53 protein-coding genes (1 of these 53 running past the window's edge) are annotated in these 56,840 nt (G+C 74.4%); 39 read left to right on the top strand and 14 right to left on the bottom strand.

Going from position 1 to position 56,840, the window contains the following annotated elements:
- Positions 1–672 carry the 5' end (the start) of a glycogen debranching protein GlgX gene (gene glgX / locus J1G43_RS13960; RefSeq protein ID WP_207378669.1) on the bottom strand. The gene continues 1,536 nt to the left of window position 1, outside the view, so 672 of the gene's 2,208 nt are visible here — the first part of the coding sequence; its start codon is at positions 670–672; its stop codon lies off the left edge, out of view.
- A 102-nt stretch (positions 673–774) separates the two neighbouring features.
- Here glgX and J1G43_RS13955 point away from each other — a divergent pair, with 102 nt between their 5' ends.
- Together J1G43_RS13955 and J1G43_RS13950 are read left to right on the top strand one after the other, a co-directional pair.
- Positions 775–1,569: an electron transfer flavoprotein subunit beta/FixA family protein gene (locus J1G43_RS13955; RefSeq protein ID WP_207340871.1), complete on the top strand. Its 795-nt coding sequence runs from the start codon at positions 775–777 to the stop codon at positions 1,567–1,569.
- A gap of 49 nt (positions 1,570–1,618) precedes the next feature.
- The gene (locus J1G43_RS13950) at positions 1,619–2,599 is read left to right on the top strand and encodes an electron transfer flavoprotein subunit alpha/FixB family protein (RefSeq protein WP_207340870.1); all 981 of its coding nucleotides are present in this window, start codon (positions 1,619–1,621) and stop codon (positions 2,597–2,599) included.
- 34 nt (positions 2,600–2,633) lie between these two features.
- On the opposite strand, the gene J1G43_RS13945 is transcribed toward J1G43_RS13950, so the two are convergent.
- A complete protein-coding gene (locus J1G43_RS13945) occupies positions 2,634–3,629 on the bottom strand; it encodes a phosphotransferase family protein (RefSeq protein ID WP_207340869.1) in 996 nt (331 codons plus the stop codon).
- A 146-nt stretch (positions 3,630–3,775) separates the two neighbouring features.
- Here J1G43_RS13945 and J1G43_RS13940 point away from each other — a divergent pair, with 146 nt between their 5' ends.
- The 5 genes from J1G43_RS13940 to J1G43_RS13920 are packed head-to-tail and all read left to right on the top strand — an operon-like array spanning position 3,776 to position 8,933.
- Positions 3,776–4,981 (top strand): cysteine desulfurase family protein, encoded by a 1,206-nt coding sequence (locus J1G43_RS13940; protein ID WP_207340868.1) that lies wholly within the window; start codon positions 3,776–3,778, stop codon positions 4,979–4,981.
- Entirely contained in the window at positions 4,981–6,105 is a 1,125-nt protein-coding gene (gene mnmA / locus J1G43_RS13935) for a tRNA 2-thiouridine(34) synthase MnmA (RefSeq protein ID WP_207378668.1), read from the top strand. The genes J1G43_RS13940 and mnmA overlap by 1 nt, the downstream gene beginning before the upstream one ends.
- A complete protein-coding gene (locus J1G43_RS13930; RefSeq protein WP_207378667.1) occupies positions 6,102–7,121 on the top strand; it encodes a hypothetical protein in 1,020 nt (339 codons plus the stop codon). The genes mnmA and J1G43_RS13930 overlap by 4 nt, the downstream gene beginning before the upstream one ends.
- Positions 7,118–7,546, top strand: coding sequence for a hypothetical protein (locus tag J1G43_RS13925; RefSeq protein WP_207378666.1), 429 nt, complete (start codon positions 7,118–7,120; stop codon positions 7,544–7,546). Before J1G43_RS13930 ends, J1G43_RS13925 begins: the two co-directional genes overlap by 4 nt.
- Positions 7,547–7,598: 52 nt before the next feature.
- Complete coding sequence (locus J1G43_RS13920) at positions 7,599–8,933, top strand: hypothetical protein (protein ID WP_207378665.1); 1,335 nt, start codon at positions 7,599–7,601, stop codon at positions 8,931–8,933.
- Between the two features lie 22 nt (positions 8,934–8,955).
- Here J1G43_RS13920 and J1G43_RS13915 read toward each other — a convergent pair whose 3' ends face one another.
- The 4 genes from J1G43_RS13915 to J1G43_RS13900 form a co-directional block, all read right to left on the bottom strand.
- The gene (locus tag J1G43_RS13915) at positions 8,956–9,612 is read right to left on the bottom strand and encodes a hypothetical protein (RefSeq protein ID WP_207378664.1); all 657 of its coding nucleotides are present in this window, start codon (positions 9,610–9,612) and stop codon (positions 8,956–8,958) included.
- Entirely contained in the window at positions 9,609–10,280 is a 672-nt protein-coding gene (locus J1G43_RS13910) for a hypothetical protein (protein WP_207378663.1), read from the bottom strand. Before J1G43_RS13910 ends, J1G43_RS13915 begins: the two co-directional genes overlap by 4 nt.
- Positions 10,277–10,957 (bottom strand): hypothetical protein, encoded by a 681-nt coding sequence (locus tag J1G43_RS13905; protein ID WP_207340861.1) that lies wholly within the window; start codon positions 10,955–10,957, stop codon positions 10,277–10,279. Before J1G43_RS13905 ends, J1G43_RS13910 begins: the two co-directional genes overlap by 4 nt.
- A gap of 94 nt (positions 10,958–11,051) precedes the next feature.
- The gene (locus tag J1G43_RS13900) at positions 11,052–11,699 is read right to left on the bottom strand and encodes a TetR/AcrR family transcriptional regulator (protein WP_307859606.1); all 648 of its coding nucleotides are present in this window, start codon (positions 11,697–11,699) and stop codon (positions 11,052–11,054) included.
- Positions 11,700–11,761: 62 nt separating this feature from the next.
- Here J1G43_RS13900 and J1G43_RS13895 point away from each other — a divergent pair, with 62 nt between their 5' ends.
- From J1G43_RS13895 to J1G43_RS13850, 10 genes are all read left to right on the top strand, one after another.
- Positions 11,762–11,929: a hypothetical protein gene (locus tag J1G43_RS13895; RefSeq protein WP_207378662.1), complete on the top strand. Its 168-nt coding sequence runs from the start codon at positions 11,762–11,764 to the stop codon at positions 11,927–11,929.
- Between the two features lie 2 nt (positions 11,930–11,931).
- Positions 11,932–12,735 carry an alpha/beta fold hydrolase gene (locus J1G43_RS13890; RefSeq protein ID WP_207340859.1) on the top strand — a complete coding sequence of 268 codons (804 nt, stop codon included), beginning with the start codon at positions 11,932–11,934 and terminating at the stop codon, positions 12,733–12,735.
- A 59-nt stretch (positions 12,736–12,794) separates the two neighbouring features.
- Positions 12,795–15,290, top strand: a complete 2,496-nt coding sequence (ligA, locus tag J1G43_RS13885) for an NAD-dependent DNA ligase LigA (RefSeq protein WP_207378661.1) — start codon at positions 12,795–12,797, stop codon at positions 15,288–15,290.
- Entirely contained in the window at positions 15,287–16,660 is a 1,374-nt protein-coding gene (locus J1G43_RS13880; protein ID WP_307859605.1) for a GNAT family N-acetyltransferase, read from the top strand. The genes ligA and J1G43_RS13880 overlap by 4 nt, the downstream gene beginning before the upstream one ends.
- A 145-nt stretch (positions 16,661–16,805) precedes the next feature.
- A complete protein-coding gene (locus J1G43_RS13875; protein ID WP_207340857.1) occupies positions 16,806–17,228 on the top strand; it encodes a pilus assembly protein CpaE in 423 nt (140 codons plus the stop codon).
- Positions 17,229–17,339: 111 nt separating this feature from the next.
- On the top strand, positions 17,340–17,636 hold the full coding sequence (gene gatC, locus J1G43_RS13870) for an Asp-tRNA(Asn)/Glu-tRNA(Gln) amidotransferase subunit GatC (RefSeq protein WP_207340856.1): 297 nt from the start codon (positions 17,340–17,342) through the stop codon (positions 17,634–17,636).
- Position 17,637: 1 nt separating this feature from the next.
- The gene (gene gatA, locus J1G43_RS13865) at positions 17,638–19,155 is read left to right on the top strand and encodes an Asp-tRNA(Asn)/Glu-tRNA(Gln) amidotransferase subunit GatA (RefSeq protein ID WP_207378660.1); all 1,518 of its coding nucleotides are present in this window, start codon (positions 17,638–17,640) and stop codon (positions 19,153–19,155) included.
- Positions 19,155–20,666 (top strand): Asp-tRNA(Asn)/Glu-tRNA(Gln) amidotransferase subunit GatB, encoded by a 1,512-nt coding sequence (gatB, locus tag J1G43_RS13860; protein ID WP_207340854.1) that lies wholly within the window; start codon positions 19,155–19,157, stop codon positions 20,664–20,666. Before gatA ends, gatB begins: the two co-directional genes overlap by 1 nt.
- Before the next feature lie 136 nt (positions 20,667–20,802).
- Complete coding sequence (locus tag J1G43_RS13855; RefSeq protein WP_207340853.1) at positions 20,803–21,351, top strand: GNAT family N-acetyltransferase; 549 nt, start codon at positions 20,803–20,805, stop codon at positions 21,349–21,351.
- A 2-nt stretch (positions 21,352–21,353) separates the two neighbouring features.
- Complete coding sequence (locus J1G43_RS13850) at positions 21,354–22,295, top strand: 2-hydroxyacid dehydrogenase (protein ID WP_207340852.1); 942 nt, start codon at positions 21,354–21,356, stop codon at positions 22,293–22,295.
- Between the two features lie 96 nt (positions 22,296–22,391).
- On the opposite strand, the gene J1G43_RS13845 is transcribed toward J1G43_RS13850, so the two are convergent.
- Positions 22,392–23,774 carry a deoxyribodipyrimidine photo-lyase gene (locus J1G43_RS13845; RefSeq protein WP_207378659.1) on the bottom strand — a complete coding sequence of 461 codons (1,383 nt, stop codon included), beginning with the start codon at positions 23,772–23,774 and terminating at the stop codon, positions 22,392–22,394.
- Positions 23,775–23,861: 87 nt separating this feature from the next.
- Between J1G43_RS13845 and J1G43_RS13840 the strand changes: the two genes are divergently transcribed.
- Complete coding sequence (locus tag J1G43_RS13840) at positions 23,862–25,409, top strand: peptide MFS transporter (protein ID WP_207340850.1); 1,548 nt, start codon at positions 23,862–23,864, stop codon at positions 25,407–25,409.
- 50 nt (positions 25,410–25,459) lie between these two features.
- Here J1G43_RS13840 and J1G43_RS13835 read toward each other — a convergent pair whose 3' ends face one another.
- Positions 25,460–26,491: a LacI family DNA-binding transcriptional regulator gene (locus J1G43_RS13835; RefSeq protein ID WP_207378658.1), complete on the bottom strand. Its 1,032-nt coding sequence runs from the start codon at positions 26,489–26,491 to the stop codon at positions 25,460–25,462.
- 99 nt (positions 26,492–26,590) lie between these two features.
- Between J1G43_RS13835 and J1G43_RS13830 the strand changes: the two genes are divergently transcribed.
- From J1G43_RS13830 to ilvD (J1G43_RS13810), 5 genes are all read left to right on the top strand, one after another.
- The gene (locus J1G43_RS13830) at positions 26,591–27,889 is read left to right on the top strand and encodes an ABC transporter substrate-binding protein (protein ID WP_207378657.1); all 1,299 of its coding nucleotides are present in this window, start codon (positions 26,591–26,593) and stop codon (positions 27,887–27,889) included.
- Positions 27,890–28,098: 209 nt separating this feature from the next.
- Entirely contained in the window at positions 28,099–28,935 is an 837-nt protein-coding gene (locus J1G43_RS13825) for a sugar ABC transporter permease (RefSeq protein ID WP_307859604.1), read from the top strand.
- Positions 28,932–29,816 (top strand): carbohydrate ABC transporter permease, encoded by an 885-nt coding sequence (locus J1G43_RS13820; protein WP_207340846.1) that lies wholly within the window; start codon positions 28,932–28,934, stop codon positions 29,814–29,816. Before J1G43_RS13825 ends, J1G43_RS13820 begins: the two co-directional genes overlap by 4 nt.
- A 120-nt stretch (positions 29,817–29,936) precedes the next feature.
- Complete coding sequence (locus J1G43_RS13815; protein ID WP_307859603.1) at positions 29,937–32,216, top strand: glycoside hydrolase family 3 N-terminal domain-containing protein; 2,280 nt, start codon at positions 29,937–29,939, stop codon at positions 32,214–32,216.
- Positions 32,217–32,354: 138 nt separating this feature from the next.
- On the top strand, positions 32,355–34,217 hold the full coding sequence (gene ilvD, locus J1G43_RS13810) for a dihydroxy-acid dehydratase (RefSeq protein WP_207340845.1): 1,863 nt from the start codon (positions 32,355–32,357) through the stop codon (positions 34,215–34,217).
- A 25-nt stretch (positions 34,218–34,242) separates the two neighbouring features.
- Here the strand turns inward: ilvD (J1G43_RS13810) and J1G43_RS13805 are convergent, their stop codons facing one another.
- Both J1G43_RS13805 and J1G43_RS13800 read right to left on the bottom strand, forming a co-directional pair.
- On the bottom strand, positions 34,243–35,064 hold the full coding sequence (locus J1G43_RS13805) for a hypothetical protein (protein ID WP_207378656.1): 822 nt from the start codon (positions 35,062–35,064) through the stop codon (positions 34,243–34,245).
- A gap of 2 nt (positions 35,065–35,066) precedes the next feature.
- The gene (locus tag J1G43_RS13800) at positions 35,067–35,621 is read right to left on the bottom strand and encodes a hypothetical protein (protein ID WP_207378655.1); all 555 of its coding nucleotides are present in this window, start codon (positions 35,619–35,621) and stop codon (positions 35,067–35,069) included.
- A gap of 104 nt (positions 35,622–35,725) precedes the next feature.
- On the opposite strand from J1G43_RS13800, the gene ilvD (J1G43_RS13795) reads away from it, so the two are divergent.
- The 6 genes from ilvD (J1G43_RS13795) to J1G43_RS13770 all read left to right on the top strand — a co-directional run bounded on the left by ilvD (J1G43_RS13795) (position 35,726) and on the right by J1G43_RS13770 (position 43,333).
- Complete coding sequence (gene ilvD / locus J1G43_RS13795) at positions 35,726–37,444, top strand: dihydroxy-acid dehydratase (RefSeq protein ID WP_207378654.1); 1,719 nt, start codon at positions 35,726–35,728, stop codon at positions 37,442–37,444.
- Between the two features lie 280 nt (positions 37,445–37,724).
- A complete protein-coding gene (locus J1G43_RS13790) occupies positions 37,725–38,966 on the top strand; it encodes an ABC transporter substrate-binding protein (protein WP_207378653.1) in 1,242 nt (413 codons plus the stop codon).
- Between the two features lie 21 nt (positions 38,967–38,987).
- Positions 38,988–39,932 (top strand): sugar ABC transporter permease, encoded by a 945-nt coding sequence (locus J1G43_RS13785; RefSeq protein WP_307859602.1) that lies wholly within the window; start codon positions 38,988–38,990, stop codon positions 39,930–39,932.
- Entirely contained in the window at positions 39,932–40,831 is a 900-nt protein-coding gene (locus J1G43_RS13780) for a carbohydrate ABC transporter permease (RefSeq protein ID WP_207370892.1), read from the top strand. Before J1G43_RS13785 ends, J1G43_RS13780 begins: the two co-directional genes overlap by 1 nt.
- Positions 40,832–40,930: 99 nt before the next feature.
- Complete coding sequence (locus J1G43_RS13775; RefSeq protein WP_207378652.1) at positions 40,931–42,679, top strand: alpha-glucosidase; 1,749 nt, start codon at positions 40,931–40,933, stop codon at positions 42,677–42,679.
- A 63-nt stretch (positions 42,680–42,742) separates the two neighbouring features.
- On the top strand, positions 42,743–43,333 hold the full coding sequence (locus J1G43_RS13770) for a pyridoxamine 5'-phosphate oxidase family protein (RefSeq protein WP_207378651.1): 591 nt from the start codon (positions 42,743–42,745) through the stop codon (positions 43,331–43,333).
- 7 nt (positions 43,334–43,340) lie between these two features.
- Here the strand turns inward: J1G43_RS13770 and J1G43_RS13765 are convergent, their stop codons facing one another.
- Genes J1G43_RS13765 through J1G43_RS13755 form a run of 3 tightly spaced genes read right to left on the bottom strand, consistent with a single transcriptional unit; the run spans position 43,341 to position 45,976 of the window.
- Positions 43,341–44,363: an FAD-dependent monooxygenase gene (locus tag J1G43_RS13765; protein WP_207378650.1), complete on the bottom strand. Its 1,023-nt coding sequence runs from the start codon at positions 44,361–44,363 to the stop codon at positions 43,341–43,343.
- 4 nt (positions 44,364–44,367) lie between these two features.
- Positions 44,368–44,892, bottom strand: a complete 525-nt coding sequence (locus tag J1G43_RS13760) for an isoprenylcysteine carboxyl methyltransferase family protein (protein ID WP_207378649.1) — start codon at positions 44,890–44,892, stop codon at positions 44,368–44,370.
- A 4-nt stretch (positions 44,893–44,896) separates the two neighbouring features.
- Positions 44,897–45,976, bottom strand: coding sequence for a type III polyketide synthase (locus tag J1G43_RS13755; protein WP_207378648.1), 1,080 nt, complete (start codon positions 45,974–45,976; stop codon positions 44,897–44,899).
- Positions 45,977–46,033: 57 nt separating this feature from the next.
- On the opposite strand from J1G43_RS13755, the gene J1G43_RS13750 reads away from it, so the two are divergent.
- The 4 genes from J1G43_RS13750 (at position 46,034) to J1G43_RS13740 (ending at position 49,127) form a co-directional block, all read left to right on the top strand.
- Positions 46,034–46,924, top strand: coding sequence for a UbiA family prenyltransferase (locus tag J1G43_RS13750; RefSeq protein WP_207378647.1), 891 nt, complete (start codon positions 46,034–46,036; stop codon positions 46,922–46,924).
- A 96-nt stretch (positions 46,925–47,020) separates the two neighbouring features.
- A complete protein-coding gene (locus J1G43_RS19105; protein WP_207800605.1) occupies positions 47,021–47,509 on the top strand; it encodes a hypothetical protein in 489 nt (162 codons plus the stop codon).
- Positions 47,506–48,609 carry an OmpA family protein gene (locus tag J1G43_RS19100; RefSeq protein WP_307859601.1) on the top strand — a complete coding sequence of 368 codons (1,104 nt, stop codon included), beginning with the start codon at positions 47,506–47,508 and terminating at the stop codon, positions 48,607–48,609. The genes J1G43_RS19105 and J1G43_RS19100 overlap by 4 nt, the downstream gene beginning before the upstream one ends.
- Entirely contained in the window at positions 48,606–49,127 is a 522-nt protein-coding gene (locus tag J1G43_RS13740) for a hypothetical protein (protein WP_207378645.1), read from the top strand. Before J1G43_RS19100 ends, J1G43_RS13740 begins: the two co-directional genes overlap by 4 nt.
- 6 nt (positions 49,128–49,133) lie before the next feature.
- Here J1G43_RS13740 and J1G43_RS13735 read toward each other — a convergent pair whose 3' ends face one another.
- Complete coding sequence (locus J1G43_RS13735; protein WP_207370883.1) at positions 49,134–49,784, bottom strand: hypothetical protein; 651 nt, start codon at positions 49,782–49,784, stop codon at positions 49,134–49,136.
- Between the two features lie 377 nt (positions 49,785–50,161).
- On the opposite strand from J1G43_RS13735, the gene J1G43_RS13730 reads away from it, so the two are divergent.
- The 6 genes from J1G43_RS13730 (at position 50,162) to J1G43_RS13705 (ending at position 56,759) form a co-directional block, all read left to right on the top strand.
- Positions 50,162–52,030, top strand: coding sequence for an acetolactate synthase large subunit (locus J1G43_RS13730; RefSeq protein ID WP_207340880.1), 1,869 nt, complete (start codon positions 50,162–50,164; stop codon positions 52,028–52,030).
- Between the two features lie 16 nt (positions 52,031–52,046).
- Positions 52,047–52,571: an acetolactate synthase small subunit gene (gene ilvN, locus J1G43_RS13725; protein WP_207340830.1), complete on the top strand. Its 525-nt coding sequence runs from the start codon at positions 52,047–52,049 to the stop codon at positions 52,569–52,571.
- A gap of 57 nt (positions 52,572–52,628) precedes the next feature.
- Positions 52,629–53,657: a ketol-acid reductoisomerase gene (ilvC, locus tag J1G43_RS13720; protein WP_207340829.1), complete on the top strand. Its 1,029-nt coding sequence runs from the start codon at positions 52,629–52,631 to the stop codon at positions 53,655–53,657.
- Positions 53,658–53,865: 208 nt separating this feature from the next.
- Positions 53,866–54,417: an ASCH domain-containing protein gene (locus J1G43_RS13715; RefSeq protein WP_207340768.1), complete on the top strand. Its 552-nt coding sequence runs from the start codon at positions 53,866–53,868 to the stop codon at positions 54,415–54,417.
- A 53-nt stretch (positions 54,418–54,470) separates the two neighbouring features.
- Positions 54,471–55,535 carry a 3-isopropylmalate dehydrogenase gene (locus J1G43_RS13710; RefSeq protein WP_207340767.1) on the top strand — a complete coding sequence of 355 codons (1,065 nt, stop codon included), beginning with the start codon at positions 54,471–54,473 and terminating at the stop codon, positions 55,533–55,535.
- Positions 55,536–55,652: 117 nt separating this feature from the next.
- Positions 55,653–56,759 (top strand): branched-chain amino acid aminotransferase, encoded by a 1,107-nt coding sequence (locus J1G43_RS13705; RefSeq protein WP_207370882.1) that lies wholly within the window; start codon positions 55,653–55,655, stop codon positions 56,757–56,759.
- The last annotated feature ends 81 nt before the right edge of the window (positions 56,760–56,840 follow it).

Genomic DNA, 56,840 nt, shown 5'->3' with positions numbered 1-56,840 from the left:
GAACGCGTGGATCGGCAGCAGCTCGATCGCGGTGACGCCCAGCCCGAGGAGGTGGTCGATCACGGCGGGGTGCGCGAGGCCCGCGTACGTGCCGCGCAGCTCCTCCGGCAGGGCGGGGTGCAGGCGGGTCAGGCCCTTGGTGTGCGCCTCGTAGACGACCGTGCGCGACCACGGCGTCCAGGGGCGGTTGGCCGCCGGGTCGGGCCCGGGCAGCGCACGCGTGTCGACGACGACGCCGTGCGGCACGTGCGCCGCGGAGTCGCGGCCGTCCGGGGGGCCGTAGGGGTTGCCCGTCAGGTCGCTCGCCACGACGTGGCCGTACGTCTCCGGGCCGTAGCCCAGGTCGCCCACGAGGCCCCGGGCGTACGGGTCGACCAGCAGCTTGGCGGGGTTGTACCGCAGGCCGTAGGCGGGCTCCCACGGGCCGTGCGCCCGCAGGCCGTAGCGCTGCCCGGGCCGGACCCCCGGCACCGACGCGGTCCAGTGGCCCAGCCGCGGGCCCGACAGCGGCACGCGGCGCTCCGTGGGGGCGTCCAGGGGGCCGTCGAGCAGGCAGAGCTCGACCGCGGTGGCGTGGGGGGCGAGGACGCCCACGTCGACACCGGTGTCGGTGACGTGGACGCCGAGGCGGTACGGCCCGTGCGCTCGGCCGGTCGTCGTGGGGTCGGTCACCCCCACATCGTGCCAGCAGCACGGTCCGGTCCGTGTCGGCGGTGTTTCCAGCAGGCGACACGGACCGGGAGCGTGGGGCCCGCGGGAGGTAACGTTCGGGGGGTGAGGATCGTCGTCTGCGTGAAGTTCGTCCCCGACATCCAGTCCGACCGGCAGCTCGGTCCCGACGGGCGCGTCGTGCGCGACGGCGGTGACGGCACCCTCAACGAGCTCGACGAGAACGCCGTCGAGGCCGCGCTCACGCTGGCCGAGGAGCACGACGGCGAGGTCGTCGTGCTGACCGTGGGCCCGGACGACGCCGTCGACGCGGTCCGCAAGGGCCTGCAGATGGGCGCCGACGAGGCGGTGCACGTGCTGGACGACGACGTGGCCGGCTCGGACGCGATCGGGACCGCGACGGTCCTGGCCGCGGCGGTGCGTCACCTGGCCGCGGACTCCCCGGTCGACCTGGTCGTCACCGGCATGGCGGGACTCGACGGCCTGACGTCGCTGCTCCCGGCCGCGCTGGCCGAGGAGCTCGACCTGCCCGCCCTGCCCCTGGCGTCGGCGCTCACCGTCGACCCGCAGGCGCGGACCGTGACGGCCACGCGCCGCCTGGACCACGCGACCGAGACGCTGCAGGCGCCGCTGCCGGCCCTGGTGTCGGTCACGGACGGCATCAACGAGCCGCGCTACCCGAACTTCAAGGGGATCATGGCGGCCCGCAAGAAGCCTGTCACCACCCTGACCCTCGCCGACCTGGGCGTCGACCCCGCCACGGTCGGCGCCGCGGGCGCCCGCACGCAGGTGCTCGAGGCGGCGCCGCGCCCGCCGCGGGAGGACCGTGTGCTCGTCACCGACACGGGCGACGCCGGCACCCGGCTGGCCGCCTGGCTCGTCGAGCGCAAGCTCGTCTGACGCCGGCCCGCCCCACCCCCGTCACCCCGCACCACCCGGAGGACCCGCCGTGACCGCCACCCCCGTGCTCGTCCTGCTCGACCACGCCGCCGACGGCACGCTGCGCCCGCCGGTGCGCGAGCTGCTGACCCTCGCGCGGGAGCTGGCCGGCGACGCCGGTGTGCACGGCGTGTGGGCCGGTGCCGAGGACGTCGCCGGGGCGCTGCCCGTGCTCGCGGCGCAGGGCGTGAGCACGGTGCACCGTCTGGTGGCCGACGCCGACCCGCACCTCTCGGCCGTGCTGGCCGACGGCCTGCAGGCCGCGCTCGCGGCCTCGGGCGCCACGGTGCTGCTGCTCGTCTCCTCCTTCGAGAACAAGGAGGCGGCGGCGCGCGTGGCCGTGCGCACCGGCGCGGGGGTCGTCACGGACGCCGACGGCGTCGTGCTCGAGGACGGGCGCGTCGTCGCGCACAAGACCGTGCTGGCCGGCACGTGGACCACGCGGTGCGCCGTGACCGCGCCCCGCGCGGTGGTCACCGTCAAGGCGAACTCGGTGACCGCGCAGGACGCCGCGGTCCCGTCCACGCCGGCCGTCGTCGACCTGCCGGTCGAGGTGCGCCCCGGCTCGACCCGCGTGCACCTCGTCGAGCGCACCGAGCACGCCGACTCGGGCCGCCCGGACCTCGGCTCGGCCCACGTCGTGGTGGTCGGGGGGCGCGGCACCGAGGGTGACTTCTCGGTGGTCGAGGAGCTGGCCGACGTGCTCGGGGGTGCCGTGGGCGCCACCCGCGTCGCCACGGACGAGGGCTGGATCGCGCACGACGCGCAGATCGGGCAGACCGGCGTGACCGTGTCGCCGCGCCTCTACATCGGGGCCGGCGTGTCCGGGGCGGTGCACCACCGCGGCGGCATGCAGGCGTCCGGGACGATCGTCGCGGTGAACAACGACCCCGACGCGCCGATCTTCGAGATCGCCGACTTCGGTGTGGTCGGCGACCTGTTCACGGTGCTGCCGCAGGCGGCGGCGGAGCTGCGTCGCCTGCAGGGCTGAGCACGCCGGCACCGGGGCCGGCGCGGCCGCGGGGTCAGCTCAGGTCGCGCAGCCAGCGCAGCGTGGCACCCGCCTGCGCGGCCTGGAAGGCGCGCAGGTTGGGGATGCCGGTCGGCGACGGCTGTGCGGACGACCAGGCGAAGTACCCGGCCAGTCCGGCCAGTGCCGACCGCAGGTCGTCGGCGCCCACACCCTGAGCCGCCTCGCTGCTGGCGAAGAGCGCGGCCGGGTCGCTACCGGCACCGCCCTGGAGCATGACGCTCGGCAGCATGAACGCGAGGTCGATCCACGGTGCCCCGACGCACGCGTGGGGCCAGTCGATGAGCCACACGCGGTCGTGGCCGTCCTCGATCATGAGGTTGTCCGCCCGCAGGTCCCCGTGCACCAGGGAGTCGCCGGCGCACACCCGCAGGGCGTCCTGCTCCCACGCGACCAGCTCGTCCAGGTGGTCCAGCGCCCAGCGGCCCGGCTCCTCGAGCAGCTCGGCCACGTGCTCGCGCTGCTGCGGCGTGCCGCGCAGCATCGAGCGCCACCCCGTGAAGTCCTCGGCCAGCAGGTCGTCGGCCCGCGGCAGGTCGTGGCCGGGCGCGGGGGTGCAGCGCGCCAGGTCGTCGAGCGCGCGGAGCACCAGCGCGAGGTCGTCCGAGCGCCACGGCAGCTCCGGGGACCGTCCGTGCACCGCGTCGAAGCCGAGCAGGACCCAGTGGCCGTCGTCGTCCCACCAGCGCAGCGCGGGCGCGGGCACCTCGGGGGGCAGCGCACGCGCGGCGCGGATCTCGGCCCGCGCGAGGTCCGGCGAGTGCGGGTTCTGGTCCGCCGAGACGGCCTTCACGAAGACGGCGCGACCGTCGGTGAGCTCCAGGACCGCGCAGAACCCGGGCGAGAACCCGCTGGTGGCCGACATCTCGGCGGTCACGCGGGCACCGGCCAGCGTCTCGATGCGCTCGCGCACCGCACGCGGCAGGTCACGCCAGTCCAGCCGCTGGCCGCCGAAGGCGAGCGGCAGCGCCATGACGTCGTCGGCACTCACCCCCACATCCTGCAGCATCCCGGACCGGTCCACGGCACTCCGGGCACTCTCGTGCGGGCGAACGTGGGCCGAGGACGGGCGGATCCGGACGAACCGGGCGGACGTGAGCGCCCGGGGCGGACCCCGGGCGTTCGTAGACTGTCGGGGTGAGTGCACCCCGCACCCGCGCGGTCTACCTCGACCACGCGGCGACCACCTCGATGCGCCCCGCGGCGCTCGCCGCCCTGACGGCCGGGCTCGCGCGCACCGGCAACCCCTCGTCGCTGCACACGGCGGGGCGGGCGGCGCGCCGGACCGTCGAGGAGGCCCGCGAGCAGGTCGCGGCGTCCCTGGGCGCACGGCCGAGCGAGGTGGTGTGGACCGCGGGCGGCACCGAGGCCGACAACCTGGCGGTCAAGGGGCTGTTCTGGGCGCGGCGCACGCAGGACCCGTCGCGCCGGCGCGTCGTGGTGTCCGCGGTCGAGCACCACGCGGTCCTCGACCCCGCCTTCTGGCTCGCCGAGCACGCCGGCGCGGAGCTCGCGCTGCTGCCCGTGGACGGCGAGGGTCGCGTGGACCTCGACGCGCTGCGCGCCGAGCTCGAGGAGCACGGGGACGCGGTGGCGCTCGTCTCGGTGATGTGGGCCAACAACGAGGTGGGCACGCTGCAGCCGCTGGAGCAGGTCGTCGGCCTCGCGCACCGGTACGGCGTCCCCGTGCACGCGGACGCGGTGCAGGCGGTCGGGCAGGTCCCGGTCGACCTGCGCGCGTCCGGGGTCGACGCGCTGACGGTGAGCGGTCACAAGGTCGGCGGGCCCGGCGCCACCGGCGCCCTGCTGGCGCGCCGCGGTCTCGACCTCACCCCCGTGCTGCACGGGGGCGGGCAGGAGCGCGGCGTGCGGTCCGGCACGCTCGACCCCGCGCTGCTGGCGGCGTTCGCGGCCGCGGTGGACGAGGCGGTGACGACGCGCGAGGACCACGCCGCGCGCGTCGGGGCGCTGCGCGACGACCTGGTGCGGCGCGTGCTGGCGGCCGTCCCCGGCGCGACGCTGCGTGGCCCTGCCGACGCCTCTCACCGCCTGCCCGGCAACGCCCACCTGACGTTCGCGGGCTGCGAGGGCGACTCCCTGCTGTACCTGCTCGACGCGGCGGGGGTCGAGGCGTCCACGGGCTCCGCGTGCCAGGCCGGCGTGCCGCGGCCGTCGCACGTGCTGCTCGCGATGGGCGTCGGCGAGGACGACGCGCGCGGTGCGCTGCGGTTCTCGTTCGGCGCCACCTCGACGGCCGACGACGTCGACGCCGTGGTCGACGTGCTGCCCGGCGCGGTCGAGCGGGCGCGGGCCGCGGGGCTGTCGATGGCGGTGGGGGCCTGATGCGCGTGCTGGCGGCCATGTCCGGCGGTGTGGACTCCGCGGTCGCGGCGGCCCGCGCCGTCGACGCGGGCCACGACGTGGTGGGCGTGCACATGGCGCTGTCGCGCACGCCCGCCCAGGAGCGCACCGGGTCGCGCGGCTGCTGCTCGATCGAGGACGCGTCCGACGCGCGCCGCGCCGCCGACGTGCTGGGCATCCCGTACTACGTCTGGGACATGTCCGAGCGCTTCGAGGCGACGGTCGTGGCGGACTTCCTGTCCGAGTACGCGGCGGGGCGCACCCCCAACCCGTGCGTGCGGTGCAACGAGCACGTGAAGTTCGCGGCGCTGCTGGACAAGGCGGTCGCCCTCGGCTTCGACGCCGTGTGCACCGGTCACTACGCGCGGGTGGTCGAGGGCGTCGACGGCGTCCGCGAGCTGCACCGCGCCGCCGATGCGGCCAAGGACCAGTCCTACGTGCTGGCCGTCATGGGCCCCGAGCGGCTGGCGCGCGCGGTGTTCCCGCTGGGGGACGTCACGTCGAAGGCCGAGGTGCGCGCCGAGGCCGTCGCGCGGGGCCTGTCGGTCGCCGCCAAGCCCGATTCGTACGACATCTGCTTCGTCGCCGACGGGGACACCCAGGGCTTCCTGCGCCGCGCGCTCGGGGAGCAGCCCGGCGACATCGTCGACGAGGACGGTGCCGTGGTGGGGACGCACGACGGCGCCTACGCCTACACGGTGGGGCAGCGGCGTGGTCTGTCGCTGGGCCGCCCCGCGCCCGACGGCCGGCCGCGGTACGTGCTCGCGGTCGAGCCGGTCCGGCGCCGCGTCGTCGTCGGGCCCGCGGAGCACCTCGACGTCGCGCACGTCCGCGGGGACGCCGCGGTCTGGTTCGGTGCCGTCCCGTCGGCGGGAACGTCGTGCACCGTCCAGGTGCGCGCGCACGGCGCCGACGTCCCGGCGCGGGTGCTCGCCGCCGACGCGGGGTCCGTGACCGTCGACGTCGCCGACGGGGGCGTCCGCGGGGTCGCCCCGGGGCAGTCCCTCGTGCTGTACGACGGCTCCCGGGTGCTGGGGCAGGCCACCGTGGCCGGGACGCGCACCGCCGCCGACCTGGCCGGTGCGGCATCGGACGGCGCCGCGTGACCGCGGTCAGCGGCGTCGGGCCGTGGCCCGGCACGGACGCGCTCGAGGCCGCGACCACGGTCGTCGGCGACCTGGGGGACACCCCGGCCGAGGTGGTGGGTCTGCCGTTCGCCGTGCTGCTGCCGGCGCGCGGGCCCTGGGGCGACGCGACCGGTGCGGCCGTCGCGCTGCTCGCGGACCTGCCCGCCGAGCTCGGACCGCACGGCTGGAAGCTCGCCGACCGGCCGGGCCGCGACCTGGCGCGCGCCCGCGCCCTGGCGCGGGAGGACCTCGACGCGCTCGCGGTGGCCGCCCACGGCTGGCCCGGCGGGCTCGTGCTGCCGGTGCTCGGGCCGTTCACGCTGGCCGCCGAGGTGTACCTGGCCCGCGGGGACCGCATCCTGTCGGACCCCGGGGCGGTGCGGGACACCGTCGCGTCGGCCGCGGAGGGCATCGCCGCCCGCGTCGCGGACGTGCGGCGCGTCCTGCCCGGCGCGGACGTGCGGGTGCTGCTGCGCGAGCCGCTGCTCGCGGCCGTGCTCGCGGGCGTGGTGCCGACGTTCAGCGGGCGGGCCCCGCTGCGGCGCGTCCCGCTCCCGGTGGTCGCCGACGGTCTGACCGCCGTCGCGGACACCGTGCGCGCCGCGGGTGCCTCCGCCGTGGTGGTGCACCCCGGGGCGTCGTGGTCGGCGCTCGGCGCGATCCGCGCCTCCGAGGCGGACGGCGCGGCGCTGGCGGTCGCGGACCTCGGCGAGCGCGGCTGGGAGGAGGTCGCGGGTCTGGTCGAGTCGGGGCGGTCCCTGTGGGCCGAGCTGCCCGCCCAGCGGTCGTCGCAGTGCGCCGGGCCCGACGTCGTGGGGCAGGCGGACGCGCTGACGCGGCCCTGGCGGGGCGTCGGCCTGCCGGCGACCGCGCTGCGGGACGTCGTCCTGCTGGCCGGCGCACCACCCGAGCGGGCCACGCCCGACGACGCACGCGGTGCGCTCGCCGGCCTCGTGCGCGCCGCGAGCATCGTCGCCGAGAGAGCAGAGTCGTGAGCGCACCCACCCGTCGTCGTCCCCGTTCGCGCCGCCGCGCGCTCCTGCTGCTCGCCGCGTCGGGGGTGGCGCTCGTGGGCGTGCTGACGCTCGCGGGGGTCTGGCTCGGGCTGGGGGTGACCGCGCTGCGGGTCTCCGCGACCGGGGAGGAGCCCTGCCTCGTCGCCTCCGAGACCGACAGCGACGTGCGCATCCGCTTCGACCTCGTGCCCGCCCGTGCGCTGTGCGTGCGCGAGACGGGGACCGAGCGGGACGAGGTCGTCCTCGCCTCGGCACCGACGGGGGTCGTCGTCGGGGGGATCGTGTTCGCCGTCGTCGGGGTCGTGGGCACCGTGCTGGTGCTGCTGCCCGCCCGTCGGCGCCCGGCGCCGCCGTCCGGTGACGTGCCGGCCGACCGGCCCGTGGGAGCCGCCGGCACCGGGTGAGGTTCGCGGCCGCAGGCCCCCGGCGGGCACGTCGCACGCCATGATGTCCGCCGTGAGCGACGCCCCCACCACCGCCCCCGCACCACGCCCGGCCCTGCGGGCCTGGCTGCGTGACCTGGGCGCGGTCGTGGCCCACGGCGTGCGGCTCTGGGTGCGCACGTGGCCCCTGCTGCTCGTGATCGCGCTGCTGGCCGTCGCCGGCCGGCACGCGGCCGGCTGGGCCGCCGTCAACGCGTCCGCCGTCAACAACACGCTCGGGTGGGCGGTGCTGGTGCTCGCGCCGCTGAGCATGGTCGCCGGGATCGTCGCCATGCTGCACGTGCTGCGCAGGGACCTGCCCGCGCTCGACGCGCTGGGCCGCACGCGGGGGCCGGACGACGCGGCGTCGGGGCACGAGCGCGGCCTGGTCGACGTGCTGGCCTCGGTGTTCGTGCCGTTCCTCGCGCTGTACGCGTCCTACGGGTTCCTGGCGGAGGACCGGGCGCGGTTCCTCAACACCGCGGCGTACCGGCAGTTCATGGAGAACGGGTTCTCGCTCACGGGGGACGGGGCCGACGGGTCGTTCGTCGACCTCGCGACCGGGTGGGGGCTCGTCGCCGTCGTGGTGGTCGCGGTCGTCCTGCGCTGGCTGCTGGGCCGGTGGGAGGGCCGCAGCCACGTGCGCGCCCTGGCGTTCGCGGGCGCGTACGTCGAGGCCTTCTGGCTGCTGGTCGTCGCGGCGTTCACCACCGAGCTGCTGGACGGCGTGTGGGCGTGGGTCGAGAGCCGGCGCGCCGTCGCGGTCGTGCTCGACTGGTGGCTGACCGTGCTCGAGGCGCTCGGGCCCGTGGCCGGGCCGGTCGACGCGGTCGTCGACGGTGTCGTCGGCGTGCTGGGCAACCTGGACGACCTCGTCGTCATCCCGCTCGCGTGGCTGACCGTCGGCGCCGTCGTGTACGGGCACAGGCTCGCGGCGCCCCCGGCACCGACCCGACGCGTCGCGCCTGCCGTCTGGCAGCGCGTGCCGGCACCCGTGCGGCGCTGGACGAGCGAGGCGGCGGCGCCGGTGGTCGGCGACGTGAAGGGCCGGTTCACCGCGCTCGTCGACGGGCTGCGCCGGCTCGCGGTCGCGGGCCTGGGCCCGATGCTCGTCTTCGCGCTCGCCTTCCTCGTGGCCACGCGGGTCGAGGAGGGCATCCTCCTCGCCGCCCGCGAGGTCGGCGGCCCGCAGGACGTCGACACGTGGCTGGCCTTCGCGCCCATGGTGTCGGCCGTCGCGACCGCCGTGGGGCTGACGATGACGATCGCCCTGCTCGCGGCGGGCGTCGACCGCATCCTGGCTGGTCAGGCCGCCACCGTGGCGCCCGAGCCCGTCCCGGCCGAGCCTGCCCCGGCGGAGCCGGTCTGACGGGTCGCGCGGGCAGGTCGGGTCAGCCCGTCGCCTCGAGGACCACGTGGTCCGGCATCTGCCACCACAGCACGACGTCCGCCACCTGCACGTCCTGCGGCACGACGACGACCGGGGAGACCGACCACGTGCGGGGTCGCGGCGGGGCGTCGGGGTTGCCCAGCGCGCCGTCCAGGTCGTCGCCCAGCGACGGCCACGGCCCGGTGGCGTCCGCGGGCACGCACGGGGACGCGGGCTGGTACGCGCCCCAGCCGATCGCGACGTAGTCGTACCGCGTGCCGGCGGCGTCGCGGACCGCGAGCGAGCACGTGACGAGGGGGACGTCGGGGTCGGCCTCCAGCGTGAGGTCGACCTGCACCGCACGCGCGCCCGCCGGCAGCTCGAGACCCTCGGGCAGGCGCGGCGCGTCGCGGACGTCGTCGAGCCGGAGCCGCACGTCGATCGGGCCCACGCCCTCGACGTCCTGGTGGAACCCGACGGTCGCCCCCGGCGCCGCCGTGGTCGGACGGCGCAGGTCCTGCTCCCACCACAGCGTGCGGACCCGGTCACCCGCCGCGACCGCCGTGAGCGCGAGCGCGACCGGCAGCGCGACGAGCGCCCACCGGTTGCGGCGCCACCACCCGGTGGGCGCGGGCGTGCCCGGGGCGGCCGGTGCGGTCGTCGCGGGGGCGGCGGTCACGGCTCCTCCGGTGGTGCGTCGGACGGCGGGCCCGCGAGCACGGGGTCCTCGGCGGCCGCCCACGCGTCGGCGTCGGCCGGCGTGAGCCCGAGGTCGATGTCGGCGACGTCGTCGCGGCGCTGGTCCTTCTGCTCGAGCCCCAGGCGCAGGTGCGCCCCGGCCACCGCCTCGGGCGGGACCTCGACGCGCAGCGTCGCGTACCGGGCGATGCCCGGCTGCGCCGTCCCGGGCAGGAACGACGAGCGGCCGCTCGTGAAGACCGTGTACGTGCGGCCGTCGCCGCCCCGCAGCTCCGCGAAGCCGAGCGCACGCGGCTGCCCGAGGGCGTCGATCGTCACCGGCACCGTCAGCCAGACCCCCGGCGTCGCCAGGAGCGTGCCGTCGTCGGGGTCGAGGACCACGGCGCCCGTCGGCTCGCCGGCCGTCACCCGTGCGTACCGCAGCTCGACGGTCTCCCCGACGGCCGCGGTGCGCACGAACGGCGCCTGCACGCGCTCGTCGACGGGGAAGGCCGTCACGACGACGTGGCCCACGGCGAGGGCGGCCAGCACCGCCGCGCCCGCGCCGAGTGCTCGAGGCCGCGGCACGGCGGGGGAGCGGCGGGGCGGTGCGGGCGTCGCCGGGCCGCCGGCGACCGGGGTGTCCGCGATCGTGTCGGACGTGCTCATGCCTCGCCCTCCTGCTCCGCGTCGGACACGGCCTCACGCACGGCGAGCTCGCCGCGGACGGCCGGTGCGGGATCCCACCAGGCGAGCGTCGGGTCGAGGCTGCCGCGGCGCCACGTGTGCTGCTGCAGCAGGACGGACGCGGTCGTCGGGGGTGCGGCGGCCCCGTCCTGCTCGAACAGGAAGGCGGCCTCGTACGTCAGCCCCGGCTGCACCGGGCTGAGCGACGAGCCGTCCTCGAGCACCGCGACGGACGTCGCCCGCGTGGCGGCGCCTGCGGGACGTCCGACCAGGCCGTCGACGTCGGCGAGCACCAGCGCCTCCTGCAGCGTGGTACCCAGGAGGCCCGCGTCGCTCGTGTTACGCACGGTCGCGACGACGCCCACCCACCGGTTGCCGTCGTCCGACAGGTACTGGCCGGGCAGGTCGGTGGTCCACACGACGCGGTGCACGGTCAGCTCGAACGGTGCGACGTCGACCGGCGTCCCGACGGTGAGCACCTCGGGGCCGTCCTGCGTCTGCTCCTCCAGGCCACCGAAGCCGGCCGTCGCCGCGAGCAGCACGAGGGCACCGCCCAGACCGATGCGCCGCAGCGGCTGGTCGAGCACACGCCGAGCGACCTTGCTGCCGCTGCGCCGGGCACGTGCGCGCAGGTCGGGCGGGGCGGCGGGACCGGACACGCGCCCGAGTGTAGGGGCGGGCGACGGCGCGACGGTGGGCTGCGGCGGGTGAGGTCGTGGCCCGTGGGGAGGGGGTGACGCACCGCGCTCCGGGTCAGGGAGCCGTCGGTGCTCCGTCGCCGCCGGGGCGTCCGCTCGCGACGGCGCGCACGAGGCCCGCGACCACGACGGACGCCGCCGCGTCGCGCTCCGAGCGGGGCAGGGAACGCAGCGGACCCAGCGCCGCGAGCGTCGCGTACCCGTGGACGCCGGACCAGCAGGTGAGTGCGGCGCCGTCGACGGACCCCGGGGCGAGCCGCCCCTCGGCGACGAGCCGCGCGAGGGCGTCGTGCAGCTGGTGGTACGGCGAGCGACCGGCGCCGCCGCCGGCCTCCGGTGCGTCGACCTCGGCCATGTCCTCCATCGCGAAGAGCCCGACGTCGAACAGCCCCGGTTCGTCGAGGGCGAACCGGATGTACCCCTCACCGACGGCCGTCAGGGCGGCGGTGCCGTCGGCGGCGCCGGCGAGCCCTTCCTCGACGGTGCGCGCCATGCGGCCGAGCGCCACGCGCGCCACGGCGCGCAGCAGGGCGTCGCGGTCGGCGAAGTGGCGGTACGCGGCCCGCGGCGTGACGCCCGCGCGGCGGGTGACCTCGCGCAGCACGACGGCGGCTGCGCCCGTCTCGCGGGCGAGGTCCACGCCCGCGTCGATCAGCGCGGCCCGGAGGTCACCGTGGTGGTACGTACCTCTTGCGCTCGTCACACGCCGAAGTCTACGGTGTGGACATATCCGGAAGTCCACACCGTAGACATAGGGGGCCGACGATGTCGTCACCGCTGGACCACGCCTTCACCGCACCGCTCGAGAAGGACGGCGCGCTCGACACCTCCCTCACGGTCCCCGACTCCCACCACGTGCTCGGCACGGGACGCGCCATGAAGGTCGCCGCGGGCGACGAGGTCGCGGTGCACCTGACGGCGCGGCGGGCCTGAGCGTGGCCGCCGACGTGCGCGCGCTGGACGTGCCCGGCGCCCGCCTCACCTACGAGGTCCGGGGCACCGGGCCGCTGCTCCTGCTCATGGGGTCGCCCATGGGTGCGGCGTACTTCGCCGACGTCGCCGATGCCCTCGCCGGCAGGCGCACCGTCGTCACCCACGACCCGCGCGGCATCGCCCGCAGCACCGTGGACGACCCGGCGCAGGACTCGACCCCCGAGCTGCGCGCCGCCGACGTCGCGGCCCTGCTCGACGCGCTCGGCGCCCCGGTGGCCGACGTCCTCGGGTCCAGTGGCGGTGCGGTGACCGCTCTCGCGCTCGCCCAGCAGCACCCCGGACGCGTCCGCACGCTCGTCGCGCACGAGCCGCCGCTGCTCGGCCTCCTGCCCGACGCGGCGACGCACCACGCCCGCACGGAGCTGGTCGTCCAGACGTTCCACGAGCACGGAGTCGCCGCGGCGTGGGGTGCCTTCGCCGGCGCGGCGGGCTGGGAGGACGACGCCGAGGGGCCGCCCGTGGTGGACGACGACGAGGGGTTCGCGCGGGACAGCGCGCGCTTCTTCGCCCACGAGCTGCGCGGCACGACCACGTGGCTGCCCGACGTCGCCGCGCTGCGCGCCGGCGCGCAGCGGGTCGTGGTGGGCGTCGGGGAGGAGTCGGCCGCGCTCGAGACGGCCGCCACCTCGGCCGCGCTCGCAGGGCTGCTCGGCGTGGACGTCACGCCCTTCCCCGGCGAGCACGGCGGGTTCATGGAGCAGCCGGCGGCGTTCGCGGAGCGGCTCGTCGCGGTCCTGGACGACTGAGGGCCGGGCGCCGACGGGACTGGTCGGTCGGTGTGGGTGCCGCACGCCATGATGGGGGCGTGAGCGACGTGACCCCCGCGACCCCCGAGCACGACGTCCCGGCCGAGGCCCGCCACCGCTGGACGGAGCTGGCCGAGCAGGTCCGGGCGGACCAGTTCGCGTACTACGTGCGCGATGCACCGACGTCGTCGGACGCGGAGTACGACGAGCGGATGCGTGCCCTCGAGCGTCTGGAGGAGGAGCACCCGGGCCTGCGGACGCCGGACTCGCCGACCCAACGCGTCGCCGGCACGTTCTCGACGGACTTCACGGCGGTCGAGCACGTGCAGCGCATGCTCTCGCTCGACAACGCGTTCTCGCGCGAGGACCTCGTCGCGTGGTCGGAGCGCGTGCACCGGGACCTGGAGGCCACGGCCCGGCTGGACTACCTGTGCGAGCTGAAGATCGACGGCCTGGCCATCGCGCTGCTGTACGAGAAGGGACGCCTGGTGCGGGCGGCCACCCGCGGCGACGGCCGCACGGGTGAGGACGTCACGCTCAACGTCCGCACCATCCCGACCATCCCCGACGTCCTCGCCGGCGACCCCGCGACGCACCCCGACCTCATCGAGATCCGCGGCGAGGTGTTCCTGCCCGTCGAGGCGTTCCGTGCGCTCAACGAGGCGCAGGTCGCCGCCGGGAAGGCGCCGTTCGCCAACCCCCGCAACGCCGCAGCGGGCTCGCTGCGCCAGAAGGACCCCCGCGTGACGGCGACGCGGCCGCTGCGCATGTACGCGCACGGCATCGGCGCGCTGACGTGGGGGCAGGGGCGAGGCACCGGCATCGCGCGCCAGTCGCAGGTCTACGACCTGCTGGCCGGCTGGGGCGTGCCGACGTCGACGCACACGCGCGTCGTGGGGAGCCTGGACGAGGTCTGGGAGCGCGTCGCGTACTTCGGCGAGCACCGCCACGACGTGGAGCACGAGATCGACGGGATCGTCGTCAAGGTCGACGACATCGCGCTGCAGCGGCGCCTGGGCGCCACGAGCCGCGCGCCGCGCTGGGCGATCGCGTACAAGTACCCGCCGGAGGAGGTGAACACCCGCCTGCTGGCGATCGAGGTCGGCATCGGCCGGACCGGGCGCGCGACCCCGTTCGCCGTCATGGAGCCGGTGCTCGTCGCAGGCAGCACGGTGCGCCAGGCCACGCTGCACAACCAGGACGTGGTGCGGGCCAAGGGCGTGCGGGTCGGCGACATGGTCGTGCTGCGCAAGGCGGGCGACGTCATCCCCGAGATCGTGGGCCCCGCCCCGCAGGCCCCGGGCGACGACGTGCCGCGCGTGGAGTGGCACATGCCCGCCGACTGCCCCGAGTGCGGCACCCCCCTGCGGCCCATGCGCGAGGGTGACGTCGACCTGCGGTGCCCCAACGCGCAGGGTTGCCCGGCGCAGGTGCGCGGACGCCTCGAGCACATCGGCTCCCGCGGCGCGTTCGACATCGAGGTGCTCGGGGAGGTCACCGCCGCGGCGCTGACGCAGCCCGAGGTGCCCGAGACGCCCCCGGTGCCCAACGAGGCGTACCTCTTCGACCTGGTCGGGTACGGGCCGGACGCGACGCCGGACGAGGTCGACCGCGTGCGCACCGCGAGCCTGGCGCGGCTCGCCGAGGTCGAGGTCGTCGTCCGCGACGCCGAGACCGGGCTGCCCAAGGAGGACGAGGACGGCACGCTGCGCCGCCGCACGCCGTTCCGGCGCACGCTCAAGCACACGAGGGCGCAGCGCGCCGCCGCGGAGGCCGAGGGCCGCACGCTGCCCGACTGGGAGCCCTCGGAGGCGGCGCGCACGCTGCTGGACCAGCTCGACCTCGCGAAGACCAAGGAGCTGTGGCGCGCGATCGTCGCGCTGAGCATCCGCAACGTCGGGCCGACCGCCGCGCGGGCGCTCGCGCAGGAGTTCGGGTCGATGGCGGCGCTGCGGGAGGTCGTCGACCCGGACGCCGGCGCGGGTGCGGGTGCGGACGACGGCGCCCGGCAGGACGCCCTCGACCTCGAGGTCGCGAGCGGACCCGACGGCGACGGCGGGACCGTGCCGGACCCGCGGGCAGCCCGGCGGGCGGCCGCGGTCGAGCGGCTCGCGGGCGTCGAGGGCGTCGGGCCCACGATCGCGCAGTCGCTGCTGGACTGGTTCGCCGAGCCGTGGCACCGCGAGATCGTCGACCGCTGGGCCGCCGCGGGGGTGGTGATGGCGGACGCCGCCGACGACTCCACGCCGCGCACCCTCGAGGGCGTGACCGTCGTGGTCACCGGCAGCCTCGACGGCTTCAGCCGCGACGGCGCCAAGGAGGCGATCCTGGTCCGTGGGGGCAAGGCCTCCGGCTCCGTGTCGAAGAAGACGGACTTCGTGGTGGTCGGCGAGAACGCCGGCTCCAAGGAGACCAAGGCGCGCGAGCTGGGGCTGCGGATCCTCGACGAGGCGGGGTTCGAGGCGCTGCTCGCGGGCGGTCCGGCGGCCGTGGCGCCGGCCGACGACGCGACGGGTCCGGGTGCGGAGGGCTCCGCGGACGGCGACGGCGCGTGAGCGCCCCCGGCGGCGCGCAGCCCGCGACGGCCGGGGGCCGTGTCGTCGGGCCGGTGGGCCCCGTGCGGGTGCGGCCGGCGACCGCGGCCGACGTGCCGCAGGTGGGCGACGTCACCGCGCGCGCGTACGTCACGGACGGGATCGTCGAAGCCGACCACTGGTACGCCGCGGAGCTGCGCGACGCCGTGCGGCGCGTGTCCGACGCCACCGTGCTGGTCGCCGCCGTCCCGGAGCCGGACGGGCCCGCGGGGACACCACCACCGGGTGCGTCCGGCGGTGGGGCCGCCGAGCGCGTGCTCGGCACCATCACCCTCGCGGTCCCGGGGTCCTCCTACGCGGAGATCGCGCGGGACGGGGAGGTCGAGCTGCGGATGCTCGCGGTGGACCCTGCCGCTCGCGGGGCCGGGGTCGCGGAGCAGCTGGTCCTGGCCGCGCTGTGCGAGGCGGTCGGCCGCGGCACGCGCGACGTCGTGCTCTCGACGCTCGAGACGATGCACGCCGCGCACCGGCTGTACGCGCGGCTCGGGTTCGTCGCGCGACCCGAGCGCGGCTGGTCGGACGAGGTGCAGATGCGTGTCCTGACGTGGCGTGCGCCCGACGCCCCGGGCGCGCTGGTCGAGGCCGCGACCTGGCCCGCGCCCCGCGTCGTGGACGTCGAGGGCTGGCGCGTCGGCCTGTCCGGGGGCGTCACCCGCCGCGCGGGCTCGACGATCGCCCTCGGCGACGTCGCCGACCTGCCCGCCGTGGTCGACCGCGTGGAGCGGCTGTACCGGGCCGACGGTGGGCCGGCCGTCTTCCGGGTGGGGGACCCGCAGAACCCGGCGGGCCTCGTGGCGGAGCTCGCAGCGCGCGGTTACGTCGAGGCGGCGACCGCGGACGTGCTGGTGCGGGACCTGGCGGCCCCGGACGCGACGTCGGGCTCCGGACCGGACGCCCCGGACCGGATCACCGGCGTCCGCATCCGCGTGGCGGACGCACCGGACGACGCCTGGCTCGACCTGTGGCTGGCCGGCAAGGGCGGTGCGCGCGCGGCGTCCCACGCCATCGTCGCCGGCGCGCCGGCGCTCTACCTGACGGCCACGGACGCGGACGGCGCTGATCTCGGCGTCGTCCGCGCCGCGCAGGCCGAGGACTGGGTCGCGCTCTCGTGCCTGCAGGTCGTGCCCGCCGCGCGGCGACGAGGGCTCGGGCGGGCGCTGACGCAGGAGGCGCTGGCGGCTGCCGGCCGGGCCGGCGCGCGGCGCGCGTTCCTCCAGGTCGAGGTCGAGAACACGGCGGCGCACCGGCTCTACGCCACGCTCGGCTTCCGGCCCGCGCACCGGTACGCCTACCGCGAGCAGCCCGGGGCCGCGGCCGGTACGGGCTGCTGACCCGCCCCGGCCGCGGCCCGGCGTCCCCGTGCGGTCGGGCGCCCGCGTCGCTGGGCCCGCGCCGGCGGCGCGCCGGCGGCGTGCCGGCGGCGCGCAGGACGCCGCCGGGCGGGCCGAACGGCGTCGGGACGCCGATACTGGACGCATGATCTCGACGGACAACGCCGTGGCCCTGGAGGCCGCCGGTCTGCAGTGGCACCCCCGGGCGGGCGACAGGTTCGTCCTGCGCGGTGCCGACATGGGCGGCGAGGTGTTCACCATCTCCGAGATGGTCGTCGAGGCGCACGAGTACTCCACGGGCACCGTCCTGGGCTTCAACGGGACGACGGAGTGGGCGCTGGACTCCGTCCGCCAGGAGGACGCGCTGTGGCTGCCGCGCGAGGACCAGCTGCGTGAGCTGCTGGGCGGCACGTTCCGCAGCCTCGCCCGGTCCACCGACGGGCGCTACCAGGTGCTCGTCGAGCTCGTCGGACAGCCCGAGCGGGTGTTCACGGCCGACGACGCCCCGGACGCCTACGCCGAGGCGCTGCTCGCGCTGGTCAGCGCGGCGACGTCGCGGGTCGGCTGACCGCCGGCCCCTCGGCGGGTCCGCCGGGTCGGCGTCGTCCGGTCGCGACGGGCGCGGCCCGCAGCGGACGCGCCCACGGCGGCCACCCGCCCGCGACTAGACTCACGGACCATGTCCACCCTCTCCCGCGACGAGGTCGCGCGCGTCGCCGCGCTGGCCCGGATCGACCTGACACCGGCCGAGCTCGACCGGCTGGCGGGCGAGCTCGACGTCATCGTCGAGTCCGTCGCCCGCGTGTCCGAGGTCGCCACCCCGGACGTCCCCGCGACGAGCCACCCGCTGCCGCTGACCAACGTGTTCCGTGCCGACGAGCCGGTCACGCCGCTCGACCGCGACGAGGTGCTCGCGCAGGCCCCCGCGGCCCGTGACGGCAAGTTCCTCGTCCCGCAGATCCTCGGGGAGGAGTGACGTGACCGACCTGACCCGGATGACCGCGGCGGAGCTGGCCGACCGGCTGACCGCGCGCGAGGTGACCAGCGTCGAGGTGACGCAGGCGCACCTCGAGCGCATCGCAGCCGTGGAGCCCGCCGTCCACGCGTACCTGCACGTCGCGACCGACGAGGCGCTGGCCACCGCGGCCGACGTCGACGCCCGACGGGCTGCGGGCGAGGACCTGCACGCGCTCGCCGGCGTGCCGATCGCCGTCAAGGACGTCGTCGTGACGCGCGGCCTGCCCACCACGGCCGGTTCGCGCATCCTCGAGGGCTGGGTGCCCCCGTACGACGCGACCCTCGTCGAGCGGATCAAGGCCGCGGGCCTGCCGATCCTCGGCAAGACCAACATGGACGAGTTCGCCATGGGCTCGTCGACGGAGCACTCGGGCTACGGCACCACGCACAACCCGTGGGACCTCGAGCGGATCCCCGGCGGCTCCGGCGGCGGGTCCGCCGCGGCCGTCGCGGCCTACGAGGCACCGCTCGCGATCGGCACCGACACGGGCGGCTCGATCCGTCAGCCCGCTGCCGTCACCGGCACCGTCGGCGTCAAGCCGACCTACGGCAGCGTGTCGCGCTACGGCCTCATCGCCCTCGCCTCGAGCCTGGACCAGGCGGGCCCGTGCACGCGCACGGTCCTCGACTCGGCGCTGCTGCACGAGCTGATCGGCGGGCACGACCCGCGCGACTCGACGTCGCTGAGCGACCCGGCGACGGGGTACGTCGCGGCGGCCCGCGAGGGTGCGTCGGGCGACCTGACGGGCGTCAGGGTCGGCGTGGTGCGCGAGCTGCAGGGCGAGGGCTACCAGCCCGGCGTCCTGGCGCGGTTCGAGGAGTCGCTCGAGGCGCTGCGCGGCGCGGGCGCCGAGGTCGTCGAGGTCTCGTGCCCGTCGTTCGCGTACGCGCTCGCGGCGTACTACCTGATCCTGCCCGCGGAGGCGTCGAGCAACCTGGCGAAGTTCGACGGCATGCGCTTCGGCCTGCGCGTCGAGCCGAGCGATGGCCCGGTGACCGCCGAGCGCGTCATGGCCGCGACCCGTGGCCAGGGGTTCGGTGACGAGGTCAAGCGCCGCGTCATCCTCGGCACGTACGCCCTGAGCGCCGGCTACTACGACGCGTACTACGGGTCGGCGCAGAAGGTCCGCACGCTCATCCAGCGCGACTTCGCCGCGGCGTTCGAGGCGGCCGACGTGCTGGTCTCGCCCACGGCGCCGACGACGGCGTTCAAGCTGGGCGAGAAGCTGGACGACCCGCTGGCGATGTACCTCAACGACGTCGCGACGATCCCCGCGAACCTCGCGGGGATCCCGGGCATGTCGCTGCCGAACGGGCTGTCGGACGACGGCCTGCCCGTGGGCTTCCAGATCCTCGCGCCGGCGCGCGAGGACGCCCGCCTGTACCGCGTGGGAGCGGCGCTCGAGGCGCTGCTCGAGACGAGCTGGGAGGGCCCGCTGCTGGGCCGCGCCCCCGAGCTGGCCGGAGGGGCAGCCTGATGAGCACGACGACCGACGTCGACCTGGTCGACTACGACGACGCGGTGGCCCGGTTCGACCCGGTCATCGGCATCGAGGTGCACGTCGAGCTGGGCACGCGGACCAAGATGTTCGACGGCGCCGAGCAGTCGTTCGGCGAGGAGCCGAACACGCAGATCACGCCGACGAGCCTGGGCCTGCCGGGCGCGCTGCCCGTCGTCAACGGCACCGCGGTGGAGTACGCGATCCGCATCGGCCTGGCGCTGAACTGCTCGATCGCGCAGTCCTGCCGGTTCGCGCGGAAGAACTACTTCTACCCGGACGTGCCGAAGAACTTCCAGACCTCCCAGTACGACGAGCCGATCGCCTCCGAGGGCTTCGTCGACGTCGAGCTGGAGGACGGCACCACGTTCCGCGTCGAGATCGAGCGCGCGCACATGGAGGAGGACGCCGGCAAGAACACGCACGTCGGTGGCGCCACCGGGCGCATCCACGGCGCGGAGTACTCGCTGGTCGACTACAACCGCGCCGGTGTGCCGCTGGTGGAGATCGTCACGAAGCCGATCACCGGGGCGGGGGAGCGGGCACCGGAGGTCGCGCGCGCGTACGTCCAGACGCTGCGCGACATGTTCCGCGCGCTCGGTGTCTCCGAGGCCCGCATGGAGCGTGGCAACGTGCGCGCCGACGTGAACGTCTCGCTGCGCCCCACGCCGGCCGACGCCCTGGGGACCCGGACCGAGACCAAGAACGTCAACTCGTTCCGCTCGGTCGAGCGTGCCGTCCGCTACGAGATCAGTCGCCAGGCGGCGATCCTCGACGCCGGCGGCGTGATCGTCCAGGAGACCCGGCACTGGCACGAGGACACCGGCATCACCACCGCCGGGCGCGTGAAGTCGGACGCCGAGGACTACCGCTACTTCCCCGAGCCGGACCTCGTGCCGATCGTCCCGGACCGCGCCTGGATCGAGGAGATCCGTGCGGCCCTGCCCGAGCTGCCCGCCGCGCGCCGCCGCCGCCTGCAGGGTGAGTGGGGCTACGCCGACGCCGAGATGCGCGACGTCGTCAACGCCGGTGCGATCGAGCTCATCGAGGCCACGGTCGCGGCGGGCGCGAGCCCGGCCGCTGCCCGCAAGTGGTGGATGGGCGAGCTGGCCCGCACGGCCAAGCAGCAGGAGGTCGAGCTCGCGGACCTGCCGATCACGCCCGCCCAGATCGGTGCGCTCCAGCAGCTCGTCGACGCCGGTCGCATCAACGACAAGCTGGCGCGCCAGGTGCTCGAGGGCGTGCTGGCCGGTGAGGGCGATCCCGAGCAGGTCGTCGTCGCCCGAGGGCTCGAGGTCGTGTCGGATGACGGCCCCCTGCTCGAGGCGATCGACGCGGCCCTGGCCGCCCAGCCGGACATCGCGGAGAAGATCCGCGGGGGCAACCTCGGGCCGGTCGGCGCCATCATCGGCGCGGTCATGAAGGCGACGCGCGGGCAGGCGGACGCCGGTCGCGTGCGCGAGCTCGTGCTGGAGCGCGTCTCCGCCTGACGCAGGAGCCGACGCACCGGCGTGCGTCGTGTCGTGACGTCCCGGTCGTCCCGGTTCCGTACGATGCGACGCACGCCGGAGGGCAGTCGGTGGGGGTGCCCGGACCGGCGCCCGCCGGAGCGCGACGGAGGTAGCGATGCAGAAACCCACCCTGCAGGGCGAGATGATCGTGCTGCGTCCGATCGGCACGGACGACGCCGACGCGATGTGGGACATGCTCGACGACGCCGAGGGCAAGCGGCTCACGGGCACCACGCGCGGGTTCACGCGCGAGGAGGTCGACGCCTGGTGCGCGAGCCGCGAGGCCGCCGAGGGCCGGTACGACTTCGCCGTGACGGCGTTCGGTGACGACGAGTACCGCGGCGAGATCGTCCTGACGGACGTCGACCCCGACGTGCGGTGCGCCTCGCTCCGCCTGTCCATGCGCCCGCTCTACCGGGGTCGCGGCTACGGGACCGAGGCGATCGAGCTGGTCCTCGGCTTCGCGTTCGACGGGCTCGACCTGCACCGGGTGGAGCTCGAGGCGCTGAGCATCAACACCCGTGCGGTGTCCCTGTACGAGAACATCGGGTTCCGCCGCGAGGGACGTCGGCGCGACGCGTACCGCGACGGGGCCGGGTGGTGCGACGCGGTCGTCATGTCGATGCTCGAGGACGAGTACCGCGCCGGCCGGGTGGCCTCCTGACCGTGCTGACCGTCACCGTCCCCGACGACGACCTGCTGCACCGTCTCGCCGACCTGGCGGCGTCCCACCGGGACGACCTGCGCCTGGTCCGGTGGGACCTGTCCGGACCGCTGGACCCCGGCACCGCCGCCGACGTGGACCTCGTCGTGGTACCCCACTACTTCGTGCGGCCCGGCGGCTTCGACGTGCTGCGGGACCTGCCGCGCCTGCGGTACGTGCAGCTGCCCAGCGCCGGCTACGAGCACGCGCTGCGGCACCTGCCCCCGGGCGTCGTGCTGTGCAACGGCCGGGGCGTGCACGACGCCGGCACGGCCGAGCTGGCCGTGGGGCTCACCCTCGCCGTCCAGCGGGACCTGCCGCGTGCCGTGCGGGCGATGGACGAGGGCCGGTGGGACAACCCGTTCGGGCCCTCGCTGGCGGACCGCCGTGTGCTCGTCGTCGGGCAGGGATCGGTCGGGCGGGCGATCGTCGCCCGGTTCCGACCCTTCGAGGTGGAGCTGGTCCGCGTCGCGGCCACCGCCCGGGACGACGCCGACGGCCACGTGCACGGCGTCGACGAGCTGCCCGACCTCCTGCCCGACGCGGACGTCGTCGTGCTCGCCATCCCGTTGTCGCGCACGTCGTACCACCTGCTCGACGCCGCCGCGCTGGCGCGCATGAAGGACGGCGCCCTGCTGGTCAACGTCGCGCGCGGCAAGGTCGTCGACACCGACGCGCTGCTGGCCGAGCTGGGCGCCGGCCGCCTGCGGGCCGCCCTGGACGTCACCGACCCCGAGCCGCTGCCCCCGGACCACCCGCTGTGGCGGGCCCCGAACGTCCTGGTCACCGCGCACCAGGGCGGCAACACCGACGCGACCTTCCCGCGGGTCGCGCAGCTCGTGCGGCGGCAGGTCATGGCGCTGCTGGCGGGGGAGCCTCCGGTCAACGAGGTCGCGCGGACCTGACGCGCGGGTCGTCCGGCCGGGGTTCCCGGCTGAGGAGTGCGTCCGGCTGAGGGCGGCGTCCGGCCGGGACGGCCCGGGCCGAGGTGGACCCGGGGGTCAGGTGGGGCGGCGGGCGTGGTCCGCGAGTGCGACCTCCCGCTCGTGCGCGTGGTCGACCATCGGGTCGGGGTACCCCGGCGGCGGGCCGTCGGGCAGCCGCCACGGCTCGTGCACCGCCGCGCCGGGCACGCCGCGCAGCTCGGGCACCCAGCGGCGCACGTACGCGCCGTCCGGGTCGAAGCGTCGGCCCTGGGTCACCGGGTTGAAGATCCGGAAATAGGGGGCCGCGTCCCGCCCGGTGCCCGCGACCCACTGCCAGTTGAGCTGGTTCTGCGGCACGTCACCGTCGACCAGCCAGGCCATGAAGTGGTCGGCACCGCGCTGCCACGGGATGTGCAGGTCCTTGACCAGGAAGGACGCGACGACCATGCGGACCCGGTTGTGCATCCAGCCCTCCGCGCGCAGCTGCCGCATGCCCGCGTCGACGAGGGGGTAGCCCGTCCGGCCCTCGGTCCACGCGGTGAGGGCGTCGTCGGCGGCCGCCCCGGTCGCCCACGCGTCGTCGGGCACGGCCGGACGCAGCGAGCGTCGGGTCGCGTCGGGGGAGTGCCACAGCACGTCGGCGTGGAACTCCCGCCACGCGAGCTCCGAGCGGTACGTCGCGACCGACTCCGCCGCCCGCCCGGTCGCACCCGTGCCGGCGGCGGCCAGGTCGGCGAGCATCGTCCGCGGGTGGATCTCGCCGTGCTTGAGGTGGACCGACATGCGCGAGGTCACGTCGAGGTCGGGGCGGTCCCGGTCCACGTCGTACCCGTCGAGGTCGTCGCGCAGGAACGCGCGCCAGCGTGCGTGCGCGGCGTGCTCCCCGGCGTCCGGCAGCCGCACGTCGGTCGGTGGGGCGTCGGGGACGCCGTCGGAGGGGAGCGTCGCCCACGGCACGGAGCCCGGCCGGGGTGCCGGTGCGTGCCAGCCGTGGTCCAGCCAGGCCCGGCGGAACGGCGTGAAGACCTGGTAGGGCCCGTCCTGCCCCGTGCGCAGCCGGCCCGGCGCCACGGCGTACGGGGAGCCGGTGCGGACCAGTGCCGCGCCTCCCGCCGCGAGAGCGGCGGCCACCGCGTCGTCGCGGCGCCGGCCGTAGGGCTCGGTCGCGGCGCTGACGTGCACGGACGTCGCACCGACCTCGCGGGCCGCCTCCGGCACCACGTGGTCCGCCCGGCCGTGGCGCACCACGAGCCGCCCTCCGGTCGCCTCGTCCAGCGCGCGCAGCGACGCCGCCAGGTACGCCAGGCGCGGGGCGCCGGCGGAGTGCTGGAGCACCGGGTCGACGACGTAGAGCGCGACGACCTCGTCGTCGTCGGCGCGGGCCTGCGCGACCGCGGCGAGCAGGGCCGGGTGGTCGCCCAGCCGCAGGTCACGACGGAACCAGCAGATCGTCGGCACCCGCCAAGGTAACCCGGCCGCTCCCCGACGGCGCGGGCTGCCCGTCCCCGAGGTGCACGTGCGTGCGTGCGAGACGACCATGGCTGGATGAGCGAAGCCGCCGACGTCCCGGCCGTCGAGGTGGAGGTGACGGGACGCGCACCTCGGGAGCGGACCTTCTTCGGCCACCCCTTCGGGCTGTTCACGCTCTTCACCACCGAGCTGTGGGAGCGGTTCAGCTACTACGGCATGCGCGCGATCCTCTTCTACTTCCTCACCGACACGTTGGCGAACGACGGGCTCGGGCTCGACGACGCGACGGGTGCCGCCCTCGTGGCGGTGTACGGGTCGGCGGTCTACCTGGTCACCGTGGTGGGGGGGTGGGTGGCCGACCGGCTCATCGGAGCGCGCCGGTCGGTGCTGTGGGGCGGTGTCGTCATCGCCGCCGGGCACGTCAGCCTCGCGGTCCCCGCGCACTGGACCGCCTACCTGGGCATCGTCCTGGTCGCGCTCGGGACGGGCCTGCTCAAGCCGAACGTCTCCAGCATGGTGGGCGAGCTGTACCGGCGGGACGACCCGCGCCGGGACTCCGGCTTCTCGATCTTCTACATGGGCATCAACATCGGGTCGTTCACCGCACCGTTCATCGTGCAGATCGCCCGCGAGATCGGCGGGTACCACGCCGGGTTCTCCGTCGCCGCCGTCGGGATGGGGCTCGCGCTGGTCGCGTTCGTCCTGGGTCGCCGCGCGCTGCACGGGGCCGGCGAGGTCGTGCCCAACCCGCTCACGCCGCAGGACCGGCCGCGCGTCGTGCGGATGGCGCTGCTCGTGGTCCTGGCGCTGCTCGCCGCCACGGCGCTGGCGTGGCTGGTCGTGCGGGCCGGTGGCCGCGACGTCGGTGCGCTGAACATCATCATCGACGCGCTGTCGTACCTGGCGTTCGCCGCCCCGGTCGTCATGTTCCTCGTGATGTTCCGCTCGCCCAAGGTGAACACCGCCGAGCGCTCGCGCCTCGGCGCCTACATCCCGCTGTTCGTGGCCGCCATGCTCTTCTGGATGATCTTCGAGCAGGCCTCGAACACCCTGTCGCAGTACGCCCGGGACCACACCGACCTCGACGTCGGCGGCGTGACCATCTCGCCGGTGCTGTACCAGTCGGTGAACCCGGCCTCGATCATCCTGCTGGCCCCGGTGTTCGCCTGGCTGTGGGTGAAGCTCGACGGGCGGCCCTCCACGGCTGTGAAGTTCGCGATCGGGCTGACGCTGGCCGCGCTGAGCTTCATCTTCCTGGCGGGCGCGTCGGCCGTGGCGGGCGACGGCCGCTCGCCGTGGTGGGTGCTCGTCGTCGTGTACGTCGTGCAGACCCTCGGGGAGCTGTGCCTGTCACCGGTGGGGCTGGCCGCGACCACCCTGCTGGCGCCCCGCGCGTTCCGCGGGCAGGCCATGGCGCTGTGGTTCCTGGCCCCCGCGGCGGGGCAGGCGATCACGGCGCAGCTCATCACCGCGACCGAGGGCATGAGCCGCACGGCGTTCTTCGGCGGGATCGGCGTCGTCGCCCTGGTCGTCGCCGGGGCGATGTTCGCGCTGTCGCCGTGGGTGACGCGCCGGATCCGCGAGGGTGCCGAGAGCGACGAGGACGTCGCGGCGCGGGCGTGACCGCCGTCGCCCCGCCGTGACGAGGGCCGTCCCCCGCGACGACTGGTCGCTCAGGTCCGGCGCGGCGGGGGCGCCGTGGAGGCGCGGGGCACCAACGACGTCGGCAGACGCCGGTGCGTCGTGCCGTCCGTGCCGGCGATGAGGTCCACGAGCAGGTGCAGCGCGGCGGCACCCATCGCCTGCAGCGGCTGCTCGACCGTGGTCAGCGGCGGGACGCTCAGGGCGGACTCGGGGACGTTGTCGAAGCCGATCACCGACAGCTCGGAGGGCACGCCGATCCCCAGCGAGCGGGCGACGTCGAGCACGCCGAGCGCGGACAGGTCGTTGGCGGCGAACACCGCGGTCGGGGGGTCCTCGCGGTCGAGCAGGACCCGGGCGGGCTCCTGCGCCGTCCCGCGGCGGTAGTCGCCCATGCCGACCAGCGACTCGTCGACCGGGACGCCCGCGTCGGCCATGGCGCGCCGGAAGCCCTTCTCGCGCAGCCGCGCGGAGTCGAGGTCGGGGCGTCCGCCGAGGAACGCGATGCGCCGGTGCCCGAGCTCCAGCAGGTGGCGCGTGGCGAGCACGGCGCCGGTGAGGTTGTCCGAGTCGACCGTCGGCAGGCCCGTCGGCCCGGTGTGCGGGTCGACCGCGACGACGGGGACGCCGGGACGGGCCTCGACGACCGTCGGGGTCACGATGATCGCGCCGTCGATGAGGGTGCCGGACAGGCGGGACAGGTACCGCCGCTCCCAGCCGACCTCGGCCGAGCCGCCACCGCCGCCGGAGTACGCCAGCAGCTCGTACCCGGTGGCTGCCACGGCGCTGCCGGCGCCCTTGAGGAGCTCCGCGGAGAAGGGCTCGAACTCGGCGACCAGGATGCCCAGCACGTTCGTCCGGTAGGACCGTAACGACCGTGCGCCGAGGCTCGCCTCGTAGCCGAGATCGGCGATGACCTCCTGCACACGCTCAAGTGTGCGCTGCGAAACGCCGTAGCGACCATTGACCACCTTGGAAACGGTCGCGACGGAGACCCCGGCTGTCCGGGCGACATCGGCCATCTTGACGCGGGGGAACGGGTCCACGTCGAGATCATAGGACATCGTGTCGATAACGTTATCGACATCGATTGACACCGCTCCTGGACCACTGTCAATGTTGCGCCCGTCCCGACCTGTCAGCGACGACGAGGAGATTCAAAGATGAAGAGGACTGCGGCACTGCGCGCGGTCGCGCTGGGCGCGGCGGTAGCGATGATCGCGACCGCGTGCGCCTCCGGCAGCGGCAGTAACGAGGAGACCGAGGGCGACGGCGACAACGTCACCCTCACGTGGTGGCACAACTCGAACACCGGCGCCGGCAAGGACTACTACGACACGCTGGCCGACCAGTTCGAGACGGACCACCCCGGTGTGACCGTCGAGGTCAGTGCCATGGCGCACGAGGACATGCTCACCAAGCTGGACGCGGCCTTCCAGAGCGGCGACCAGCCCGACGTGTTCATGGAGCGCGGCGGCGGCGAGCTGAAGGCGCACGTCGAGGCGGGTCTGGTCAAGGACATCACCGAGCCGGCCGCCGAGACGATCGCGGCCATCGGCGGCTCCGTCGCCGGCTGGCAGGTCGAGGACAAGACGTACGCCCTGCCGTTCTCGCTGGGCGTCGTGGGCTTCTGGTACAACAAGGCGATCTTCGCCGACGCCGGCATCACCGAGGCGCCGACGACGATGGACGAGCTGTACGCCGCCATCGACACCCTCAAGGGCGCCGGCATCGAGCCGATCTCGGTCGGAGCCGGCGACAAGTGGCCCGCCGCGCACTACTGGTACTACTTCGCGCTGCGGCAGTGCTCGCAGGAGGTCCTGGCGGACGCGACGCAGACGCTCGACTTCTCGGACGACTGCTGGGTCCGTGCCGGTGAGGACCTCGAGGCCCTCGTCGCCAAGGAGCCGTTCAACACCGGCTTCCTGGCCACGGTCGCGCAGACCGGCCCGGCCTCGGCCTCCGGCCTCCTCGCGAGCGGCAAGGTCGCCATGGAGCTGGCCGGCCACTGGGAGCCCGGCGTCATGCAGGGCCTGACGGACGACGGTCTGGGCCTGGGCGAGAACACGGGCTGGTTCGCCTTCCCGGCGGTCGACGGCGGCGACGGTGACCCCACCGCGCAGCTCGGCGGCGGCGACGCGTGGGCGTGCTCCAACGACGCCCCCGACGTCTGCGTCGACTTCCTCGAGTTCATGCTCTCGAACGAGGTCCAGAAGGGCTTCGCCGAGTACGACATGGGTCTGCCCACGCTCCCGTCGGCCACGGCCTTCGTCTCGGCGCCCGAGCTGGCTCAGCTGCTCGCCGTCCGCAACGAGGCGCCGTACATCCAGCTGTACTTCGACACGGCGTTCGGTGAGAGCGTCGGTGGCGCGATGAACGACGCCATCGCCAACGTGTTCGGCAGCGTGGGTACGGCCAAGGACATCGTCGACGCGACCCAGGCCGCGGCCGAGAACGCCTGACGGACGTGGCAGGAGACCTGATCCCCCGTGGGGGACGCGCAACCAGGACTGCTGCCGCCACCGCTGTGAATCCGGGAGCCACCGACCAGGCCACGGCCTGGTCGGTGGCCTCCGGGCCGCGGGGGCGCGGAGCGTCGTCGAACGCATGGCGAAAGCGCCTCGAGATCACGTTCTTCGTGGCCCCGGCCCTCGTGCTTTTCGCTCTCTTCGTGGTCGTGCCTGTGCTGCAGGCCGGCCACTACTCGGTGTACAAGTGGAACGGCCTCGGGCCGCTCGAGAACTTCGTCGGCCTCCAGAACTACGTGCAGGCGCTCGGCGACCAGATCTTCCAGCGGGCCGTCCGCAACAACCTGACGATCGCCTTCCTGTCGATCGCCATCCAGCTGCCCATCGGCATCATGGTCGCGCTCCTGCTCAACCGCAGGTTCCGCGGTCAGACGGCGATGCGCGTCATCGTCTTCGTCCCCTACGTGCTGGCCGAGGTCGTGGCCGGTGTGGTCTGGGCGCTCATCCTGCAGCCGAACGGGCCGCTCGACGCGCTGCTCGACTCGGTGGGCCTCGGGGCGATCGGCCAGGTCTGGCTCGGTGACCCCAAGGTCGCGCTGTGGACCGTGATGGGCGTCCTGACCTGGAAGTACGCGGGTCTGGCGATCGTCCTGCTGCTCGCGGGCCTCCAGGGCGTCCCGGAGGAGCTGCACGAGGCCGCGCAGATCGACGGCGCGTCGTGGTGGCAGGTGCAGCGCAAGATCACGATCCCGCTGCTCGGTCCCACCATCCGCACGTGGATCTTCCTGTCGATGATCGGCTCGCTGCAGCTCTTCGACATGGTCTGGATCCTCACCAAGGGCGGCCCGGTCAACGCGACCGTCACGATGGCGACGTACCTCATCAACCAGGGCACGGACCGTCAGCAGTACGGCTACGCCTCGGCGGTGGCGATCCTGCTCTTCGCCATCTCGTTCATCCTGGCGATCCTCTACCAGACGTTCTTCCTGAACCGCGACGCCGGCGAGGACAAGCCGCGTCGGAAGAAGGTGGCCCGATGACCTCAACCCTCGCCCCGCCCACGCGGGCGTCACGCTCGGCACGGTCACGGACCGGGTCGCGGGTCGCGCGCCGCACGAGCCCGTGGGTCTACGTCGCCTCGGTCGCCATCGCCGCCGTGGTGCTCTCGCCCGTGCTGTACGCCGTCATCGGCGGCTTCCGGTCCAACGGGCAGCTCGCGGCCGACCCGACCGGTCTGCCGAACCCCTGGGTGTTCGCCAACTACATCGGCGTCATCACCTCCGGGAACTTCTGGACCTACGCGCTGAACTCGGTGATCATCGCCGTCATCACGACGGCGCTCGTGGTGGTCGCCGGCGTCATGGCTGCGTACCCGCTCGCGCGGTTCCGGTTCAAGGGCCGCCAGGCGCTGTTCAACGTGTTCGTGCTCGGTCTGCTGTTCCCGCTGACCGTGGCGATCATCCCGCTGTTCCTCATGGTGCGTGACCTGGGACTGACCAACACGTACTGGGGCGTGGCGCTGCCGCAGGCGGCGTTCGCGCTGCCGATGACGATCGTCATCCTGCGGCCGTTCCTCATGTCGCTGCCGAACGAGCTCGAGGAGGCGGCGATGCTCGACGGCGCGTCGCGCATCGGGTTCTTCTGGCGGATCCTGGTGCCGCTGTCCGGCCCCGGCATGGTGACGGTCGGCGTGCTGGCCTTCGTGGGCTCGTGGAACGGCTACCTGCTCCCGCTGCTGTTCCTCAACCGGCCCGAGCTCAAGACGCTGCCGCTCGGGGTGGCGGACTTCTCGACGCAGTACTCGGCCGACACGGCCGGCGTCCTGGCGTTCACGTCGCTCGCCATCATCCCGGCGCTGGTGTTCTTCCTGACGATGCAGAAGCGCATCGTCAGCGGTCTGCAGGGGGCCGTGAAGGGCTGAGCCCTTCCCCCTGACTTCCCACCCTGGTCGCTCGGGGCCCGCCCGCACCGTGTGTGCGCCGGGCCCCGAGCGCCCCGTGCCCGCATCGTGGCGGTCGCGCACTCCCGAGGAGACAGTCCAGTGACGGAGCTCGAGTTGTCCGCAGGCCCGCGCGTGTCGGACCGGGTGCGTGACCTGCTGTCCCGCATGACGCTGGAGGAGAAGCTCGCCCAGATCGTCGGCTTCTGGGAGAAGAGCGAGGGCGAGGCGGTGGCCCCGCTCCAGGGTGAGTTCGAGGAGGAGCGCGGTCTCGACGACGTCACCCGGGACGGGCTGGGGCACCTGACCCGCGTCTACGGCACCCGCCCGGTCGACGCGGCCGAGCGGGCGCGCTGGCTGTGGGACAAGCAGCGCTGGTTCGTCACCGGTACCCGCCTGGGCATCCCCGCCCTCGTGCACGAGGAGTGCCTCACCGGCCTGTCGGCCTGGGGTGCGGCCACCTTCCCGACGCCCCTGGCCTGGGGCGCGTCGTTCGACCCGGACCTCGTGACCCGCATGGGCGAGCTCATCGGCGGCTCGATGCGGACCCTGGGCATCCACCAGGGCCTCGCGCCGGTCCTCGACGTGATCCGCGACCCGCGCTGGGGGCGGGTCGACGAGTGCATCGCCGAGGACCCGTACCTGGTCGGCACGCTGGGCACGTCGTACGTGCGGGGCCTGCAGTCGACGGGGGTGCACGCCACCCTCAAGCACTTCGTCGGGTACTCCGCGTCGCGGGCGGGGCGCAACTTCGCGCCCGTGCACGCGGGGACGCGCGAGCTCGCGGACGTGCTGCTGGTGCCCTTCGAGATGGCGGTGCGCGACGGCGGCGTGCGGTCGGTCATGTCGTCGTACAACGAGATCGACGGCGTCCCGGTCGCTGCGGACCCGTCCCTGCTCACCGGGCTGCTGCGGGACCGCTGGGGCTTCGACGGGACCGTCGTGGCCGACTACTTCGGTGTGGCGTTCCTGCAGCTGCTGCACCACACGGCCCGTGACCTGGGCGATGCGGCCGCGCAGGCCCTCACCGCGGGCGTGGACATCGAGCTGCCCACGGGCGACGCCTACCTCGGCCCGCTGGCCGCGGCCGTCCGGGCCGGCACGGTGGACGAGGCGCTCGTCGACCGGGCCGTGCTGCGCGCGCTCGCGCAGAAGGAGGAGCTCGGCCTGCTCGACGCGACCTTCGAGGACGCGCCCCCCACGGACGTGGACCTCGACTCGCCCGCGCACCGCGAGGTCGCGGCGCTGCTGGCCGAGCGCTCGCTCGTGCTGCTCAGCAACGACGGCACGCTGCCCCTGGCGCCCGAGGCGCGCGTGGCGGTCATCGGGCCCAACGCCGACCGCGTCGCCGCGCTGTTCGGCTGCTACTCGTTCCTCAACCACGTCCTCGCGCACCACCCCGGCACCCCGGTCGGCATCGAGACGCCGACGGTGCTCGAGGCGCTGCGGCGCGAGCACGGCGGTGAGGTCACGTTCACGCAGGGCTGCGCGGTGGACGACGACGACCGCTCGGGCCTCGACGCGGCGGCGGCTGCCGCGAGCGCCGCGGACGTGGCGGTGCTGGTCGTGGGCGACCACGCGGCCCTGTTCGGCCGCGGCACCGTGGGGGAGGGCTGCGACCGCGACGACCTCGAGCTGCCCGGCGTGCAGCGGGCGCTCGTGGAGGCCGTCCTGGCCACGGGCACGCCGGTGGTCCTCGTCATGCTCACGGGTCGGCCGTACGCGGTGGACTGGGCGCTGGCACGCTGCGCCGCGGCGGTCCAGGCGTTCTTCCCCGGTGAGGAGGGCGGCCCGGCGGTCGCCGGCGTCCTGACCGGGCGTGTCAACCCGTCCGGCAGGCTGCCGATCAGCATGCCGCGCTCGGCGGGCGCCCAGCCCTACAGCTACCTGCACCCGGCGCTGGGCGGCGACGGCGACGTCACCAACCTCAGCACCGTGCCGGCGCTGCCGTTCGGCCACGGGCTGTCGTACACGTCGTTCACGCGCACGAACCTGCGGGTCGCGGGCGGCGCCTCCACGAGCAGCGGCCTCACGGTCACCGTCACGGTCACCAACACCGGTGGGCGGGCGGGCGCCGACGTCGTGCAGGTGTACGGCCGGGACGTGGTCGCCAGCGTGACCCGGCCGGTCGCGCAGCTGCTCGGCTACCACCGCATCGAGCTGGCCGCCGGGCAGAGCGCGGAGGTCGAGCTCGCGGTGCCCGCCGCGCGGCTCGCGTTCACCGACCGCTCGGGCCGGCGCGTCGTGGAGCCCGGCGAGCTGCAGGTGTGGGTCGGTCCGTCGTGCGCGCAGCGGGAGGTCGAGACGACCGTCGAGCTGACGGGCGGGACGTACGCGGTGACGCCCGACGACCCGCGCTGGAGCGGCGTCACCGTCCTCTGAGGCGCCGGCCGGCAGCCCGCCGGACCTGCACGGACGGATCATCCAGCGGACGCGCGGCACGTCCGCGCGTCCGCCCGACGTACCGTGGTGCACGGCCACCGTGAGGTGGCCGTGACCCCGCCGAAGGAGACCCTCGCGATGAGCCGTCCGCTGCGCTCTCGTACCTCGACCCACGGTCGCAACATGGCCGGTGCCCGCGCCCTGTGGCGCGCGACGGGCATGGGCTCGGAGGACTTCGGCAAGCCGATCATCGCGATCGCGAACTCGTACACGCAGTTCGTCCCCGGGCACGTCCACCTCAAGGACATGGGCGACCTGGTCGCCTCGGCCATCCGCGAGGCGGGCGGCGTCTCCAAGGAGTTCAACACGATCGCCGTCGACGACGGCATCGCGATGGGCCACGGCGGCATGCTGTACTCGCTGCCCAGCCGCGACCTCATCGCCGACTCGGTCGAGTACATGGTCAACGCGCACTGCGCCGACGCCCTGGTCTGCATCTCCAACTGCGACAAGATCACGCCCGGCATGCTCAACGCCGCGCTGCGGCTGAACATCCCCGTGGTGTTCGTGTCCGGCGGGCCGATGGAGGCCGGCAAGGCGGTCGTCGCGGACGGCGTCGCCCGCACGCCGCTCAACCTCGTCAACGCGATCAACTACTCGGCCGACGACAACGTCTCGGACGCCGCGCTGGCCAGCGTGGAGGAGAACGCCTGCCCCACGTGCGGCTCGTGCTCCGGCATGTTCACGGCCAACTCGATGAACTGCCTCACCGAGGCGCTGGGCCTGTCGCTGCCGGGCAACGGCTCGACGCTGGCCACGCACACCGCGCGCCGTGAGCTGTTCCTCGAGGCGGGCCGCACGATCGTCGACCTCGCGCGCCGGTACTACGAGGACGCGGACGACACCGCAGCCCCGCGCTCGATCGCGACCAAGGCGGCGTTCACCAACGCGATGACGCTCGACGTGGCCATGGGCGGCTCGACCAACACGGTGCTGCACATCCTCGCCGCCGCGCAGGAGGCCGAGGTCGAGTTCACGCTGGACGAGATCGACGCCATCAGCCGGCGCGTGCCGTGCCTGTCGAAGGTCGCGCCCAACCACCCGGACTTCCACATGGAGGACGTCCACCGCGCCGGCGGCATCCCGGCGCTGCTGGGCGAGCTGGACCGCGGCGGGCTGCTCGACCACGACGTGACGAGCGTCCACACGCCCACGCTGCGCGCGTGGCTCGACGACTGGGACGTCCGCGGCGGCAAGGCCACCCAGCGGGCGAAGGACCTGTTCCTCGCGGCCCCCGGCGGCGTGCGGACCACGCAGGCGTTCTCGACGTCGAACGTGTGGGAGTCCCTCGACACCGACGCCGCGAACGGCTGCATCCGCGACGTCGCGCACGCCTACACGGTCGAGGGTGGCCTGGCGGTGCTCCGCGGCAACCTCGCCGAGGACGGCGCGATCCTCAAGACCGCCGGCATCGACCCCGATGTCTTCCACTTCGTCGGCCGGGCGCTGGTCTGCGAGTCGCAGGACGAGGCCGTCGACAAGATCCTGCGCAAGGAGGTCCAGCCGGGTCATGTCGTCGTCGTCCGCTACGAGGGCCCGGCGGGCGGTCCCGGCATGCAGGAGATGCTCTACCCGACGTCCTTCATCAAGGGCCGCGGCCTGGGCAAGGTGTGCGCGCTCATCACCGACGGCCGGTTCTCCGGCGGGTCGTCCGGCATCTCCGTGGGCCACATCAGCCCCGAGGCGGCCGCCGGCGGCACGATCGGCCTCATCGAGGACGGCGACGAGATCGAGATCGACGTCGAGACCCGGCTCATCCGCGTGAACGTCCCCGACGAGGTGCTCGCCGAACGCCGCGCCAAGATGGAGGCGCGCGAGAACCCGTGGCAGCCCGTCGACCGGGACCGCTACGTCTCCCCGGCGCTGCAGGCATACGCCGCGATGGCGACGAGCGCCGACCGCGGGGCCGTGCGCGACGTCAGCCGGCTGCGGCGCCGCTGAGGCGTGCGCGCCGGCACGGCGCCCGTCACGGCCGGCGCCGGGCCTCGACCCGGGCGTCGACGAGACGGCCGAGTGCCGTGTAGTCGCTTCTCAGGTCGGCGTACGCCCCGGTCGCGTGCGTCGCGAGGAACAGCGCCTGTGCGTAGCGGATGATGCCCGCCCGGAAGCGGGTGTCGCCCGCGTCGAGGTGCGCAGCCACGTCCGGGTGCTCCTCCAGCGCCGCGTCCAGCAGCGCGGTGAGACGGTCGGGGTCCGGCACGTCCTGCAGGCGCTGGACGGCGGCCTCCGCGGCCTGCCCGAACGTCCAGTACTGGCTCCAGGGCGAGATCGCCTTGACGACCCGGGCGGGGGCGGGCGGCGACGGCCAGAGCTGCACGACGTACGCCTCGGCCGGCGGCTCGTCCCACCGTCCCTGGTGGAACTGCTCGCTGCCCGCCTGCCCGTCGCGGACGGCGTAGCGCGCACGCAGGTCGACGTCGGCCAGCACGGGCCCCTGGACCGCGCCCTCGCCCGCCCAGCCGGTGACCCGCACGGGCCCGCCGCCGCGCAGGGAGAGCTCGACGACCGCGTCCCACGCGGGGTCGACCACGGGCGGTCGGGCGTGCACCTCGAGCCGGAACGGCAGCTGCCCGTGCTGGCGGGGGACGAGGAGCGTCGCGCAGTCCTCGTCGGTCGTGGACGCGAGGCCGGTGTCGGCGTCGATGTCGAGCGAGCCCGGAGGGTCGACGTGGAGCTCGACCTGCGAGAAGTCGGCGCTCACCAGGCCCTCGGCGACCTGGATGGGCCCGGTGCCGGGCGCCACCCGGACCGCGGGCGGGCGTCCGCCCGGGTCGTCGTTCGGCGGCATGCTCAGCACTCCTCCTGGGATCGTTCGTCGAGCACCCAGTGGCCCGGGCCCGGACGCAGGACCACGCGCCCGCAGCTGCTGCCCTCGGCGTAGACGACGTCGAGCACGGCGTGCTCGGGCGTCTGCTCGACCAGCTCGACGGTGGCCTCGGACGACTGGCCGACGGCCGCGTACAGGCCGGCGGTCATCTCGATGAGGCCCTCGCAGTCGGTGATCCCGGGGAACCCGGTGGCCGTGACCTCGTCGACCATGCGCTGGGCGAGCTCGGGCGTCATGTAGGCGCACGCCGTCGCGACGTCGGGCGCGCGGCTCGCGGCGAGCCACGTGAGGAACGAGTCCTCGGGGCCCTCGTCGCCGGCCGGCACCTGCGGCGCGGCGTCCGCCGGCGGTGCCGCGGTGGCGGACGCCGTCGGCTCGGAGAGCGTGGTCGGTGCGGCGGTGGGGGCGGCGGTCGGTGGGGCGTCGGTCCCGTCCGTGCTGCACCCGGCCAGCAGGGCCGCGGCCAGCAGCGGGACGGCGACCCGGCGGGTGCGGCGGCGGGGGAGGAGGCGCGTCATCACGCGAGCATCCTGCCACCGGCCCCGCGGTCGGGTCCGCGCTGCCCGAGGGTGCGCGGCGTGCTGCAGGGGCGCACACCGTGCCGCGGAACTAGGGTCACGCCATGACGAGCACCCACGGCGCGCCGGGTCCGGACATCGACATCAAGCCCCGCTCGCGGCAGGTCACCGACGGGCTGGAGGCGACCGCCGCGCGCGGCATGCTGCGGGCGGTCGGCATGGGCGACGACGACTGGGTCAAGCCGCAGGTCGGCGTCGCGAGCTCGTGGAACGAGATCACGCCGTGCAACCTCTCGCTGGACCGGCTGGCGAAGGCGGTCAAGAGCGGGGTGCACGCCGCGGGCGGGTACCCGCTGGAGTTCGGGACCATCTCGGTGTCCGACGGCATCTCGATGGGTCACGAGGGCATGCACTACTCGCTGGTGAGCCGCGACATCATCGCCGACAGCGTCGAGACCGTGATGATGGCCGAGCGCCTCGACGGGTCGGTCCTGCTCGCGGGGTGCGACAAGTCGTTGCCGGGCATGCTCATGGCCGCCGCGCGCCTCGACCTCGCGAGCGTCTTCCTCTATGCCGGCTCGATCATGCCGGGCTGGGTGAAGCTGTCCGACGGCACCGAGAAGGACGTGACGATCATCGACGCGTTCGAGGCCGTCGGCGCGTGCGCCCGGGGGCTCATGAGCCGGGAGGACGTCGACCGCATCGAGCGGGCCATCTGCCCCGGTGAGGGCGCGTGCGGCGGGATGTACACCGCCAACACGATGGCGTCGGTCGCCGAGGCCATCGGGATGTCGGTCCCGGGGTCGGCCGCGCCGCCGTCGGCGGACCGCCGCCGCGACCAGTTCGCGCACCGCTCGGGGGAGGCGGTGGTCGAGCTGCTGCGGCGTGGCATCACGGCGCGGGACATCATGACGAAGGAGGCGTTCGAGAACGCCATCGCGGTGGTCATGGCCTTCGGCGGCTCGACCAACGCGGTGCTGCACCTGCTGGCGATCGCGCACGAGGCCGAGGTCGACCTCACGCTCGACGACTTCTCCCGCGTCGCGTCGCGCGTGCCGCACCTGGGCGACCTCAAGCCCTTCGGCCGGTACGTCATGAACGACGTCGACCGGGTCGGCGGCGTCCCCGTGATCATGAAGGCCCTGCTCGACGCCGGCCTGCTGCACGGCGACTGCCTCACGGTCACCGGCCGCACGGTCGCCGAGAACCTCGCCGAGATCGCCCCGCCGGACCCCGACGGCAAGATCCTGCGCGCGCTCGACGACCCGATCCACCGCACGGGCGGCATCACGATCCTGTCCGGCTCGCTCGCACCGGAGGGTGCGGTCGTGAAGTCCGCCGGCTTCGACTTCGACGTCTTCGAGGGCACCGCGCGCGTCTTCGAGCGGGAGCGCGCGGCCCTGGACGCGCTCGAGGACGGCACGATCCAGGCCGGTGACGTCGTCGTCATCCGCTACGAGGGGCCGAAGGGTGGGCCCGGGATGCGCGAGATGCTCGCGATCACCGGCGCGATCAAGGGCGCGGGGCTGGGCAAGGACGTGCTGCTGGTGACCGACGGGCGGTTCTCGGGCGGCACGACGGGGCTGTGCGTGGGGCACATCGCGCCCGAGGCGGTCGACGCCGGCCCGATCGCGTTCGTGCGCGACGGGGACCGCGTCCGCCTCGACGTCGCGCGCGCGACGCTCGACCTGCTGGTCGACGACGGGGAGCTCGCGGCCCGTCGCACGGGCTGGGCCCCGCTCCCGCCGCGCTACACGCGCGGGGTGCTGGGGAAGTACCAGAAGCTGGTGGGTTCGGCGTCGCGCGGGGCCGTGCTGGGCTGAACCGGCGACCGTGAGCCCGACCTGCGCACAGCCGACCTCGACGGCCGGCGCGACGTGGCCGCAGCAGCTCGTCGGAGCGGCGTCCAGGGGAGCCGTGCTCGGCCGACCGGCCACGCGACTGCGCGCCCGGGTCGCGCCGCTCGCGTTGCGGACCCGCCCGTGCGGGTGTTGCGTGTGGTCAACGGGACGCGACGACGGGTTCCCGAACCCGTCGGCGTCCGGTGCAGGTCCAGGTGCGCCGGGTCCTCGGCGCACCTGACGCCGACCGCAGGGGGCAGCCATGACCCGACGTGCGCGCGGCGGCGCGTGCCTCATCGCGTGCGCCGTGCTCGTCCCGCTCGTCGCGTGCTCGTCACCCGCGTCGGGCGGCGGGCGCGTCCAGCTGGACTTCTTCCAGTTCAAGTCCGAGGCGGTCGCGACGTTCGACGCGATCATCGCCGACTTCGAGGCGGAGCACCCCGACATCGACGTCGTGCAGAACAACGTGCCCGACGCCGAGACCGCGTTCCGCACCCGCCTCGTCCGCGAGGACGTCCCGGACGTCATCACGCTCAACGTCAACGGCGTGTTCGGCGAGTTCGCGGACGCCGGGGTGCTCTACGACTGGGCCGACGACCCCCTGCTGGAGGAGATCTCACCCGCCGTCGTGCGGATCGTGCAGGACCTGGGCCAGTCCTCGCCGGGCGCCGTGAACGCGCTGCCGTTCGCCAACAACTCCTCGGGCTTCGTCTACAACGCCGACCTCCTGGCGGCGCAGGGCGTCGAGGTCCCCACGACGTGGGCGGAGCTGCTGACCGCGATGGACACCTTCGAGCAGGCGGGCACGACGCCCGTGTACGCGACGCTCAAGGACGGCTGGACCGCCCTGCCGGCGTTCAACCAGCTCGTCGCCAACACCGTCCCCGCCGACTTCTGGGAGCGGCTGGACGCGGGGGAGACGACGTTCGCGGAGGAGTGGCGCCCGGCCGCCGACCAGCTGGCGGAGCTGTTCGCGTTCGCCCAGCCCGACCGTTTCAGCCGCGACTACAACGCGGGCAACCAGGAGTTCGCCGCGGGCGGCGTCCCGTTCTACCTGCAGGGGTCGTTCGCGATCCCCGCGATCGTGTCGTTCGAGCCCGCCTTCGAGATCGGGTTCGGGAACCTGCCGACCACCGACGACGCCGCGACGCAGCTGCTGGTGTCGGGGGTGGACGTCGGCGTGACGATGGGCGCGCAGCCGCGCCACCCGGAGCAGTCGCGGCTGTTCGTCGAGTACCTCCTGCAGCCCGACGTCATGCGCCAGTACTCGCAGGACCAGTCGGCCATCACCCCGCTCGTCGACGCGACGACCGGTGACCCGACGCTCGAGCCCGTCCTGCCGTTCTTCGACGACGACCGGGTGACCGGCTACGTCGACCACCGCATCCCCGCGAGCATCCCGCTCGCGGCGATGCTCCAGCAGTACCTCATCGACGGGGACGCCGACGCGCTCCTCACCCAGCTCGACGAGGAGTGGGACCAGGTCGCCGCACGGCGCTCCTGACCCGGGACGAAGGAGTCCGCCATGGCCACCGCCGCCGCGCCGACCCCGGCGCACGTCGCCCCACCGCCTGAGCCGCCCGACGCACCCCGCCCCCTGCGTCCGCCGTCGCGCGTGCCGCGCGCGTTCTGGTGGATGGTCCTGCCGGCGGTCGCGATCTTCTTCGTGTTCCACACGCTGCCGGTGCTGCAGGGGATCTTCTTCAGCTTCACCGACTACGCCGGGTACGGCACCTGGCAGTTCGTGGGGCTGCGCAACTACCTCAACCTGTTCGGCAACGACCGGATCGCGCACTCGTACCTGTTCACGTTCCAGTTCGCGATCGTCGCGACGGTCCTGACCAACGCGCTCGCCCTGACGATCGCGATGGGCCTCAACGCCCGCATCCGGCTGCAGACGACGCTGCGCGGCCTGTACTTCATCCCGAACGTGCTGGCCGTGCTGGTCGTCGGGTACGTCTTCAACTACCTGTTCTCCAACTCCCTGCCGGTGCTCGGGCAGGCGCTGGGCGTCGAGTGGCTGTCGACGTCGATCCTGGCGAACGAGGACCTCGCGTGGCTCGGCATCGTCGTCCTGGCGGTGTGGCAGGCGTGCGCGTTCAACATCATCCTGTACCTCGCCGGTCTGCAGACGATCCCGGGCGAGCTGTACGAGGCGGCGTCGCTCGACGGCGCGTCGACCTGGCGCAGGTTCCGGTCGATCACGTTCCCCCTGATCAGCGCGTTCTTCACGATCAACATGGTGCTGTCGCTGAAGAACTTCCTGCAGGTCTTCGACCACGTCATCGCACTGACCAACGGCGGGCCGGGCACGGCGACGGAGTCGATCTCCCTGGTGATCTACCGCGGCGGCTTCCAGGGCGGGGAGTACGCGTACCAGACGGCCAACGCCGTGGTGTACCTCGTCGTCATCATCGTGCTGTCGCTCGCGCAGCTGCGGTTCCTGCAGTCGAGGGAGGCGGAGTCCTGATGTCCGACACCGTGCTGCGGCGCAGGGTGACCGGGACGACCTCGCGCAGCGGGCGCAGCCTGCGCCGCCGCGACCTGGCGGAGGGGAAGGTCAGCTGGCCGCTGACGATCCTGCTCGTGCTCGGGTCGCTCACCGTCCTGGTCCCGTTGTACTTCACGGTCGTCACGGCGCTGAAGACACCGGCGCAGCTCGGCGGTGCCGGGTTCGGCGTCCCGGAGAGCTGGACGTGGTCGAACTTCGCGGACGCGTGGCGCCTGACCAACTTCCCGCAGGCGGCGGGCAACAGCCTGATGCTCACCGTCGGCGCGCTCGTCCTGACTCTGCTGACCAACTCGCTCGTGTCCTACGCGATCGCGCGGCAGATGGCCCACCACAAGGTCTTCAAGGGCCTGTACTTCTACTTCGTGTCGGCGCTGTTCGTGCCGTTCCCGATCATCATGCTGCCCGTGGTGAAGCTGACCGCGCAGCTCGGCCTGGACAACCAGATCGGCCTGGTCCTGCTGTACACGGTGTACGGGCTGGCGTTCAACATCTTCGTGTTCGTCGCCTACATCAAGTCCATCCCCCTCGAGCTCGAGGAGGCGGCGCGCATCGACGGGGCGTCGACGTGGGCCGTGTTCTGGCGGATCGTGTTCCCGCTGCTGGCGCCGATGAACGCGACGGTCGCGATCCTCACGGTCATCTGGGTGTGGAACGACTTCATGCTGCCCCTGGTGATCCTCAGCCAGCGCGACGACCTGACCCTGCCGCTGACGCAGTACGTCTTCCAGAGCCAGTTCAACACCAACTACACGGTCGCGTTCGCCTCCTACCTCATGCAGATGGCGCCGCTGCTGCTCGTCTACGTCGTGGCGCAGCGCTGGGTGATCTCGGGCGTCACCCGCGGCGCGATCAAGTGACGCGTCCGGCGACCTGCACCGCGGACCGGCGACGCGCGCGACGTGCGACCCATGGCTGGTCGTGCGACGGTCGAAGGCCCCGGACGAGGAGCAGCGCTCATGACCTTCACCGTCGACGACGCCCCCTGGTGGACCGGCGCCGTGGTCTACCAGATCTACCCGCGGTCCTTCCAGGACTCGGACGGCGACGGCATCGGCGACCTGCGCGGCGTGCTGCAGCGGGTGGACCACCTGGCCGACCTGGGTGTCGACGTCGTGTGGTTCTCGCCGCTCTACCGCAGCCCGCAGGACGACAACGGGTACGACATCAGCGACTACCAGGACGTCGACCCGCTGTTCGGGACCCTCGAGGACCTCGACGCGGTCGTCGAGGCGCTGCACGACCGCGGCATCAAGGTCGTCATGGACCTGGTCGTCAACCACACGAGCGACGAGCACCCGTGGTTCGTCGAGTCGCGCTCGTCCACCGACAACCCGAAGCGCGACTGGTACTGGTGGCGCCCGGCCCGCCCCGGCATGCAGCCGGGAACCCCTGGCGCCGAGCCGACCAACTGGGCGTCGTTCTTCTCGGGCCCCACCTGGGAGTACGACGAGGCGACCGGCGAGTACTACCTGCACCTGTTCAGCCGCAAGCAGCCGGACCTCAACTGGGAGAACCCGGAGGTCCGCCAGGCGGTCTACGCGATGATGCGCTGGTGGCTGGACCGCGGGGTCGACGGCTTCCGCATGGACGTCATCAACCTCATCTCCAAGGCCGTCGGCCCGGACGGGTCGCTGGCCGACGGGCCGGCCACGACCGGGGCGCTGGGTGACGGGTCGGGGCAGTACATGCACGGCCCGCGCCTGCACGAGTACCTGCAGGAGATGCACCGCGAGGTCTTCGACGGCCGTCGCGCGGGCCTGCTGCTGGTGGGGGAGACGCCCGGCGCGACCGTCGAGGACGGTGCGCTGTTCACCGACCCCTCCCGCCGCGAGCTCGACATGGTGTTCACCTTCGAGCACGTCGGCCTCGACCACGGGCCCGGCGGCAAGTTCGACCCGCGGCCGCTCGACCTGCGCGACCTCAAGGCGGTCCTGGGGCGCTGGCAGGCGGGGCTCGCCGACGTCGGCTGGAACGCGCTGTACTGGGACAACCACGACCAGCCGCGGATCGTGTCCCGGTTCGGCGACGACGGCGAGTACCGCCGCGAGTCGGCGACGATGCTGGCCACGGTGCTGCACCTGCACCGCGGCACGCCGTACGTCTACCAGGGCGAGGAGCTCGGGATGACGAACGCGCACCTCAGGTCGTTCGACGCCTACCGGGACATCGAGTCGCTGCGGTACGTGCAGGAGACCCGGGCGCTGGGGCACACGAGCGACGACCGGCTGCTGGCCGGGCTGGCGGCGATGAGCCGCGACAACGCGCGCACACCGGTGCAGTGGGACGCGTCGCCGCAGGCCGGCTTCACGACCGGGGAGCCGTGGCTGCCGGTGAACCCCAACCACCGCAGCGTCAACGCCGAGGCCGAGCGGGCCGACCCGCGCTCGGTGTTCCACCACTACCGCCGGCTCATCGCGCTGCGGCACGACGACGCGACGGTCCGGCTCGGCGACTTCACGATGCTGCTGCCGGAGCACCCCCACGTCTACGCGTTCACGCGCGAGCTCGACGGGGACGCCCTGCTGGTCCTCGGGAACTTCTCGGGGGACGAGCAGCGGGTGGACGTCGACGCGACGTGGGACGGTGCCGAGGTGGTGATCGGGAACGTCGACGACCCGGCGGTGCCGCACGGCGGTCTCGTGCGGCTGGCGCCGTGGGAGGGCGTCGTGCTGCGGCGGGTCGCGGGTGCCGCCACGGGTGGCTGAGGCGGTCCGTCCACGGCCCAGGACGCCCTGGTGCGCACGGCACGTCTCGGGCACGCTGTCCCGATGGCCAAGGTCCACGAGCGGATCACCGAGCGCATGCGTGCGTGGCTCCTCGCGCAGCACGTGTTCTTCGTCGCGACCGCGCCGAGCGGCCCCGACGGGCACGTCAACGTGTCGCCCAAGGGCGTCGGCGGCACGTTCGCGGTGCTCGACGACCGTACGGTCGCGTACGTCGACCTCACCGCCTCGGGGTCGGAGACCATCGCGCACCTGCGGCAGAACGGCCGCATCACGCTGATGTTCTGTGCGTTCGAGGGACCGCCGGACATCGTGCGGCTGCACGGACGGGGCCGGTTCGTCACGCTGTACGACGAGGGCTTCGACGAGCTGTTGACGCGCTTCGAGGGCGGCCTGGACGAGTCCCGGGGCGTGCGCGCGGTCGTCGTCGTGGACGTCGACCGCGTCTCCGACTCGTGCGGGTACGGCGTGCCGTTCATGGACTACCGGGGCGAGCGCGACCTGCTGCCGCAGCACATGGCCCGCAAGGGCGCCGACGGGCGCGCGGCGTACCGGCGGATGAAGAACCGCACGAGCATCGACGGCCTGCCGGGGTTCGACATGGACCCGGACCCGGACCCGGACCCGGTCGTCTGACCGCCGGTCAGCGGGCCAGGCGCTCGACGACGGCTCCGAACACCCCTGGCAGGCGGCGCGCGGTGGGGACGAGCGCGCCCCGCAGCGGGGACGACGCCCACGCGACCAGCCCCGACGTGAGCGCCCGGTAGTCCCGCGTGGCGGCCCACCAGGCGCGCTCGTACGCGGCCGGGTCGTCGAGCGTCGCGACGGCCGCCCGTGCCTGCGCGAAGCCCACGCGCAGCCCTTCGCCGGTGAGCGCGTCGACGTAGCCCGACGCGTCGCCGACGAGCCGCACGGGGCCTGAGGTGCGGCGCGTGCTGCGCCGGCGCAGGGGGCCCGCTCCCCGCAGCGGTCCGGCCGGTGCACCCTCGAGCCGCGCCGCGAGCTCGGGCAGCGACGCCAGCACGTCCGCCGGGTCGATGCCGCGTGGGCCGAGCAGTGCCACCCCGACGAGGTCGGGGGCCACCGGGGTCACGTACGCCTCCGCGAGGGGCGCCCAGTGCACCTCGACGAGATCGCTCCACGGCGCCACCGCGTAGTGGCGACGCAGCCCGTACCGGCGGCGCCCGGGCCGCGCGTCGTCGGTCGCCTCCAGGCCCAGCCGCCGGCGCACCGTCGAGTGCAACCCGTCGCACGCGAGCAGGTACCGGGCCGAGACACCGCCCGCGACGACACCGCCCGGGGTCGTGCGCACGTCGTCGGCCCGTGCCACGACGGTGACCGCTCCGAGGTCGGCGGCGCGTGCCCGCAGGGCGTCGTGCAGGGTCGTGCGCCGCACCCCGCGTCCCGTCCCGTGGCGGAAGCGGTGGTCCACGTGCCCCGCGGGGGAGCGGTAGCTGATGCCGACGATCGCGTGCCCCTGCGGATCGACGTCCCATCCCTGCAGCAGGCTGAGCGCCCCAGGCATGAGGCCCTCGCCGCAGGCCTTGTCGACGGACCCCGTGCGCGGCTCCAGCACGACGACGTCGAGTCCGCGCAGCCGCGCCTCGATCGCCGCGGCCAGGCCCACGGGGCCGCCGCCCACGACGAGGACGTCGGTGTCGGGCACGCGGTCAGGCGGTCGCGGTCGCGGTCTGCAGCGCGCGCTCCTCCGCCGGGATGCGGAAGCGCAGCAGGAGGACGGCGTTGAGCACCGTGAACACCAGGGCCGTGACCCACGCGGTGTGGACGAGCGGCAGCGCGATGCCCTCGACGACGACGGCCACGTAGTTCGGGTGCCGGAACCAGCGGTACGGGCCGCGGTCCACCAGGGACAGGCCCGGGACCACGATGACGCGGGTGTTCCAGCGCGGCCCCAGCGTCGCGATGCACCACCAGCGCAGCGCCTGGCTCGCGACGACGAGCGCGAGGGCCGGCCAGCCGAGCCACGGCAGGAACGGCCGGTCGGCGACGAGCACCTCGACCACGCACGCGACGAGCAGCGCCGTGTGCAGGGCGACCATCGCCGGGAAGTGGCCCAGGCCGCTCTCGACACCACCGCGCGCGAACGACCACGCGGCGTTGCGCCTGGAGACCACGAGCTCGAGGAGACGTTCCACGGCCGTCAGGCCGACGACCACGAAGTAGAGGGTGAGCACGGCGTCAGCCTTCCGTCGGGGACCAGCGCAGCAGGACCGACTCGAGCCCGACCCCGGGGCCGAACGCGAGGACCACCCCCGGGGAGTCGGGCGGCGGGTCGGTGCGCAGGGTCCGGTCGAGGACGTCGAGCACCGAGGCCGACGACAGGTTGCCGACCGCGGCCAAGGACTTCCGGCTCGCACCGAGCGCGTCCGGGGGCAGGTCGAGCGCGCCCTCGACCGCGTCGAGGATGCGCGGGCCGCCGGCGTGGACCACCCAGCGCGTCACGTCCTGCGGATCGAGCCCGTGCCCGGCCAGGAGCGACTTGACGTCGCCGGCCACCTCGGACCGGACGACGTCCGGCAGCTCGGCGGACAGGACGATCCGGAAGCCGGACGCGCCGATCCGCCAGCCCAGGTCCCCCGACGTGCCGGGGTACAGCCGGCTGCGGGTGGCCTCGATCCGGGGGCCGTGGGAGGCCAGACCCGCCGGGTGCGCCGAGCCGACGAGGACGGCCGCCGCGGCGCCGTCCCCGAACAGGCCGCTGGCGACGAGCGCGGCGGGGTCGGAGTCGGCGTGCTGCAGCGTGAGCGAGCAGAGCTCCAGGCAGACCAGCAGCGCCGTGTCGTGCGGGTGGCCGACGAGGTAGTCGTGCACCCGTGCCAGGCCCGCCGCGCCGCCGGCACACCCCAGCCCGAACGACGGAAGGCGCTTGACGTCGTCGCGCATGCCCAGCCGCCCGACCAGCGCGGCGTCGACGGACGGGGCGCCGATGCCCGTCACGGACGTCAGCAGGACGAAGTCGACGTCGGCGGCGTGCACGCCCGCGCGGGCGAGGGCCTCGCGCACCGCCCGCTCCGCCAGGTCGGTGCCGACCCGGAGGTAGAGGTCGTTGGCCTGGCCGAAGTCGCGGATGTCCGCGTACTCCTCCGGCGCCAGCGCCAGGTGCCGCGTCGCCACGCCGCTCGCCGCGTGCACGCGGCGCAGCAGTCGGGCGGCGCCCGCGTCCGAACCCGTGACCAGGGGGGCGACGACCTCGCTGATCGTCGCCTGGTCGTGGCCCGGGCCCGGCAGGGCGGAGGCGACGGCCAGGACACGCGACATGCCCGGAATCGTCCCACGCACTGCGCCGGACGGCGCGGTGAGGCTACCGTCGCACCCGTGGCCGACACCTCGACCGAGCCCGGCCACGCGTCGGGCCCGCCGCACGCGGGACGCCGTCTCGTCGCTCTGCTCCTCGCGTCGCACCTCGGCCCCACGGTCGTCGTCACGTCCCTGTGCACGGCGCTCGCGGTCGCCGTCGGGGCGCCTGCCGGCACGGTGCTGCTGGTGCTGGGCACTGTCCTGGCGGGGCAGCTGTCGATCGGCTGGTCGAACGACTGGCTCGACGCCGCGCGGGACCTCGCCGTGGGGCGCACGGACAAGCCGGTGGTGTCCGGCGGTGTGACCGCGGCGGGCCTGCGGACCGCCGCGCTCGTCGCCGTCGCGGCGAGCGTCGTGCTGTCGGTGCCCACGGGTGCCGCGCCCGTCGTCGCGCACCTCGTCGTCGTCGCGATGGGCTGGGCGTACAACCTGGGGCTGAAGTCGAGCGCCGTGTCGTGGCTGCCCTACGCGGTGGCCTTCGGCGCCCTGCCCACCTTCGTCGTGCTCGCGCTGCCCGGCGACGCGCGGCCGGCGGTCTGGCTGGTGGCGGTCGGAGCGCTGCTGGGCGTCGGTGCGCACCTGGCCAACGTCCTGCCGGACCTGGACGACGACGCCGCCACCGGTGTGCGGGGGCTGCCGCACCGGATGGGGCGCCGGGCGACCGCCGTCCTCGCGCCGGCGACGCTCGCGGTGGCCGTCGGCGTGGCGGTCGTCGGCCCGCCCGGGCCGCCCCGCGGCGCGACCGTCGTCGTGGGCGTGCTCGCGGTGGCGGTGGCGTGCGCGGCGGGCGTGACCGCCGTGGTGCGGCCGCGCAGCCGCGCGCCGTTCCCGCTCGTCATGCTCGTCGCCGCGCTGTGCGTGGGCGCGCTCGTCACCACCGGGCTCGAGGGGGCCGTGGGCCACCCCTGATCGGGTGGCGTCGCCGCGCGGTCGGGGGACGGGGCCGTCGGCCGCGCCCGGTCCGCGTGTAGCGTGACCGCCGCGATCCCGGCGAAAGGTGCGTGCGTGAGGCGGAGTGTCGTACAGGGCGCGGGCCTGGGTGCCCTGCTGCTGCTCGTCGGGTGCACGGGCGGCACCCCGGCGGACGTGGGGGCCCCCGTCGTCGAGTTCACGGCGCCCCACAGCCACGGGTACGACGGCGAGGTGCGCGTCGCCGTGCACCCGCTGCACGTCGACGGCGACGCGATGGAGCTGCGGCTGACGCTGACGCCGCTGGGCGGGGACGAGGCGCGCGACCACGGGCCGATCCGCGTCGATCAGCTCGTCGACCGCACCCCCGTCCTGAGCGACGTCCGCACGCTCACGACGTACGAGGTGCTGGGGGCTTCGTCCGGGCCGCGACACACCGCGGTCCTGCAGGCGGAGACGGTCGTGGGCGAGCCGGTCGTCTACCAGGCGTGGTTCGCCGCGCCCGGCGACCAGGTGCAGACCCTGGACCTCGTCGTCGACCCGTCCTGGGGGTCGGTCGCGCGCGTGCCGGTGGTGCGACCGTGAGGCGCCGGCACCTGGTCGCGGCCCCGCTGTGCCTGCTGCTGGTCGCGGCAGCGCCGACACCGCCGGGGCCCATCAGCCTCGGCGACCTGCCCGCCGTCACGGCGAAGGTGCGCGAGAAGTCCGTGCGGGTCGGTGACCCGGAGAGGTTCCGCTTCTCCGTGGACGACTACAGCGGTCCCTACCTGCGCGTCACCCCTCTGGCGACGCGGGCGGAGGAGGACGGGGAGACGGTCCTGTCGCTCGCGACCGACCTCCTGTTCGCGGGCGACGACGCGTCGCTCTCCGACGCCGCGCGGGCGGAGATCGGCCGCCTGGTGTCCGACGTGCCCGACGGCGGCGAGGTCGCCGTCGAGGGGCACACCGACTCCGTCGGCACGCCGGAGCGCAACCAGGCGCTGTCGGAGAGCCGTGCCGCGGCCGTCGCCGACGCCGTGCGCACCGCGCGCCCCGACCTCGCACTGACGGTCGTCGGGTACGGCGAGGCGCGCCCCGAGGTCGAGGAGGGCGGCGACGACGCCCCCGAGCAGCGCGCGACCAACCGGCGCGTCGAGCTGCGGTACCGGTCGGTCGCCGGCGCCACGTCGACGCCCACGCCCGAGCCCGTGCACGCGGCGCCGCCGCGACCCGCGACGTCGCCCCACGTCCTGCCGCTGCCGACGGACGCCGTCACGAGCGACGAGGTCCGCTTCCCGGCCGTCACGGTCGCAGGTGCCGAGGTCGTCGTCGGCGTCGAGGAGCTGGTCGTGCGTGGTGCCGTCACGCAGCTGTCGCTCATCGTCCGGCTCGAGGGCGCCGAACGCCACGTCAAGGACATGCCTGACCTGCACGAGGCCCTCGACGAGGGCTCGCGGAGCCGCGGCGTCGCGTGGGACCCCGTCCTGGTCGACCGCGAGGGGCTGCTGCGGTACGGCGAGGTCCGCGTCCGGCGGCTCGCGGACCAGTGGGCGGGGGAGGGGCAGCAGGTCGGGACGCGGTTGTCCGCCCCGCGGCGGTTCACGATCACCTACCCGCGGCTGGTGGGCGATCCCTCCGAGGTGGACGTGGTGCTGGGCGACGGGCTGCCCGTCATCACCGGGGTCGACGTGGAGGTGGAGCGATGAGGCGCGGGGGCGGGATCGTGGGCCTCGTCGCTGCGCTGGTGCTCGTCGCCGGGTGCACGGGCGCCGAGCGCGCCGAGCCGGCCGCGCCGGTCGCGTTCGACGGGGAGGTCGTCACCGCGGGCGACGGCGGCGGGGTCGCCGAGCTCACGGTGCCGGGGTCGGGCCGCTACCCGGGTCGCACGCGGATCGCCGTGCAGGCGCTCGTCGTCGACGGACCGGTGATGGAGCTGCGTGTCGCGTTCACGCCGCTCGGCGGCGCGGGCGCCGACCCGGACGAGCGGGTCCCGCTGGACGCCATGCTCGACCGCGAGCCGCTGGTCGGCGACGTCACGTCGCTGGTGCAGCACGAGGTGCTGGACGACTGGCACACGGACGTGGTGCGGGCCGAGACCGTGGAGGGCAGGCCCGTGCTGTACCAGGCGTGGTTCGCCGCGCCCGAGGTGCGCGTCGAGTCGCTCGACGTCGTCATGGGGCCCGAGGGTCCGACGTTCCGCGACGTGCCCGTCACCTACCGCTGACGGGGCTCAGTCCTGGACGTCGACGACGACCCGGACGGGGTCCTGCAGGACCGTGACGCGGAACGGCCGCAGCCCGTCGTCGACGCCGACGAACGACTGGGTCATGCCCTCGAAGGTCAGCGGGCGCACGACCTGCTCGATGTCGCCGTCGTCGGGGCGCACGTCGCCGGCGTGCTCCTGCGGGCCGCCGTCGACCGGGTAGGTGGTCCCGATCAGCCAGACCTGCAGGACCGCGTCCCCGTCGACCTGGCGGACCTCGCCGCTCGGGTCCTCGACGGCCTGGTCGACCCAGCCGACGCGGTAGCCGGGCGTGCCCTCGCCGCCCGTGAGCTCGTACACGACGCGGTCGTACCCGGGGTGCTCGCCGACGCGGACCTGCGTCACGACGTAGCCGGCGGCGTCTCCGTCCTGGGTCAGCTCCGTGCCGGGGGGCGCGAAGGCCGCCTCGGCGGGCACGGCGGGCTGGGCGGTCGGCGACGGCGCGGTGGTCGGCGCGGTGGTCGACGTGGGTGCCGGTGCGGTGCCGGCGCTCGGCGTGACCGTCACGGACGGCGGCGCCGCGGAGGGCGTGGGCTCGACGTCGCGGGCGCACGCGGTCAGCGTCACGAGCGTCGCGACGGCGGTGGCGACGACCAGGCGGCGGGCCGGTGCGGCCATGATTGCTCCTCGTCGTGGTGGGCCGTGGGCTGTCCTCACCGTAGGACGGGGCCGTGCGGCGACGCCCAGGAGCAGGTCAGGACACGCCGACGGCCGTCGTGCGTCCATGAAGCGGACACGTGAACCAGCATGTGAGACGGACGGAGAGGGATGTGACACGAGCGGGCGGCGGGCGTATGGTCGCCCGTGTGCAGACGATCCTCGTAGTACTTCCTGAGCGCGCCGGCTGACGCCACCCGCACAGGTCGCTCGTCGCGCGCGCTCGCCCCTCGTCCATCCCGGTGCCCGGGTCGAGGGGCTTTTTCGTGCCCGGCGTCCGCCCGGCGCGGTACCCGCACCGGACGACCCCACCCGCACTCGACCCGCAGGAGACGATGATGGTCCAGGGTCCGCACCCCGCACCCCCGCGCACAGCCGTGCGCCCCGTGCGCCCCGCCACGGAGGCCGTGCCCCGCGCCGCCGAGCCGGCGGCCGCCGCACCCCGGCAGGTCGGGCCCGAGCAGGTCACGGGGGCGCAGTCGATCGTCCGCTCGTTGGAGGAGGCGGGGGCCGAGGTCGTCTTCGGCATCCCCGGTGGCGCGATCCTGCCGACGTACGACCCGCTCATGGACTCCCGCCGCGTCCGGCACATCCTCGTGCGCCACGAGCAGGGCGGCGGGCACGCCGCGGCCGGCTACGCCTACGCGAGCGGCAAGGTCGGCGTGACCATGGCGACCTCGGGCCCGGGCGCGACCAACCTGGTCACCGCCATCGCGGACGCCAACATGGACTCCGTGCCGATGGTGGCGATCACCGGTCAGGTCGGTGCCTCGATGATCGGCACGGACGCGTTCCAGGAGGCCGACATCGTCGGCATCACGCTGCCGATCACCAAGCACAACTACCTCGTCACCGACCCCGACGACATCCCGCGCACGATCGCCGAGGCGTTCCACATCGCCTCGACCGGTCGCCCGGGACCCGTGCTGGTCGACATCGCCAAGTCCGCGATGCAGGCGACGACGACCTTCTCGTGGCCGCAGGACATCTCGCTGCCCGGGTACCACCCGGTCACCAAGCCGCACGTCAAGCAGATCCGCGAGGCGGCCCGGCTGCTCGCGACCTCGCGCCGGCCCGTGCTCTACGTGGGCGGCGGCGTCGTCCGTGCGGGTGCGTCCGACCTGCTGCGTCGCCTGACCGACCTGTCGGGCGCCCCCGTCGTCACCACGCTCATGGCGCGCGGTGCGCTGCCCGACTCCCACCCGCAGCACCTGGGCATGCCCGGGATGCACGGCACCGTCGCGGCGGTCGCGGCGCTGCAGAAGGCCGACCTCGTGGTGGCCCTCGGTGCCCGCTTCGACGACCGGGTGACCGGCCTGCTGTCGTCGTTCGCGCCGAACGCCACGGTCGTCCACGCCGACATCGACCCGGCCGAGATCGGCAAGAACAAGCGCGCCGACGTCCCGATCGTCGGTGACCTGCGCGAGGTGATCGCCGACCTGCTGCCCGAGCTCGAGCGCGAGCAGGCCCAGCACGGGCGCCCCGACCTCGAGGCGTGGTGGCAGCAGCTGGACGCGTGGCGGGAGACCTTCCCCCTCGGGTTCGACGAGCCGTCCGACGGCCACCTGGCACCGCAGCACGTCATCTCGCGGATCGGCGAGATCTCGGGCCCCGAGTCGATCTTCGTCGCGGGCGTCGGGCAGCACCAGATGTGGGCGGCGCAGTTCATCAAGTACGAGCGCCCCGGCGCCTGGGTGAACTCCGGCGGTCTCGGCACGATGGGGTTCGCGGTGCCGGCCGCCATGGGCGCCAAGGTGGGCGACCCGTCGCGCACCGTGTGGGCGATCGACGGCGACGGCTGCTTCCAGATGACCAACCAGGAGCTGGCCACCTGCACGATCAACGAGATCCCGATCAAGGTCGCGGTGATCAACAACAGCTCGCTGGGCATGGTCCGCCAGTGGCAGACGCTGTTCTACGAGTCGCGCTACTCCAACACCGACCTGCACACGGGCCACGGCACGGTGCGCGTCCCGGACTTCGTCAAGCTCGCGGACGCCTACGGCGCCGTGGGCCTGCGGTGCGAGACGAAGGCGGACGTGGACGCGACCATCAAGCGCGCGATGGAGATCGACGACCGGCCCGTGGTCGTGGACTTCACGGTGTCGCGTGACGCGATGGTGTGGCCGATGGTGGCCGCCGGCGTCAGCAACGACGCCATCCAGTACGCGCGGGGCATCAGCCCGGCGTGGGACCGCGAGGACTGAGGAAGGAAGAAGAGCGATGACCCGCCACACCCTGTCCGTCCTCGTCGAGAACAAGCCCGGCGTGCTCACGCGCGTCGCAGGGCTGTTCGCCCGGCGGTCGTTCAACATCCACTCGCTCGCCGTGGGCCCCACCGAGCACACGGAGATCAGCCGCATCACGGTCGTCGTCGACGTCGACGCCCTCCCGCTGGAGCAGGTGACCAAGCAGCTGAACAAGCTCGTCAACGTCATCAAGATCGTCGAGCTCGAGGACGCCGCGTCCGTCCAGCGCGAGCTGCTGCTCGTCAAGGTCAAGGCCGACGTCACCCAGCGCACCGGCGTGCTCGAGGTCGTCCAGCTGTTCCGTGCGCACGTCGTCGACGTCGTGCCGGACTCGGTCGTGATCGAGGCGACCGGCAGCCCCGGCAAGCTCGACGCGCTGCTCGCCGCCCTGGAGCCGTTCGGCATCCGTGAGATCGTGCAGTCCGGCACCGTGGCCATCGGCCGCGGCTCCCGCTCGATCACCGACCGCGCGCTCGAGCGCGTGAGCCGCTCGGCCTGACGCCCCCCCGCTCGCACCACCCGCACGCTTCACCCCCCACACCGAGGAGAGTCCACCGTGGCTGAGCTGTTCTACGACGACGACGCCGACCTGTCGATCATCCAGTCCAAGAAGGTCGCCGTCATCGGCTACGGCAGCCAGGGGCACGCGCACGCCCTCAACCTGCGCGACTCCGGCGTCGACGTCACGGTGGGCCTGCGCGAGGGCTCGGCGTCGCGGGCGAAGGCCGAGAACGAGGGCCTGAAGGTCGCGTCGGTCGCCGAGGCCGTCGCCGGTGCCGACGTCGTCGTCATCCTGGCGCCGGACCAGGTCCAGCGCATCGTGTACCGCGACGAGATCGAGCCGAACCTCAAGGACGGCGCCGCGCTCGTCTTCGGCCACGGCTTCAACATCCGCTTCGGCTACATCAAGCCGTCCGCGGCTCACGACGTCCTCATGGTCGCCCCCAAGGGGCCGGGCCACCTGGTCCGCCGCGAGTACGTCGACGGGCGCGGCGTGCCGGTCATCGTCGCCGTCGAGCAGGACGCGTCCGGCTCGGCGTGGGACCTCGCGCTGTCGTACGCCAAGGCGATCGGCGGCCTGCGCGCCGCCGGCATCAAGACGACGTTCACCGAGGAGACCGAGACCGACCTGTTCGGTGAGCAGGCAGTCCTGTGCGGTGGCGTGTCGCAGCTCATCCAGTACGGCTTCGAGACGCTCACCGAGGCGGGCTACCAGCCCGAGGTCGCGTACTTCGAGGTGCTGCACGAGCTCAAGCTCATCGTCGACCTCATCTGGGAGGGCGGCATCACCAAGCAGCGCTGGTCGGTCTCCGACACGGCCGAGTACGGCGACTACGTCTCCGGCCCGCGGGTCATCACGCCCGAGGTGAAGGAGAACATGAAGGCCGTCCTCGCGGACATCCAGAACGGCGCCTTCGCCGAGCGCTTCATCGCGGACCAGGACGCCGGCGCCCCGGAGTTCCAGGCGCTGCGCGAGAAGGGCCAGAACCACCCGATCGAGCCGGTCGGCCGCGAGCTGCGCAAGCTGTTCGCGTGGGTCAAGCCCTCGGACTCCGACTACCAGGAGGGCTCGGCCGCGCGCTGACACCCCTCACGACCGCAGCGAGAGGTGGGGGCGGGCCCGGGCCGGGCCCCGCCGGCCGGCGGGCCCCCCCCCCCCCCCCGGGGGGGGGGGGGGGGGCGGGGGGGGGGCCCCCCCCCCCCCCCCCCGCGTCTGGGTGCGGTGGGGCGGGACATGGGGGAGGATCGCCGCGCGGGTGCGGTGAGCGACGCCCGACGACGAGAGGCGGACGATGACCGAGCAGCAGCCCACGGCGCGTGCCGAGGCCGGCACGCAGGACACGCGGATCACGGACTTCTGGGACGCGGCGCGCGGTCACCTCGGCTGGGGCAGGCTCGACTCGGTCATGGGGGAGTCGGTGGACGGCGCCGTCGCACCGCCCGCGTGGTCGTTCGGCGACGACGCCCGCCTCGCGGACGAGCTGCTCGCGCAGGTGCTCGACGGCCGCAAGACCGCCACGTCGACCGCGCTGGCCGAGATGACCGCGTCCGGCGAGCCGCTGCCGCGCGTCGGCGACGTGTCGATCGTGCTGGACTCCGCGGGTGACCCGCGTGCGCTGCTGCGGACGACGGAGGTCGCGGTGGTGCCCTTCGACCAGGTGGACGCCGAGCACGCGGCAGCCGAGGGCGAGGACGACCTGTCGCTGGAGTCGTGGCGGCGGGAGCACGAGGTCTACTGGCGCCGTGTGCTGGGCGATGCGGGGTTCTCCCCGACGATGGACGTGGTGATCGAGCGGTTCGAGCTCGTCTACCCTCGGACCGGACCCACGCCGCCGGTCGACTGATCGCCACGTGAGACGCGCATCCCGAGGGATGGACGCGGCGCTAGGATGAGCGCATGACCGACACCACCTCGTCCTCCACCCTGAACCTGGCCGTCGTGGCCGGCGACGGCATCGGGACGGAGGTGGTCGAGCAGGGCCTTCTGGTGCTGGAGCAGGCGCTGCACGGCACCGGCACCACCGTGCGCACCACCGACTTCGACCTCGGCGCGCGCCGCTGGCACGCCACGGGCGAGACGCTGACCGACCAGGACCTCGCCGCCATCCGCACGCACGACGCGATCCTGCTCGGCGCGATCGGCGACCCGAGCGTGCCGTCCGGCGTCCTCGAGCGCGGCCTGCTGCTGACGCTGCGGTTCGCGCTCGACCACTACGTCAACCTGCGTCCGGGCAAGCTGTTCCCCGGCGTGACCAGCCCGCTGGCGAACCCCGGCGACGTCGACTTCGTCGTCGTCCGTGAGGGCACCGAGGGGCCGTACGTCGGCAACGGCGGTGCCATCCGCGTCGGCACGCCGCACGAGGTGGCGAACGAGGTCAGCGTGAACACGGCGTTCGGCGTGGAGCGGGTGGTGCGCGACGCGTTCGCGCGTGCCGCGGCCCGCCCGCGCAAGAAGCTCACGCTCGTGCACAAGCACAACGTCCTCGTGCACGCGGGGCACCTGTGGCGGCGCACGGTCGAGGCGGTCAACGCCGAGTTCCCCGACGTCACGGTCGACTACCTGCACGTCGACGCCGCCACGATCTTCCTGGTGACGGATCCCGCGCGGTTCGACGTCATCGTGACCGACAACCTGTTCGGCGACATCCTCACGGACCTCGCCGCGGCGATCACCGGCGGCATCGGCCTGGCCGCCTCCGCCAACATCAACCCCGACCGCACCGCACCGAGCATGTTCGAGCCCGTCCACGGCTCCGCGCCGGACATCGCGGGCCAGGGCAAGGCCGACCCGACGGCCACGGTGCTGTCCGTCGCGATGCTGCTGGACCACGTCGGCCAGGCCGACGCGGCCCGGCGGGTCGAGGCCGCCGTGGCCGCCGACCTCGCCGAGCGCGGTGCGAGCGAGCGAGTACGGTCGACGGCCGAGGTGGGCAAGGACCTCGCCGCCCGCGTCGCCGGCTGACGCCCTGCGGGGCCGGCCCGGCCCGCGCGTCCCGTGGTCCGCAGGCGACGCGTGCACCTGTCCTCCCGGCCGTCCGCACCGGTACCGTCGACGTCGACCCTGGTGAAAGGCCCCCTGATGAGCACCCTGACGACCCCTTCGTCCGAGACCTTCCAGCTCCACCGCACCGACGCGCCCGTCCCCGACGAGCAGCGCGCGGCCGCGCTCGCCTCGCCGCAGTTCGGCACGGTCTTCACCGACCACATGGCCCGCATCTCGTGGACCCACACCGACGGCTGGACCGGGCGGCGCGTGGAGAAGTACGGGCCGCTGCAGCTCGACCCCGCGACCGCGGTCCTGCACTACGGCCAGGAGATCTTCGAGGGCCTCAAGGCGTACGCCCACCCCGACGGCAGCGTCTGGTCCTTCCGGCCGGAGGCCAACGCGGCACGGTTCACGCGGTCGGCGCGGCGGCTCGCCCTGCCGGAGCTGCCCGAGGCGGACTTCCTCGGGGCGATCCGCGCCCTGGTCGAGGTGGACCGGGCCTGGGTGCCGACGGGGGAGGAGGCCAGCCTCTACCTGCGTCCCTTCATGTACGCCTCGGAGCCCTTCCTGGGTGTGCGGGCCTCGCTCGAGGCGGAGTTCCTCGTCATCGCCTCGCCCGTCGGCCCGTACTTCCCGGGCGGGGTGCAGCCGGTGTCGATCTGGGTGTCGCGTGAGTACCACCGCGCCGGTGCCGGCGGCACGGGCGCGGCCAAGTGCGGCGGCAACTACGCCGCCAGCCTGCTGCCCCAGCAGGAGGCGTACGCCAAGGGCTTCGAGCAGGTCTGCTTCCTCGACGACCGGACCGGCACCCAGCTCGAGGAGCTGGGCGGCATGAACGTCGTCGTGGTCCACGCGGACGGCTCCGTGGTGACCCCGGCGGTCTCCGGCACGATCCTCGAGGGCGTGACGCGCTCGTCGATCCTCACGCTGCTGCAGGAGGCGGGGCACGAGGTCGCGGAGCGGCCCGTGCTGCTCGACGAGCTGCGCCGCGGCCTGGCGGACGGCAGCGTCAGCGAGGTGTTCGCGTGCGGGACGGCGGCCGTCATGACGCCGATCGGGCGGCTCGCGAGCGACGACTTCGACCTCGTCGTGGGCGACGGCCAGGCCGGACCGGTGACCATGCGCATCCGTGAGCAGCTCACCGACATCCAGTACGGGCGCGCGGCGGACACGCACGGCTGGATGCGCCGCCTGGTCTGACGGACCCGGACCTCGCACGAGGGGTGGGGGCCCGCCCCCGGGCCCGCCCCCCCCCCGCCGCCCGCCCCGCCCGCCCGCCCG

The sequence above is a fragment of the Cellulomonas sp. zg-ZUI22 genome, from assembly GCF_017353535.1.
In the GTDB taxonomy this organism is placed as follows: domain Bacteria; phylum Actinomycetota; class Actinomycetes; order Actinomycetales; family Cellulomonadaceae; genus Cellulomonas; species Cellulomonas wangleii.
The sequence above is the reverse complement of the archived record's forward strand: the minus strand, read 5'-3'. Positions and strand labels throughout refer to the sequence as shown.

What these genes read in the sequence shown, in the direction of transcription:
- J1G43_RS13740 (WP_207378645.1), top strand. Translation starts at nt 48,606, where the DNA reads ATGAGGCGCGGGGGCGGGATCGTGGGCCTCGTCGCTGCGCTGGTGCTC.
- J1G43_RS13730 (WP_207340880.1), top strand. Translation starts at nt 50,162, where the DNA reads ATGGTCCAGGGTCCGCACCCCGCACCCCCGCGCACAGCCGTGCGCCCC.
- J1G43_RS13910 (WP_207378663.1), bottom strand. Translation starts at nt 10,280, where the DNA reads ATGAGCACGTCCGACACGATCGCGGACACCCCGGTCGCCGGCGGCCCG.
- ilvD (WP_207378654.1), top strand. Translation starts at nt 35,726, where the DNA reads ATGACGAGCACCCACGGCGCGCCGGGTCCGGACATCGACATCAAGCCC.
- J1G43_RS13770 (WP_207378651.1), top strand. Translation starts at nt 42,743, where the DNA reads ATGGCCAAGGTCCACGAGCGGATCACCGAGCGCATGCGTGCGTGGCTC.
- ilvN (WP_207340830.1), top strand. Translation starts at nt 52,047, where the DNA reads ATGACCCGCCACACCCTGTCCGTCCTCGTCGAGAACAAGCCCGGCGTG.
- J1G43_RS13715 (WP_207340768.1), top strand. Translation starts at nt 53,866, where the DNA reads ATGACCGAGCAGCAGCCCACGGCGCGTGCCGAGGCCGGCACGCAGGAC.
- J1G43_RS13835 (WP_207378658.1), bottom strand. Translation starts at nt 26,491, where the DNA reads ATGTCCTATGATCTCGACGTGGACCCGTTCCCCCGCGTCAAGATGGCC.
- gatC (WP_207340856.1), top strand. Translation starts at nt 17,340, where the DNA reads ATGTCCACCCTCTCCCGCGACGAGGTCGCGCGCGTCGCCGCGCTGGCC.
- gatB (WP_207340854.1), top strand. Translation starts at nt 19,155, where the DNA reads ATGAGCACGACGACCGACGTCGACCTGGTCGACTACGACGACGCGGTG.
- J1G43_RS13840 (WP_207340850.1), top strand. Translation starts at nt 23,862, where the DNA reads ATGAGCGAAGCCGCCGACGTCCCGGCCGTCGAGGTGGAGGTGACGGGA.
- J1G43_RS13875 (WP_207340857.1), top strand. Translation starts at nt 16,806, where the DNA reads ATGATCTCGACGGACAACGCCGTGGCCCTGGAGGCCGCCGGTCTGCAG.
- J1G43_RS13775 (WP_207378652.1), top strand. Translation starts at nt 40,931, where the DNA reads ATGACCTTCACCGTCGACGACGCCCCCTGGTGGACCGGCGCCGTGGTC.
- J1G43_RS13800 (WP_207378655.1), bottom strand. Translation starts at nt 35,621, where the DNA reads ATGACGCGCCTCCTCCCCCGCCGCCGCACCCGCCGGGTCGCCGTCCCG.
- J1G43_RS13755 (WP_207378648.1), bottom strand. Translation starts at nt 45,976, where the DNA reads ATGTCGCGTGTCCTGGCCGTCGCCTCCGCCCTGCCGGGCCCGGGCCAC.
- J1G43_RS13820 (WP_207340846.1), top strand. Translation starts at nt 28,932, where the DNA reads ATGACCTCAACCCTCGCCCCGCCCACGCGGGCGTCACGCTCGGCACGG.
- J1G43_RS13830 (WP_207378657.1), top strand. Translation starts at nt 26,591, where the DNA reads ATGAAGAGGACTGCGGCACTGCGCGCGGTCGCGCTGGGCGCGGCGGTA.
- J1G43_RS13780 (WP_207370892.1), top strand. Translation starts at nt 39,932, where the DNA reads ATGTCCGACACCGTGCTGCGGCGCAGGGTGACCGGGACGACCTCGCGC.
- J1G43_RS13895 (WP_207378662.1), top strand. Translation starts at nt 11,762, where the DNA reads ATGTCGTCACCGCTGGACCACGCCTTCACCGCACCGCTCGAGAAGGAC.
- J1G43_RS13785 (WP_307859602.1), top strand. Translation starts at nt 38,988, where the DNA reads ATGGCCACCGCCGCCGCGCCGACCCCGGCGCACGTCGCCCCACCGCCT.
- J1G43_RS13855 (WP_207340853.1), top strand. Translation starts at nt 20,803, where the DNA reads ATGCAGAAACCCACCCTGCAGGGCGAGATGATCGTGCTGCGTCCGATC.
- J1G43_RS13735 (WP_207370883.1), bottom strand. Translation starts at nt 49,784, where the DNA reads ATGGCCGCACCGGCCCGCCGCCTGGTCGTCGCCACCGCCGTCGCGACG.
- J1G43_RS13705 (WP_207370882.1), top strand. Translation starts at nt 55,653, where the DNA reads ATGAGCACCCTGACGACCCCTTCGTCCGAGACCTTCCAGCTCCACCGC.
- J1G43_RS13790 (WP_207378653.1), top strand. Translation starts at nt 37,725, where the DNA reads ATGACCCGACGTGCGCGCGGCGGCGCGTGCCTCATCGCGTGCGCCGTG.
- mnmA (WP_207378668.1), top strand. Translation starts at nt 4,981, where the DNA reads ATGCGCGTGCTGGCGGCCATGTCCGGCGGTGTGGACTCCGCGGTCGCG.
- J1G43_RS13710 (WP_207340767.1), top strand. Translation starts at nt 54,471, where the DNA reads ATGACCGACACCACCTCGTCCTCCACCCTGAACCTGGCCGTCGTGGCC.
- ilvD (WP_207340845.1), top strand. Translation starts at nt 32,355, where the DNA reads ATGAGCCGTCCGCTGCGCTCTCGTACCTCGACCCACGGTCGCAACATG.
- J1G43_RS13805 (WP_207378656.1), bottom strand. Translation starts at nt 35,064, where the DNA reads ATGCCGCCGAACGACGACCCGGGCGGACGCCCGCCCGCGGTCCGGGTG.